44 protein-coding genes (2 of these 44 cut by a window edge) are annotated in these 57,671 nt (G+C 72.3%); 15 read left to right on the forward strand and 29 right to left on the reverse strand.

Translation table 11 applies throughout. The annotated features are described in order from the left end of the window. Together AC3IX6_RS08210 and AC3IX6_RS08215 are read right to left on the reverse strand one after the other, a co-directional pair. Positions 1-80, reverse strand: the start of a protein-coding gene (locus tag AC3IX6_RS08210) for an AAA family ATPase (protein ID WP_489371370.1). Its footprint begins 1,039 nt before the window's first position; the window shows 80 of its 1,119 coding nt (coding positions 1-80); its start codon is at positions 78-80; its stop codon lies off the left edge, out of view. A 469-nt stretch (positions 81-549) separates the two neighbouring features. Then, positions 550-945, reverse strand: coding sequence for a cell division protein SepF (locus AC3IX6_RS08215; RefSeq protein WP_250742110.1), 396 nt, complete (start codon positions 943-945; stop codon positions 550-552). 193 nt (positions 946-1,138) lie between these two features. Between AC3IX6_RS08215 and AC3IX6_RS08220 the strand changes: the two genes are divergently transcribed. The 3 genes from AC3IX6_RS08220 to AC3IX6_RS08230 all read left to right on the forward strand — a co-directional run bounded on the left by AC3IX6_RS08220 (position 1,139) and on the right by AC3IX6_RS08230 (position 4,378). Then, positions 1,139-1,867 (forward strand): DUF2470 domain-containing protein, encoded by a 729-nt coding sequence (locus AC3IX6_RS08220; RefSeq protein WP_489369577.1) that lies wholly within the window; start codon positions 1,139-1,141, stop codon positions 1,865-1,867. Positions 1,868-2,065: 198 nt separating this feature from the next. Then, the gene (locus AC3IX6_RS08225) at positions 2,066-3,484 is read left to right on the forward strand and encodes an IS30 family transposase (RefSeq protein ID WP_489368065.1); all 1,419 of its coding nucleotides are present in this window, start codon (positions 2,066-2,068) and stop codon (positions 3,482-3,484) included. Between the two features lie 81 nt (positions 3,485-3,565). Next, entirely contained in the window at positions 3,566-4,378 is an 813-nt protein-coding gene (locus AC3IX6_RS08230; RefSeq protein WP_489369578.1) for an NADP-dependent oxidoreductase, read from the forward strand. 81 nt (positions 4,379-4,459) lie between these two features. Here the strand turns inward: AC3IX6_RS08230 and AC3IX6_RS08235 are convergent, their stop codons facing one another. From AC3IX6_RS08235 to AC3IX6_RS08275, 9 genes are all read right to left on the reverse strand, one after another. Next, entirely contained in the window at positions 4,460-4,780 is a 321-nt protein-coding gene (locus tag AC3IX6_RS08235) for a 4Fe-4S ferredoxin (RefSeq protein ID WP_489369579.1), read from the reverse strand. 73 nt (positions 4,781-4,853) lie between these two features. Next, positions 4,854-5,588, reverse strand: a complete 735-nt coding sequence (locus tag AC3IX6_RS08240; RefSeq protein ID WP_489369580.1) for a hypothetical protein — start codon at positions 5,586-5,588, stop codon at positions 4,854-4,856. A 564-nt stretch (positions 5,589-6,152) separates the two neighbouring features. After that, positions 6,153-6,428, reverse strand: a complete 276-nt coding sequence (locus AC3IX6_RS08245) for an FAD-binding protein (RefSeq protein ID WP_489369581.1) — start codon at positions 6,426-6,428, stop codon at positions 6,153-6,155. Further along, a complete protein-coding gene (locus AC3IX6_RS08250) occupies positions 6,425-7,798 on the reverse strand; it encodes an LLM class flavin-dependent oxidoreductase (protein WP_489369582.1) in 1,374 nt (457 codons plus the stop codon). Before AC3IX6_RS08250 ends, AC3IX6_RS08245 begins: the two co-directional genes overlap by 4 nt. 64 nt (positions 7,799-7,862) lie before the next feature. Next, on the reverse strand, positions 7,863-8,810 hold the full coding sequence (locus AC3IX6_RS08255) for an ABC transporter permease subunit (RefSeq protein WP_489369583.1): 948 nt from the start codon (positions 8,808-8,810) through the stop codon (positions 7,863-7,865). Beyond that, positions 8,807-9,637 carry an ABC transporter ATP-binding protein gene (locus tag AC3IX6_RS08260; protein WP_489369584.1) on the reverse strand — a complete coding sequence of 277 codons (831 nt, stop codon included), beginning with the start codon at positions 9,635-9,637 and terminating at the stop codon, positions 8,807-8,809. Before AC3IX6_RS08260 ends, AC3IX6_RS08255 begins: the two co-directional genes overlap by 4 nt. 6 nt (positions 9,638-9,643) lie before the next feature. Beyond that, positions 9,644-10,678 carry an ABC transporter substrate-binding protein gene (locus tag AC3IX6_RS08265; protein WP_489369585.1) on the reverse strand — a complete coding sequence of 345 codons (1,035 nt, stop codon included), beginning with the start codon at positions 10,676-10,678 and terminating at the stop codon, positions 9,644-9,646. Between the two features lie 83 nt (positions 10,679-10,761). Beyond that, the gene (ssuE, locus tag AC3IX6_RS08270) at positions 10,762-11,319 is read right to left on the reverse strand and encodes an NADPH-dependent FMN reductase (protein ID WP_389689493.1); all 558 of its coding nucleotides are present in this window, start codon (positions 11,317-11,319) and stop codon (positions 10,762-10,764) included. Between the two features lie 112 nt (positions 11,320-11,431). Further along, a complete protein-coding gene (locus AC3IX6_RS08275) occupies positions 11,432-12,376 on the reverse strand; it encodes a TauD/TfdA dioxygenase family protein (protein WP_489369586.1) in 945 nt (314 codons plus the stop codon). A gap of 784 nt (positions 12,377-13,160) precedes the next feature. Here AC3IX6_RS08275 and AC3IX6_RS08280 point away from each other — a divergent pair. From AC3IX6_RS08280 to meaB, 5 genes are all read left to right on the forward strand, one after another. Next, on the forward strand, positions 13,161-13,289 hold the full coding sequence (locus AC3IX6_RS08280; RefSeq protein WP_489369587.1) for a hypothetical protein: 129 nt from the start codon (positions 13,161-13,163) through the stop codon (positions 13,287-13,289). Positions 13,290-13,463: 174 nt separating this feature from the next. After that, on the forward strand, positions 13,464-14,717 hold the full coding sequence (locus AC3IX6_RS08285; protein ID WP_489369588.1) for an ROK family transcriptional regulator: 1,254 nt from the start codon (positions 13,464-13,466) through the stop codon (positions 14,715-14,717). Positions 14,718-14,779: 62 nt separating this feature from the next. Then, on the forward strand, positions 14,780-16,636 hold the full coding sequence (locus AC3IX6_RS08290; RefSeq protein ID WP_489369589.1) for a methylmalonyl-CoA mutase family protein: 1,857 nt from the start codon (positions 14,780-14,782) through the stop codon (positions 16,634-16,636). A 20-nt stretch (positions 16,637-16,656) separates the two neighbouring features. Continuing rightward, positions 16,657-18,837, forward strand: coding sequence for a methylmalonyl-CoA mutase (gene scpA, locus AC3IX6_RS08295; RefSeq protein ID WP_489371371.1), 2,181 nt, complete (start codon positions 16,657-16,659; stop codon positions 18,835-18,837). Positions 18,838-18,842: 5 nt separating this feature from the next. Next, on the forward strand, positions 18,843-19,826 hold the full coding sequence (meaB, locus tag AC3IX6_RS08300; RefSeq protein WP_489369590.1) for a methylmalonyl Co-A mutase-associated GTPase MeaB: 984 nt from the start codon (positions 18,843-18,845) through the stop codon (positions 19,824-19,826). Positions 19,827-20,127: 301 nt separating this feature from the next. On the opposite strand, the gene AC3IX6_RS08305 is transcribed toward meaB, so the two are convergent. After that, positions 20,128-21,138: an asparaginase gene (locus AC3IX6_RS08305; protein WP_489369591.1), complete on the reverse strand. Its 1,011-nt coding sequence runs from the start codon at positions 21,136-21,138 to the stop codon at positions 20,128-20,130. Between the two features lie 136 nt (positions 21,139-21,274). Between AC3IX6_RS08305 and AC3IX6_RS08310 the strand changes: the two genes are divergently transcribed. Further along, positions 21,275-21,724 (forward strand): Lrp/AsnC family transcriptional regulator, encoded by a 450-nt coding sequence (locus tag AC3IX6_RS08310; RefSeq protein ID WP_489369592.1) that lies wholly within the window; start codon positions 21,275-21,277, stop codon positions 21,722-21,724. Between the two features lie 50 nt (positions 21,725-21,774). On the opposite strand, the gene AC3IX6_RS08315 is transcribed toward AC3IX6_RS08310, so the two are convergent. Together AC3IX6_RS08315 and AC3IX6_RS08320 are read right to left on the reverse strand one after the other, a co-directional pair. Then, complete coding sequence (locus tag AC3IX6_RS08315) at positions 21,775-24,039, reverse strand: hypothetical protein (protein ID WP_489369593.1); 2,265 nt, start codon at positions 24,037-24,039, stop codon at positions 21,775-21,777. Positions 24,040-24,172: 133 nt separating this feature from the next. Continuing rightward, positions 24,173-24,862, reverse strand: a complete 690-nt coding sequence (locus tag AC3IX6_RS08320) for a DUF3800 domain-containing protein (RefSeq protein ID WP_489369594.1) — start codon at positions 24,860-24,862, stop codon at positions 24,173-24,175. Between the two features lie 511 nt (positions 24,863-25,373). On the opposite strand from AC3IX6_RS08320, the gene AC3IX6_RS08325 reads away from it, so the two are divergent. The 4 genes from AC3IX6_RS08325 to AC3IX6_RS08340 all read left to right on the forward strand — a co-directional run bounded on the left by AC3IX6_RS08325 (position 25,374) and on the right by AC3IX6_RS08340 (position 28,510). Next, positions 25,374-26,957, forward strand: a complete 1,584-nt coding sequence (locus AC3IX6_RS08325; protein WP_489371372.1) for an amidohydrolase — start codon at positions 25,374-25,376, stop codon at positions 26,955-26,957. Further along, positions 26,954-27,184, forward strand: coding sequence for a hypothetical protein (locus tag AC3IX6_RS08330; protein WP_489369595.1), 231 nt, complete (start codon positions 26,954-26,956; stop codon positions 27,182-27,184). Before AC3IX6_RS08325 ends, AC3IX6_RS08330 begins: the two co-directional genes overlap by 4 nt. Continuing rightward, positions 27,181-27,900: a 4'-phosphopantetheinyl transferase family protein gene (locus tag AC3IX6_RS08335; protein ID WP_489369596.1), complete on the forward strand. Its 720-nt coding sequence runs from the start codon at positions 27,181-27,183 to the stop codon at positions 27,898-27,900. Before AC3IX6_RS08330 ends, AC3IX6_RS08335 begins: the two co-directional genes overlap by 4 nt. An 82-nt stretch (positions 27,901-27,982) precedes the next feature. Then, positions 27,983-28,510: a GNAT family N-acetyltransferase gene (locus AC3IX6_RS08340; protein WP_489369597.1), complete on the forward strand. Its 528-nt coding sequence runs from the start codon at positions 27,983-27,985 to the stop codon at positions 28,508-28,510. 66 nt (positions 28,511-28,576) lie between these two features. On the opposite strand, the gene AC3IX6_RS08345 is transcribed toward AC3IX6_RS08340, so the two are convergent. From AC3IX6_RS08345 to AC3IX6_RS08370, 6 genes are all read right to left on the reverse strand, one after another. Continuing rightward, on the reverse strand, positions 28,577-29,710 hold the full coding sequence (locus AC3IX6_RS08345) for an acetylornithine transaminase (protein WP_489371373.1): 1,134 nt from the start codon (positions 29,708-29,710) through the stop codon (positions 28,577-28,579). Positions 29,711-29,757: 47 nt separating this feature from the next. Continuing rightward, positions 29,758-30,702: an acetylglutamate kinase gene (gene argB, locus AC3IX6_RS08350; protein ID WP_489371374.1), complete on the reverse strand. Its 945-nt coding sequence runs from the start codon at positions 30,700-30,702 to the stop codon at positions 29,758-29,760. Between the two features lie 62 nt (positions 30,703-30,764). Beyond that, positions 30,765-31,916: a bifunctional glutamate N-acetyltransferase/amino-acid acetyltransferase ArgJ gene (gene argJ / locus AC3IX6_RS08355; RefSeq protein ID WP_489369598.1), complete on the reverse strand. Its 1,152-nt coding sequence runs from the start codon at positions 31,914-31,916 to the stop codon at positions 30,765-30,767. Next, complete coding sequence (gene argC / locus AC3IX6_RS08360; RefSeq protein ID WP_489369599.1) at positions 31,913-32,950, reverse strand: N-acetyl-gamma-glutamyl-phosphate reductase; 1,038 nt, start codon at positions 32,948-32,950, stop codon at positions 31,913-31,915. The genes argJ and argC overlap by 4 nt, the downstream gene beginning before the upstream one ends. 91 nt (positions 32,951-33,041) lie before the next feature. After that, on the reverse strand, positions 33,042-33,749 hold the full coding sequence (locus tag AC3IX6_RS08365; RefSeq protein WP_489369600.1) for an isochorismatase family protein: 708 nt from the start codon (positions 33,747-33,749) through the stop codon (positions 33,042-33,044). A gap of 179 nt (positions 33,750-33,928) precedes the next feature. Continuing rightward, the gene (locus AC3IX6_RS08370) at positions 33,929-34,141 is read right to left on the reverse strand and encodes an MbtH family protein (protein WP_489369601.1); all 213 of its coding nucleotides are present in this window, start codon (positions 34,139-34,141) and stop codon (positions 33,929-33,931) included. A gap of 186 nt (positions 34,142-34,327) precedes the next feature. Between AC3IX6_RS08370 and AC3IX6_RS08375 the strand changes: the two genes are divergently transcribed. Then, on the forward strand, positions 34,328-35,443 hold the full coding sequence (locus AC3IX6_RS08375) for an alpha/beta hydrolase-fold protein (RefSeq protein WP_489369602.1): 1,116 nt from the start codon (positions 34,328-34,330) through the stop codon (positions 35,441-35,443). Positions 35,444-35,527: 84 nt separating this feature from the next. On the opposite strand, the gene AC3IX6_RS08380 is transcribed toward AC3IX6_RS08375, so the two are convergent. From AC3IX6_RS08380 to AC3IX6_RS08415, 8 genes are all read right to left on the reverse strand, one after another. Continuing rightward, positions 35,528-37,231 carry an ABC transporter ATP-binding protein gene (locus tag AC3IX6_RS08380; RefSeq protein WP_489369603.1) on the reverse strand — a complete coding sequence of 568 codons (1,704 nt, stop codon included), beginning with the start codon at positions 37,229-37,231 and terminating at the stop codon, positions 35,528-35,530. After that, on the reverse strand, positions 37,218-48,188 hold the full coding sequence (locus AC3IX6_RS08385; protein WP_489369604.1) for a non-ribosomal peptide synthetase: 10,971 nt from the start codon (positions 48,186-48,188) through the stop codon (positions 37,218-37,220). Before AC3IX6_RS08385 ends, AC3IX6_RS08380 begins: the two co-directional genes overlap by 14 nt. Positions 48,189-48,245: 57 nt before the next feature. Then, complete coding sequence (locus tag AC3IX6_RS08390; RefSeq protein WP_489369605.1) at positions 48,246-50,033, reverse strand: ABC transporter ATP-binding protein; 1,788 nt, start codon at positions 50,031-50,033, stop codon at positions 48,246-48,248. Positions 50,034-50,035: 2 nt separating this feature from the next. Next, positions 50,036-51,094: an iron-siderophore ABC transporter substrate-binding protein gene (locus AC3IX6_RS08395; RefSeq protein ID WP_489369606.1), complete on the reverse strand. Its 1,059-nt coding sequence runs from the start codon at positions 51,092-51,094 to the stop codon at positions 50,036-50,038. A 106-nt stretch (positions 51,095-51,200) separates the two neighbouring features. Continuing rightward, on the reverse strand, positions 51,201-52,058 hold the full coding sequence (locus AC3IX6_RS08400; protein WP_489369607.1) for an ABC transporter ATP-binding protein: 858 nt from the start codon (positions 52,056-52,058) through the stop codon (positions 51,201-51,203). A gap of 40 nt (positions 52,059-52,098) precedes the next feature. Further along, positions 52,099-53,196 carry a FecCD family ABC transporter permease gene (locus AC3IX6_RS08405; protein ID WP_489369608.1) on the reverse strand — a complete coding sequence of 366 codons (1,098 nt, stop codon included), beginning with the start codon at positions 53,194-53,196 and terminating at the stop codon, positions 52,099-52,101. Then, a complete protein-coding gene (locus AC3IX6_RS08410) occupies positions 53,193-54,281 on the reverse strand; it encodes a FecCD family ABC transporter permease (protein WP_489369609.1) in 1,089 nt (362 codons plus the stop codon). Before AC3IX6_RS08410 ends, AC3IX6_RS08405 begins: the two co-directional genes overlap by 4 nt. Before the next feature lie 130 nt (positions 54,282-54,411). After that, positions 54,412-55,779, reverse strand: coding sequence for a lysine N(6)-hydroxylase/L-ornithine N(5)-oxygenase family protein (locus AC3IX6_RS08415; RefSeq protein ID WP_489369610.1), 1,368 nt, complete (start codon positions 55,777-55,779; stop codon positions 54,412-54,414). A 261-nt stretch (positions 55,780-56,040) separates the two neighbouring features. Between AC3IX6_RS08415 and AC3IX6_RS08420 the strand changes: the two genes are divergently transcribed. Further along, positions 56,041-56,988, forward strand: a complete 948-nt coding sequence (locus tag AC3IX6_RS08420) for a methionyl-tRNA formyltransferase (RefSeq protein WP_489369611.1) — start codon at positions 56,041-56,043, stop codon at positions 56,986-56,988. An 88-nt stretch (positions 56,989-57,076) separates the two neighbouring features. On the opposite strand, the gene AC3IX6_RS08425 is transcribed toward AC3IX6_RS08420, so the two are convergent. Further along, positions 57,077-57,671, reverse strand: the 3' portion of a protein-coding gene (locus AC3IX6_RS08425; protein WP_489369612.1) for a hypothetical protein. Its footprint extends 1,040 nt past the window's final position; 595 of the gene's 1,635 nt are visible here — the last part of the coding sequence; the start codon falls outside the window, past its right edge — the gene reads right to left on this strand; its stop codon occupies positions 57,077-57,079.

Consider the following 57,671-nt stretch of genomic DNA (forward strand, 5'->3'; position numbering starts at 1 on the left):
GTGACGGGACCGAGGGCGAACCGGGCCCCGCGGTGCGCCCCGTAGGCGGAGAGCCTCAACTCGGTCACGGCCGGCCGCAGATGCGGGGCGCCTGCGGCGGGCTGGACCGGAGCCGGGGCTTGGGCCGTGGCCGGGGCCGTGGCCTGGGGCGGAACCGGGGCCGGGGCCGGGGCCGAGGCCGGGGCCGGAACCGGGGCCGGGGCCGGGGCCGGGGCCGGGGCCGGGGCCGGAACCGGGGCCGGAACCGGGGCCGGGGCCGGGGCCGGAACCGGGGCCGGGGCCGGAACCGCGGCCTGGGGCGGAACCTGGGCCGAGGCCGGGACCGAGGCCGGAACCGGGACCGGAGCCTGGACCGGGGCCGCGGCTAACCCCGGGCCGGCGGACACGGTCGAAGCCGTCGCGGTGGCAGGCCCGGTCGGTGCGGCGGGAGGCGTGGCGGTGGCCGCGGAAGGGGGCGCCGGGGTGGTGAGGGGCAAGGTCATGCGCGGGACGGTACGGCCCGCCGGACCCCCCGAGGGTCCGGCGAACCGTTCCGCCCGCGGGACCTTCCTACGATCGGGGGACGGCCGCGGCCGCGATCCCCTCCACCTCGGTCCCGACGGGCGCCAGCAGGAAGACGTTCCGGTCGACCCGGTGCATCCCGCTGCCGAGGCCGAAGACCACGCCACTGCTGAAGTCCAGGATCCGCTTGGCGACTTCGCCGTCCGCGCCCGTGAGGTCCAGCAGCACCGGGATCTGCGCGATCAGGTACTCCGCCACCTCCCGCGCGTCCGCGAAGACCTGGACCCGGATCACCACGAAGCGGCGCTGCTCCGCCGCGGACGCCCCCGGAACCGTGGGGATCGTGCGGTGATCCACCCGGGAGGGCCACTCGTTGCGACTCCGCAGGGGGACCACCTGCGCGAGCCCCTCCCACTGTTCGTCGGTGACGTCGTACCTGCTCACCAGGCCGCCTCGGCCTTGCGCTTCATGTGCATCCCCCCATCCTCTCGCGTTTCACCCGTTCAGCCCAACACCGACACGAGGCAGCTGAGACACCCCGGCGAGCCGACCCGGGCTACCCCTCACCCGCCGGGTAGGTTAGGTTAGGCATACCTAAGTACATGCCATCTCGCCACTCGGGACGACGGAGATCCACATGCACCTGCCCCTGCCGCTGCCCACCGACGCCGAGCGGGTCCGGTCCATCCTGGCCGCCGCCCACTCCATGACCGTCGTCACCGACGGGCAGCGCACGGAGATCCGCCACCTCGACGGCACCGACCCCCTCGGCCGACTGCACCTGCACCCCGCCGAGCCGGGCGGCCGCGCCGAGCAACGCCCCGCGATCCGGCTGGAGTTCACGGACATCGCGCCCACCCCCGTACGGGACCGCGTGCGCGCCCGGGTCACCCTCGTCGGCCGCCTGCTCACCCCTTATGCGGACGAGGACTCCGAGTCCACCTGCGTGGAGTTCGGCCGGGCCGTCCTCGAAACTGCCGGCGGCGCCCGCTCGTACGTCGGTCTCGACGAGCTGGACGCGGCCTGCCCCGACCCGCTCGCCCCCTACGAGGCCGGGATGCTCACCCACCTCCTCGACGACCACGCCGAACTCGTCACCCTCCTGCTGCGCCTGGTCCGGCCGCAGCCGGCGACGGGGGCGCGGCCGGCTTCCGAGGCGGGGGCCGGGGCCGCAGTCCTGCGCGCGCTGCCCCTCGCCATGGACCGGTACGGGATCACCCTGCGCCTGGAGGAACGGCGCGGCCACCGCGACGTACGGATCCCCTTCCCCTCCCCCCTCGACGACGTGGAGCAGTCCGGGGCGCAGATCCAGGCCCTGTTCAGCGCGGCCCGGCGCAGCTCTCACCGCAACACCCTGCCCGCCTGAACGACCCTCCACGGAACGGGTGATTCCGGAAGAAGGGCCCCTCGCCCTCGGAATACGGACGTCGGGCCCCCCGTTGGGGATGATCATGAAGGCAATCACATACACCGCATACGGAACGCCTGACATCCGGCGGATTCAATTGGTCGTCGCAACACCCTGATCTCGGAGGTGTGCGGCGTGGCTACGGCGGAATGGAGTTTGAAGACCAGCGATGTTCCGGAGGGGAGGCGTCGGCAGTGGCGTGCTGACCGTGCGTTGCGGCCGGCGATGCGTTCACCGGGGCGGCCTGATCCCTCTCGGGTCGTGCAGCGCCAGTTTTGGCGGCTGATCGCCACGGGGGTCACGACGGTGGAGGCGTCGCTGGCGGTCGGCGTGTCATGGCCGGTGGGTGCGAGGTGGTTTCGTCACGCTGGCGGCATGCCTCCGATCACGTTGGCCGAGCCCTCGGGCCGCTACCTGACGTTCGAGGAGCGCGAGGAGATCGCGATCCTCAGGGCGACGGACAAGGGCGTGCGCGAGATCGCCCGCGCTCTGGGGCGTGACCCGGGGACGATCTCTCGGGAACTGCGCCGCAACGCCGCCACGCGCGCCGGCAAGCAGGAGTACCGCGCGACGGTCGCGCAGTGGAAGGCCCAGCAGGCGGCCAAACGTCCGAAGAGCGCGAAGCTCCTGGGCAACGACCCGTTGCGTGAGTACGTGCAGGAGCGGCTGGCCGGGAACGTCCGCCGGCCTGACGGGACAGTCGTCGCGGGGCCGCAGGCACCTGAGTGGAAAGGGCTGAACAAGCCGCACCGGCAGGACAGACGATGGGCGATGGCATGGAGCCCGGAACAGATCTCGCACCGGCTCCCTGTCGACTTCCCCGAGGATGAGTCCATGCGTATCAGTCATGAGGCGATCTACCAGGCACTGTTCATCGAGGGCCGTGGCGCGCTCAAGCGGGAACTGGTCACGTGCCTGCGCACTGGCCGGGCGCTGCGGGCTCCCCGAGCGCGGTCGCAGAACAAGCCGCGGGGGCATGTCACCGCAGACGTCGTCCTCAGCGAACGCCCCGCCGAGGCCGGGGACCGTGCGGCCCCGGGACACTGGGAGGGCGACTTGATCATCGGGACGGGCCGCTCCGCGATCGGCACGCTCGTCGAGCGCAGCAGCCGCTCCACGCTCCTGGTGCACCTGCCCCGGCTCGAGGGCTGGGGCGAGAATCCGCCCGTGAAGAGCGGCCCCTCGCTCGGGGGCTACGGCGCGATCGCGATGAACACGGCACTCACCACGTCGATGACGCAGTTGCCCGAGCAGCTGCGCAAGACCCTCACCTGGGACCGGGGGAAGGAACTCTCCGGTCATGCCCAGTTCGCTCTCGACACCGGGACGAAAGTGTTCTTCGCCGATCCGCACTCGCCCTGGCAGCGACCGACGAACGAGAACACGAACGGGCTACTGCGCCAGTACTTCCCCAAGGGAACCGACCTGGCCAGATGGTCTGCCGAGGACCTCGAGGCCGTCGCCCTGGCGATCAACAATCGACCCCGCAAAGTTCTCGGCTGGAAGACTCCCGCCGAGGTCTTCGGTGAGCAGCTACTCTCGATCCAAGAAGCCGGTGTTGCAACGACTGGTTGAACTCGCCTCCTCACCCTCACCGAGGTTCCGGAGCCCAAGGTCGCTCCGGGCGAGGTCCTCGTCCGCGTCAAGGCCGCCGGCGTGAACCCGGTGGACTGGAAGCTCGCCTCCGGGTACCTCGACTCGATCCTCGAAGTCCGCTACCCGGTCATACCCGGCTGGGACGTCGCCGGCGTCGTCGAGGCGGTCGGCGAGGACACCTTCGACTACGCCGTCGGCGACGAGGTGTACGGCTACGTCCGCAAGGAGTGGGTGGAGCTGGGCACTTACGCCGAGCTGGTCTCCGCCCCCGTCCGCACCCTCGCCCGCAAGCCGCGCGAGCTGACCTTCGAGCAGGCCGCCGGCATCCCGCTGGCCGGGCTCACCGCCTACCAGTCGCTCACCCGCGTGGGAGTGAAGGCCGGCGAGACCGTGCTCATCCACTCCGCCGCCGGCGGCACCGGCTCCTTCGGCGTACAGATCGCCGTCGCGCTCGGTCTGCGCGTCATCGGCACGGCCGGCGCGCACAACCACGACTACCTGCGCTCACTCGGTGCCGAGCCGGTCCTGTACGGCGAGGGCTTCGCCGACCGGGTCCGCGAACTGGCGCCCGAAGGGGTGGACGCCGCCCTGGACTTCTACGGCGACGACGTGATCCCGGCCCTCCGGTCCCTGGTCAAGCCGGGTCAGGGCCACCGGTTGGTGTCCATCGCCGACCACACCGCGGCCGCCCAGGGCGCCCACCAGCTCTGGGTCCGCCCGGACACCGCCGACCTGACCCACCTGGCCGAGCTCGCGGACGCGGGCAAGCTCACGGTCAACGTGGAGCACGCGCTGCCGCTCGCCGACGCGGCGAAGGCCTGGGAGCTGAACGCCACGGGCCGCACCCGCGGCAAGATCGTCCTGACGGTCTGACCGTCTGCCGCGGTCGGCTGCGGTCTCCAGCGGTCTCCAGCGGTCGGCAGCGGTCGGCGGCCGTCGGCCCCTCGCTCAGGCTCAGGACGTGATCGGCGGCGCCGTCCCGCCGCCGCCCGCCGGGCCGAGCGAGGGGCCGACCGCCCGCAGGGCGCCCGGTGTCCGTCCCTCGCCCCAGCCGATGTCCCGCCGGTAGCTGCCGAGCAGTCCGCGGCCGGCGAGCCCGGCCTCGTCCCGTACGGCCGGGTCCTCGGGCACCGGCCGGGTCAGCGGGGACACGAACAGCGCGTCCACCGGGCAGTTGGCCTCGCACAGGAAGCAGGTCCGGCAGTCCTCCTGCCGGGCGAGCAGCGGGATCCCCTCCGGTCCCCGCTCGAAGACGTCGGTCGGGCAGACCTCCACGCACTTGTCGCCGGGGGTCCCCCCAGGCCGAAGGCCGAGGGGGCGATGCACCGCTCGGCCGAGACCAGTTCGATCATGCGACCAGCTCCGCCGGCCGCGTCCACACCCGGTCGAGCCCGCCCGTCACGATGCGGTGGTGCTGCGCCGGGTCCTGCCCCGGGTGGTCGAGCCGGCGGGCCATCCCGCGGCTCTCCGTACGGGCCAGCGCGGACGCGTACATCCAGCGGGCGTGCGCCGTCATGGCCGCCGCCTGCCGGACCTTGACCAGTCCGGCGCCCTCCCCGCGCAGGGAGCGCAGCTGCGCCCAGACCGCGTCGAGGGCGCCGAGCGAGCCGGTGAGGACGGAGCCGCGGCGCAGGTAGTTCTTGTCGTACGGCAGCACTTCCTCCTGGACGAGGCGTACGAGTTCCCGTGCCTCCGCGGGCCCGGCCGCGGATCCGGTGTCCCCGGTCGGCCGCAGGCCCGCCCCGCCGGCGCCGGTGACCGGCCGGAAGGCGGCCCGGCCCGAGCCGAGGGAACGGGCGTACCGGGCCGCGCCGGCCCCGGCCCAGCTGCCCGAGGACATCGCCCAGGCGGCGTTGTGGCTGCCGCCTCCGGTGAAGCCCCCGCAGATCTCCTCCCGGGTGGCCGCGTCCCCGGCGGCGTACAGCCCGGGGACCGTGGTGGAGCAGTCCTCCCCGGTGATCCGGATCCCGCCGGTGCCGCGGACGGTGCCCTCGGCCAGCAGGGTGACGGAGAAGCGGTCGGTGAAGGGGTCGATGGCGAGCCGGTCGAAGGTGAGGAAGAAGTTCGGCTGCGCGCGCCGCATCGCGGCCTGCGCGGTGGCGTCGGCCCGGTCGAAACGGGCGTAGACCCGGGCTCCGGTGAGGAGTTCGCGGGCGATGGCGGACCGGCCGCCTTGGCTCGCGGCGCCCTCCAGGACCTCGCCGTCCTCCCGGTAGAAGGAGGCGAAGGAGTAGAAGGCCGTCTTGGTGACGGAGGTGCCCTCGGGGGCGATCCCGTAGGAGTTGGAGAACTCCGTGCCCGACAGCTCGGCCCCCGCCTCGGCGGCGAACAGCGCGCCGTCCCCGGTGTTGGTGTTGGTGCCGAGCGCGCCGCTGAGGAAGGCGCAGCCCCCGGTGCCAGGACGACGGCGCCGGCCCGGACCCGGTAGGGCTCGCCGGCCTGGCGGCGGTAGCCGGCGGCGCCCGCGGCGGCGCCGTCCGCGTCGGTGAGCAGCTCGGTGACCGGGCTGTGGTCCAGGATCCGGACCCCGGCGCGGCGGATCGGATGCGCATCCGCCGCATGTACTCGGGCCCCTGGAGGCCGTTGCGCAGCGGCCGGCCGTCGGGGCCGGTCGGGAAGGGGTAACGCCCTTCGTCCGCCAACTCGTTCATCCGGTCGTACGTCTCGCGAGGACCCGGGACATCCACCGCCGGTCGGCGAGGTACCCGCCGAGCCCCTCGCGGCTCGCCATCGCGGCCTCCCGGGCCGCCGGTTCCGGCGGGACGTACCAGACGCCGGTGCCGCCGGCGGCCGTCGCCCCGCTGGTGCCGCAGTAGCCCTTGTCGGCGAGGACCACGGAAGCCCCGGCGGCGGCCGCCTTGAGGGCGGCCCAGGCGGCGGGGCCCCCGCCGACCACGAGCACGTCGGCGACCTGCTCGCTCACGCTCCGGCTCCGGGAGCTGCTCCGCGCCCGGCCGCCGCCGCGACGGCGGCGGCGGTGTAGCGGTTGGCGGGGCGCGCCAGCCCGTAGTTCTCGCGCAGGGTCCGGCCGGTGTACTCGGTGCGGAAGAGACCACGGCGCTGCAGGATCGGCACGACCTGGTCGACGAAGTCGGTGAGGCCGGTGGGGAGTACGGGCGCCATGATGTTGAAGCCGTCGGCGGCCCCCTGGGTGAACCACTCCTCCAGCTGGTCGGCGATCTGCTCGGGTGTCCCGGCGAAGACGCGGTGGCCGCGGCCCGCGCCCAGGCGGGCGATCAGCTCGCGCAGGGTGAGGCCCTCGCGGCGGGCGAGTTCGGCGACGAGCGTGAAGCGGCTCTTGTTGCCGTTGACGTCCCGCTCCTCGGGCAGGTCGGGCAGCCCGCCGTCGAGCGGCAGCCCGGTGAGGTCCACGTTCAGCATGTTGGAGAGCTGCGCGAGGCCGTACTCCGGGATCTGGAGCTCGGTGAGCTCCTGCTCCAGGGCCCTGGCCTCGGCCTCGGTGGAACCGATGACGGGGGCGATGCCGGGCAGGACGAGCAGTTCGTCCTCGGAACGGCCGTACTTGGCGAGGCGGGACTTGAGGTCCTTGTAGAAGGTCTGCCCGTCGGCGAGGGTCTGCTGGGCGGTGAAGACGGCCTCGGCGTACTGGGCGGCGAACTCCTTGCCGTCCTCGGAGGACCCGGCCTGGACGAGCAGCGGGTGGCCCTGCGGGGTGCGGGGCACGTTGAGCGGTCCGGCGACGCCGAAGTACTCGCCGCGGTGCGCGGCGGGGTGGAGCTTGTCGGTGTCGGCGTAGATGCCGCGCTCCTTGTCGAGGACGATCGCGTCGTCCTCCCAGCTGTCCCACAGCTTGGTGGCCACGTCGAGGAACTCCCGGGCCCGCTCGTAGCGGAGGTTGTGCTCCAGGTGCTCCTCGCGGTTGAAGTTGCGGGCCTCGTCGACGCTGCCGGAGGTGACGATGTTCCATCCGGCGCGGCCGCCGCTGATGAGGTCGAGGGAGGCGAACTTCCGGGCCAGGTTGTAGGGCTCGTTGAAGGTGGTGGAGACGGTGGCGATGAGCCCGATGTGCTCGGTGACGGCGGCGATCGCGGAGAGCAGGGTGAGCGGCTCGAAGCCGCCGACGGCGTTGTAGCGGGCCTTGCCCCAGAGGGCGACCCCGTCGGCGAAGAAGATCGAGTCGAGCCGGCCGCGCTCGGCGGTGCGGGCCAGTTCCTGGAAGTAGCGCAGATCGGTGATCCGCTCGGGGCTGCTGGACGGGTGGCGCCAGGCGGCGTCGTGATGCCCGGCGTTCATGAGGAAGGCGTTGAGGTGGAGGGTCCGGGGTGCGGTCATTTCTTGTCCTCGGTTCAGGGCAGCCGGGCGCGCGGCGCCCGCAGGGGGATCGTGGGTCAGGGCCTCAGGAGGGGACGCGCCATGTGCTCAGGCGGCGTTCGATCGTGACGAGGATCTGGTTGAAGGCGAGGCCGATCACGGAGATCGTGACGATGCCCGCGTACATCTGCGGGATCGCGAAGTTGAACTGCGAGGCGTTGATCAGGTAGCCGAGGCCCGCCTTCGCGCCGATCATCTCGGCGGCGACCAGGACCAGGATGGAGACCGCCCCCGCCAGGCGGATGCCGGTGAAGATGACCGGCACCGACGCGGGCAGGATCACCTTCTGGAACAGCTTCGGCGTGGACAGGTCCATCGAGCGCGCCAGTTTCACCAGGGTCGGATCGGCGTTGCCCACGGCGCTGATGGTGTTCAGCAGGATCGGCCAGACGCAGGCGTAGACGATGATCGAGACCTTCGAGGTCTCCCCGATGCCCAGCAGCAGGACGAACACCGGCAGCAGCGCGAGCGCCGCCGTGTTGCGGAACACCTCCAGCAGCGGCCCGAGCAGCGCCGCCACCGGCCGGTACCAGCCGATCAGCAGCCCGAGGGGGACCGCGACGGCCACCGCGATGCCGAATCCGCCGAAGGAGCGGGCCAGGCTGGCCTTGCTGTGCTCGGCGAGCTGCCCGTTGCCCAGCAGCTCCCACCAGGCCTTGGCGACCTCGCTCACCGGCGGCAGGAACGTCGCGTCGACCAGTCCCAGCCGCGGCGCCGTCTCCCACAGGGCCAGCAGGGCGAGGATCGCCGCCGAGCGCAGCGCCACCGCCCGCAGCACGCGCAGCACGCGCAGCGCCACGGCCGTGGCCGGCGCCCGTACGGGGGCCCGCGCGGGGGTCCGTACGGCCTCGGGCGCGAGGGTCCGTACCGCCGTCGCCTCGGTCTCCGGCGCCGGCTCCGGCTGCGTCTGCGTCTGCGTCCCGGCCTCCGGCTGCGTCCCGGCCTCCACCGCCGCTTCCACCGTGGTGCTCATACGGCGACCTCCTCCTTCTCCAGTTGCTGGGCGCGGGCCACCTCGTCGTGGAGCAGGGTCCAGATCTCGTGGCGGTAGCGGGCGAACTCCGGGCTGGAACGCAGGTCTTCACCGGTGGCCCCGGTGGCCCGGTCGCCGAACGACACCGGGACGACCTGCTTGACCCGCCCGGGGCGGGAGGTGATGACGGCCACCCGCTGCCCGAGGTAGACGGCCTCTTCGATGCCGTGCGTGATGAACACGATCGTCTTGCCGGTGCTCTGCCAGATCCGCCGCAGTTCGTCCTGGAGGGACTCGCGGGTCTGCGCGTCGAGCGCCGCGAACGGCTCGTCCATCAGCAGCACGTCCGGGTCGTACGCGAGCGAGCGCGCGATGGCGACCCGCTGGCGCATGCCGCCGGACAGTTCGTGCGGGTGCCGGTCCTCGAACCCGGTGAGACCGACGAGCTCCAGGAACTCCCTCGCCTTCGCCGCCCGTTGGCGGCGCGGGACGCCGGTGGCCTCCAGGCCGAACTCGATGTTGCCGAGCGCGGTGCGCCACGGCAGCAGCGCGTACTGCTGGAAGACGATGCCCCGGTCGAGCCCCGGCCCGGTGACCGGCTTGCCGTCGAGCAGGATCCGGCCGGAGGTGGCCGGGGTCAGGCCGCCGAGCAGGTCCAGGAGGGTGGACTTGCCGCAGCCGCTGGGGCCCACGACGACCACGAACTCCCCCGACCCGATCTCCAGGTCGATCCCGTCGAGGGCGGTGAACTCCTCCTTGACTCCGTTCTTGTTCTTGCTCTTCGTCGGGAAGGTCTTCGTCACGGACTCGAACACGATCTTCGCCATGCCGGATCAGCCCTTCCCGAATCCGTTGAACTCGTTGGTGTAGAGGTCGGGCGCCTTGAGCTGGCCCTTCTTGATCTCGCCGCGGTCGCCGAGCCAGTCGAGCCAGAGCTGGAACTCCTTGTCCTCGATCCGTCCGCCCTTCTCGGCGACTCCGTAGGAGCGCCAGAACTGCAGGGTCGCCGTGTCCTCGTTGCGGCCGCGCTTCTTGACGATCTCCGTCATCCGCGCGACGACCTCCTCGCGCGCAGTGGTGCGGGACCACTCGATGGCCTTGGCCACGCCGGTCACGAAGCTCCGTACGGTGTCCGGGTTCTGCTTGATGAAGCGGTCGGTCATGATGTAGGTCCCGGCGCTGAACGGGCCGAGCAGTTCCACATCGGTGAACAGCGGGCGGATGCCGCCGGCCGCGAGGGCCTTGTCGCGCAGGACTCCGGTGAGGACGCCGACCTCGATCTGCTTCTGCCGCAGCGACTGTTCGGTGTTGACGGGCGGAACCACGAGGGGCTCGACCTTGGCCGCGTCCTCCTTGGAGAGCCCGCCCCGGCTCAGGTAGATGTCGAGCAGGGCCTGGTAGTGGGCACCCAGGGTGTTCATGCCGACCTTCTTGCCGATCAGGTCGCGGGCCGAGCGGATCGGGCTGTCCTCCAGTACGTAGTAGCCGCCGTAGGAGTACTGGTCGGAGCCGTAGGAGGAGATGACGGCCTTGATCGGGGCCTTGGTGGAGGCGAGCTTGATGACGGCGCCGTTGAAGGCGCTGCCGAAGTGCGTCTGGCCGGTGGCGGCGGACTGGATGTCCTGGGGGCCGCTGATGGTGTTGCCGACCCAGTCCAGGGTCACGTTCCCGAGGTAGCCGAGGTCCGCGGCGAGCTCGGGCAGCGTGACCGCGCCGACCGCTCCCTGGTACTTCAGGGAGGTGATCTGCTCGCCGCTGGAGCCGCCGGTGGCGGTCGCCGTCCCGCAGCTCACCGCGGCCGCCGAGATGCCGAGCAGGGTGAGGAACTGGCGTCGGGAGGTGCGGGTGGTGGTGAAGCCTGCGGACATGGCGATTCCTTGTCGATCCGGGTGGGGCGGGTAGGGCAGGTGAGACGGGTCAGGCGGGTCAGGCGGGTGATTCCGTACGGAGATCAGCGCGCGGTGGCGAGCGCGGCGGCCTGGGCGGCGCGCAGGGCCTCGGCGAACTCGTCGACGGCCTGGTAGAGGTCCAGCTCCGCCTCGGGCCGCAGCCGGTCCGGGCCCGCCCCGCGCTCGACGGAGGAGTCCAGGACGAAGCGGCCGGCGGTGACGTGCCGGGCGCCGAGCGCGGCGAGGACCGGGCGCAGGGCGTAGTCGATGGTCAGGACGTGGGCGAGGCTGCCGCCCGTGGCCAGCGGGAAGACCGTCTTCCCGGCCAGCCCGTCCTGCGGGAGCAGGTCGAGGAAGGCCTTGAGAAGACCGGTGTACGAGGCCTTGTAGACGGGTGTCGCGATGACGATCCCGTCGGCTTCGGCGACGGCTTCCAGGGCCCGGCGGATCTCCGGCTCGCCGCGGCGTGCGGCGAGCAGATCGGCGGCGGGGAGCTCCCGGACGGCGAGCTGCGCGGTCTCGAACCCGGCGTGGTTCAGGCGGCGCAGCACGTGGTCGGCGACCACGTCGGTACGGGAGTGGACGGACGGACTGCCGGTGAGGGCGAGCAGCTTGGGCACGGAGCGCTCCTTGGCTGACGGGGAGGGTGGAGTGGGACGGGTCGTTCGGGGCCGGGCGGGGTGGGGCGGGGCGGGGCCAGGCGCGGTGCCCGGCGGCTCGGGCTTCGGAGGTTCAGGCTTCGGCGGCCGAGGCCGAGGCTCCGGAGGCGATGCCGAAGGCCGGGTCCGGCACGGCTTCCGGGCTGATCAGCCGGGACGGGACCCCGTCGGGCCCGACCGGGACGTCGCCGTCGACGGTCACGCGGCGCAGGGTGCGCTCGTGGTCGTCGGAGTCGTCGACGCCGTAGTGCTGGGTGGCGCGGTTGTCCCAGATCGCGACGTCACCGGCCTGCCACTGCCAGCGGACGGTGTTCTCGGGGAGCTCGATGTGGGCCTGGAAGAGGTCCTGGAGGAGGCGCGAGTCGCGGCCGGTGAGCCCGTTGATCCGCTGGACGAAGTTGCCGAGCAGCAGGGTGCGTTCGCCGGTCTCGGGGTGGACCCGGACCACCGGGTGCTCGGTGAGGAACTTGGTGGAGGTGAACACCTCGCGGTACTGGGCGAGCGCCTCGGGCAGGGCGTCGGGCTTCAGGGCCGCGTAGTCGTACTCGTTGGAGTGCACGGCGCGCAGGCTGTCGGCGAGGACGCGCAGCGGCTCGGGCAGACCGGCGTAGGCGGTGGCCGTGTTGGCCCACAGGGTGTTGCCCCCGTACGGCGGGATGGTGACGGCGCGCAGGATGGAGAAGGCGGGGTAGGCGGGGACGAAGGTGACGTCCGTGTGCCACTGGTTGGCGCGGGCTCCGTGGTGGGAGTCGATGCCGAGGGCGTAGCGCCCGTCGGCGGAGGGCACGGTGGGGTGCGCGACGGGCGCTCCGAGCAGCTCGGCGAAGGCCTCGTGGCCGTCCTCGTCGAGGTGGTCCTGACCGCGGAAGAAGACGACCTTGTGGGCGAGCAGCGCGGCCCGGATCCCGGCGACGGCCTCGGCTTCGAGCTCGCCGCCGAGCCGGACTCCGCCGATCTCGGCGCCTATGCGACCGCCGATCTTGGTGACGGTGAGGTCGGTGCGGGTGGCAGTGGACATGACGGGCTCCTTGTTTATTTCCGCAGAGGAAGAAATGAGGGGAAGCGAGGACGGACGAGGACGAGGGAGGTCCGGCCGGGGAAGACGGACGGGTGGTGATGGTGTGCGACGGGGGCGACGAGGTTCGGCGGGCGGCGAGCGTCAAAGGGCAGGGGCCGGCGGCGGGGCAGCGAAGTTCAGCGGTCAGAGTCCGACGAGGATCGCCGGGCAGCCGGCGAGCGGCCGACGACGGGGCGAGCGGGCGCTACCCGGGTCCGATCGGCCTGAACCCGGAGCTCTGAACCCGGAGCCCTGAACCGGGAGCCCTGAACCCGGAACCCTGACCACCGACAGTCCGCCGGTGACACGGCGCGAGCCCGTACGACCTCCCCGGACGGCGGGGCGCGAACGCCCGCCCGCTCGGCACGTCGGTGATGCAAGGGCCTCGGGAGGCTCAGGGGCGCAGACGCTCAGGAACAGCGCGGGGCCGTACAGCGACGGCCCTGACACTCGCCCGGCGCGGTACAGAGGCCGGGGGTGTGGAGCCGCGGGGCGAGGAACTCGGTCGCGGTCATGTCCCGGAGACTGCCAGCGCCCCCACCCCCGGTCAACCCCACGGAACACCCCCCACCATCACCCCGAACCCCCGGCACACACCCCCCACGACCTGCGCTTTCACCATGTCCCGCCACTCCCGGAACGGCCGAAACCCATGGCCTGATTTCACGCCACCGCAACGCACCCGCCACGCACCACCCCCTCCGGAAGCCACGCACGCCGCGGGTACGCCCTGCCCGGTGGTCAGGTGTTCGCCGACGCCTTCCGCACCTTCGCCGTCGACTGGAGCCCCGAGGCGATCCCGCCACCCCAGACCACCAGACCGACCCCAACCCCACCCACCGACACCGAGCCCGACAGCCCCGCCGCCGCGTGAAGCGCGGGGCCTGGGGCGGAGCCCCGGCAACGGAACGGAGCCGCACGACACCACACCACCCGGCCACCCAAATCAGCCCCGCCGGCGTTTGAGGCGCGGGGTCCGGGGCCGAGCCCCGGGAGCGGCGCCGCACGGTGCGACCCCACCCGCCCCCGCCGAGCGCAGCGACACGGCATGATCGGGACCACACCCCACCCCCCGAGGAGCCCGCCCGTGCCCCCCACCCCCGGTGACAGCCGGGCCGCCGCCAACGCCGCCTCCGTGCTCCGCGCCGTCCTGGCCCACGGCCCCCTCGCGCGGAGCGACATCCCGAAGCTCTGCGGTCTCAGCCCGGCCGCGGTGTCCCGGCAGACCACGGCCCTGCTCCGCGCCGGCCTGCTGCACGAGCACCCCGAGCCGGAGCAGCCGCCCGCGGCAACCGGGGCCGGGCCCGGCACGGGGCCCGGCCCCGGCCGCCCCCGCATCCCCCTCGACCTGCACACCGGCCCCCTCGGCGGCCCCCTCGCCGCCGGCCTGCACATCGGCGTGCCCGCCTCCACCTTCAGCCTCGTGGACCTGCGCGGCCGCGTCCTGGCCCGCCGGGCCTTCCCGCACGCGGGCCGCTCCCCCGGCAGCCTCCCCGCCGACATCGCCGCCGAACTCGGCCGGTTCCTCCAGGTCTCCAACCCCGCCGGCCGCCCCCTGCTCGGCGTCGGCGCGGCCCTCGGCGGCTGGGTCCGCCCCGCCGACGGCACCGTCGTGCGCCACGACGCCCTGGGCTGGCGCGAGCTCCCCCTCGCCGCCGAGCTCTCCGACCGGCTCGGCCTGCCCGTCTCCGTGGACAACCACGCCCGCGCCATCGCCCACGCCGAGATCCTCTTCGGCCGCCCGGAGGCCCGCTCCAGCCTCCTCCACCTGTTCATCGGCAACGTCGTCGACGCCGCCTTCGGCATCGAGGGCACCGTGCACCAGGGCCCGGAAGCCGCCGCCGGGGACGTCGCGCACCTCCCGGTGCCCGGTTCGCGGACGCCCTGCGCGTGCGGGCGTACGGGCTGCCTCCAGGCGAGCGCCTCCGACGGGGTCCTCGGCGCCGAGGCCGTGCGCCGCGGCATCGTCCCGGAAGCCGCCGACAATGCAGTCAACCTCCTGGTCGACGCCGCCGCCACCGGCGACCCCCGTGCCGACCGGCTGCTGCGCGAACGCGCCCGTACGGTCGGCCGGGCCGCCGCACTGCTCCTCGACGTGTTCAACCCGGCCGTCATGGTGGTCGCCGAGCTGGCCAGCATCCTCCACGACGGCTACCTCGACGAGATCCGCGACGCGGCCGGTGACCAGGAGCGTTACGGGCGGCGGATCGTCGCCCCGCAGGCGGGTCCGGCCGTACTCCCGGTAGCCTCCGCGACCGTCCTCCTCGCCCCGCTCTTTCGTGACCCCTCCCGACTCACATGAGAGGGCGAGATCACATCCGGTGGTTATAGGTCGTTCACAGGTACCCCCCTAACATTCGAGCCATGACGGTCCTGCCTGATGACGGGCTCTCCTTGGCCGCCGAATTCCCTGACGCGACGCATGAGCAGTGGCAGCGCCTGGTAGAGGGCGTGCTGCGCAAGTCGGGCAAGGAAGTTTCCGGCGAGGCAGCGGAAGACGCGTTGTCCACGAAGCTTGAAGACGGGCTCACCACCCGCCCGCTGTACACCGCGCCCGACGCCGCGGCCGACACCGGTTTCCCCGGTTTCGCGCCGTTCGTGCGGGGCGGCCGCGCCGAGGGCAGCGCCGCCTCGGGCTGGGACGTGCGCCAGCGGATCGCGGGCACCGACCCCGTACGGGTGAACGACGCGGCCCTGGCCGATCTGGAGAACGGCACCACCTCGCTGTGGCTGGCCGTCGGCGACGCCGGTCTCCCCGCGGAGGGCCTGGGCCGTGCGCTGGAGGGGGTCTACCTCGACCTCGCGCCCGTCTCCCTGGACCCCGGAGCCCAATTCACCGAAGCCGCCCGGGCGTTGCTCGCGCTGTACGCCGAGCGCGCGGTGGCCCCCGAGGCCGCCCACGCCTCCCTGGGCGCCGACCCGCTGGGCCACGAGGCCCGGACGGGTGAGGCACTGGACCTGGCGGAGGCCGCCGCGCTCGCCGCGGACACGGCCGCCTGGCCCCATGTACGTGCTCTGACCGTTGATGCCCTGCCCTACCACGAGGCGGGCGGCAGCGCCGCGGAGGAGCTGGGGCTCTCCCTGGCCACCGGGGTCGCCTACCTCCGCGCCCTCACCGAATCCGGTCTGAGCACCGAAGCGGCCCTCGGCGAGCTGGAGTTCCGCTACGCCGCCACCGCCGACCAGTTCCTCACCATCGCCAAACTCCGCGCCGCCCGCCGCCTGTGGGCCCGGATCGCCGAAGCCTGCGCAGCCCCGGCAGCCGGCGCCCAGCGCCAGCACGCCGTGACCTCGCCGGTGATGATGACCCGCCGCGACCCGTGGGTGAACATGCTGCGCACCACCGTCGCCTGCATGGCCGCCGGCGTGGGCGGCGCCGACGCCGTCACCGTGCTCCCCTTCGACCAGGACCTCGGCCTGCCCGACGCCTTCGCCCGCCGCATCTCCCGCAACACCTCCACGATCCTGCTCGAGGAATCCCACCTGGCCCGCGTCATCGACCCGGCCGGCGGCTCCTACTACGTCGAGCAGCTCACCGACGAACTCGCCCACGCCGCCTGGGAGTTCTTCCAGACCATCGAGAAGGCCGGCGGCCAGGCCGCCGCCCTGCGCTCCGGCCTGGTCGCCGACCGCCTCGCCACCACCTGGGCCACACGCTCGAAGAAACTCGCCACCCGACGCGAACCCATCACCGGAGTCAGCGAGTTCCCACACCTGTCCGAAAAGCCCGTCATACGGGAACCCGCCCCGGCACCCCTCACCGGCGGACTCCCCCGCGTCCGGCGCGACGAGGCGTACGAGGCCCTGCGCACCCGCAGCGACGCACACCTCGCGGCAACCGGCACCCGACCCACCATCTTCCTGGCGGCCCTGGGCCCGGCGGCCGCACACACCGCCCGCGCCACCTTCGCCTCCAACCTGTTCCAAGCAGGCGGCATCACCCCGGTCCACGACCCCGTATCAGTAACCCCGGAGACAGCAGCAGCGGCCTACGCGGCAAGCGGCGCCGACGGCATGGCCGTGCTGTGCTCCAGCGACGCGCTGTACGAGGAGCAGGCCGAGGCGGTGGCCGCGGCCCTGCGCTCGGCCGGCGCGACGACCCTGTTCCTCGCGGGCAAGCCCGGCACCTCCGCGGCGGCAGTGGACGAGTACGTCTTCGCCGGCTGCGACGCGGTCGCCGTGCTGTCCTCCGTACTCGACCGGATGGGAGTCGCGTCTTGAGCACCGACCGCACCCCCCGTATCCCCGATTTCTCCGAACTCCCCCTGGACGGCGCCGCCCCGGCCGCCGGCTCCGAGGACCAGTGGCGCACCGCGCTGAAGGAGTCCACCGGCTCCGACGCCACCGAACTCCTGTGGGAAACCCCCGAGGGCATCGGCGTACAGCCCCTGTACACGGGCCGCGACCTGGAGGGCCTGGACTTCCTCCACACCTACCCCGGTGTCGCCCCGTACCTGCGCGGACCGTACCCGACGATGTACGTCAACCAGCCCTGGACGATCCGGCAGTACGCGGGTTTCTCCACCGCCGAGGAGTCCAACGCCTTCTACCGGCGCAACCTCGCCTCCGGCCAGAAGGGCCTGTCGATCGCCTTCGACCTGCCCACCCACCGCGGCTACGACAGCGACCACCCGCGGGTGACCGGCGACGTCGGCATGGCGGGCGTGGCCATCGACTCGATCTACGACATGCGCCAGCTCTTCGACGGCATCCCGCTGGACAAGATGACCGTGTCGATGACGATGAACGGCGCCGTACTACCCATCCTCGCCCTCTACATCGTGGCGGCGGAGGAGCAGGGCGTCTCGCCCGACAAGCTCGCCGGGACCATCCAGAACGACATCCTCAAAGAGTTCATGGTCCGCAACACCTACATCTATCCGCCGAAGCCCTCGATGCGGATCATCTCCGACATCTTCGCCTTCACCTCTCAGAAGATGCCCCGCTACAACTCCATCTCGATCTCCGGCTACCACATCCAGGAAGCCGGAGCCACCGCCGACCTCGAACTCGCCTACACCCTCGCCGACGGCGTGGAGTACCTGCGGGCGGGTCAGGCCGTCGGCCTGGACGTGGACGCCTTCGCACCACGCCTGTCCTTCTTCTGGGCGATCGGCATGAACTTCTTCATGGAAGTCGCCAAGCTCCGCGCGGCCCGCCTCCTCTGGGCGCGCCTGGTCAAGCAGTTCGACCCGAAGAACGCCAAATCCCTCTCCCTGCGCACCCACTCGCAGACATCGGGCTGGTCCCTCACCGCGCAGGACGTCTTCAACAACGTCACCCGCACCTGCATCGAAGCAATGGCCGCGACCCAGGGACACACCCAGTCCCTGCACACCAACGCCCTCGACGAAGCCCTCGCCCTCCCCACCGACTTCTCCGCCCGCATCGCCCGCAACACCCAGCTCCTGCTCCAGCAGGAGTCGGGCACCTGCCGGTCCATCGACCCGTGGGGCGGCAGCGCCTACGTCGAGAAGCTGACGTACGACCTGGCACGCCGGGCCTGGCAGCACATCCAGGAGGTCGAGGCGGCCGGCGGCATGGCGCAGGCCATCGACGCGGGCATCCCCAAGCTCCGCGTGGAGGAGGCGGCGGCCCGCACGCAGGCCCGCATCGACTCCGGCCGCCAACCGGTCATCGGCGTCAACAAGTACCGCGTCGCGACCGACGAGCAAATCGACGTCCTCAAGGTCGACAACTCCTCCGTCCGCACCCAACAGATCACCAAACTCCGGCGGCTGCGCGAGGAGCGCGACGAGGCGGTCACCCAGGACACCCTGCGGGCCCTGACCAACGCGGCCGAGCGCGGGGACGGCAACCTCCTCGCCCTGGCGGTGGACGCGGCGCGTGCGAAGGCCACGGTCGGCGAGATCTCGGACGCCCTGGAGAAGGTGTACGGGCGGCACGCGAGCCAGATCCGTACGATCTCGGGTGTGTACCGAACCGAAGCAGGCGAGTCCCCGTCCCTGGAGCGCACCCGCACGCTCGTCGACCGGTTCGAGGAGGCGGAGGGCCGCCGGCCGCGCATCCTGGTCTGCAAGATGGGCCAGGACGGACACGACCGCGGCCAGAAGGTCATCGCGACCGCCTTCGCCGACCTCGGCTTCGACGTCGACGTCGGCCCCCTCTTCCAGACCCCCGAGGAAGTCGCCCGCCAGGCCGTCGAGGCCGACGTGCACGTGGTCGGCGTCTCCTCCCTCGCCGCCGGCCACCTCACCCTCGTACCCGCACTGCGCGAAGCCCTCGCCACCGAGGGCCGCGAGGACATCATGATCGTCGTGGGCGGCGTCATCCCTCCCGCGGACGTACCCACCCTCCTCGAAATGGGAGCGACGGCGGTGTTCCCACCCGGCACCGTCATCCCCGACGCCGCACACGACCTGGTCACGCGGCTCGCCGCCGACCTGGGCCACGAGCTGTAGCCGCCGTGGCCCGGATCGACATCACCACCTACACCAAGGGCGTACTCGACGGGAAACGCGCATACATCGCACGCGCCATCACCCTCGTCGAATCCACCCTGCCCGCACACCGGACCCTGGCCCAGCAGCTGTTGACGGAACTCCTCCCCCACGCGGGACGAGCCCGCCGCATCGGCATCAGCGGAGTCCCAGGCGTCGGAAAATCCACCTTCATCGACGCCTTCGGCACCCTCCTGACAGGCCTCGGCCACCGCGTGGCGGTCCTGGCCGTCGACCCCTCCTCCACCCGCACAGGCGGCTCCATCCTCGGCGACAAAACCCGCATGGAACGCCTCTCCGTCGACCCCGCAGCCTTCGTCCGCCCATCCCCCTCCGCAGGAACACTGGGCGGAGTGGCAAAAGCAACCCGCGAATCGATCATCGTGATGGAGGCCGCGGGCTACGACGTCGTCCTCGTCGAAACAGTGGGCGTCGGCCAATCCGAAACCACCGTCGCCGGAATGGTCGACTCCTTCCTCCTCCTCTCCCTCGCCCGCACCGGCGACGGCCTCCAAGGCATCAAGAAAGGCGTCCTGGAACTCGCCGACGTCCTCGCCGTCAACAAAGCCGACGGCCCACACGAACGCGACGCAAAGTCCGCGGCACGCGAACTCTCCAGCGCACTGCGCCTGATGCACCCCGCCGACGCCGCCTGGACCCCACCCGTCCTCACGTGCAGCGCCCGCGAATCCACCGGCCTGGAGGAGGTCTGGAACCGCCTGGAACAACACCGCCTACTCCTCGAAGCAGGCGGCCGCCTGGCATCAAAGCGCGCAGCCCAACAAGTCGAATGGACCTGGTCAATGGTCCACGACGAACTCCTCGAACGCCTCCGCTCCAACCCGGCAGTACGGGACCTGGCCCCGACCCTGGAATCAGCAGTCCGAGCAGGCACCCTGACCCCCACCCTGGCAGCCGACCGCCTCCTGGCAGCCTTCACCCACTCCTGAGGGAACCCCAACCCCATCCAGCCCCGCCGGCGTTTGAGGCGCGGGGTCCGGGGCCGACCGAATCCAGCCCCGCCGGCGTTTGAGGCGCGGGGTCCGGGGCCGACCGAATCCAGCCCCGCCGGCGTTTGAGGCGCGGGGTCCGGGGCGGAGCCCCGGGAAACGGAGAAAGGGCGGGGCGGGGAGCAAGCCCCGCGCAGCGGCACCCCCGACCCCGCCCCGGAATCCGGCACGGCGGGCACCGGGAGCCCGGACCACCGCCAGGGTCAGGCGGCGACCAGCACGGGCCCACCGGTGGCCAGGGTCAGGCGGCGACCAGCACCGGCCCACCAGTGGCGAGCATCCGCCGAAGCACCCGCACCCGCTCCTCGACCTCTTCCTCGGCGAGCAACGCCGCCAGCACGGCGACCCGCGCCTGCGGCGCCCGCAGCGTCCCCGTCGGCACGGCCCCGGCCGCGACCAGGTCCACCGCGCCGCCGTGGGTGTAGATCTCCGTCACCGGCCCGGCGGCGACCCGCGTGGTCAGCGCCACCAGCACGCCCTGCGCGACGGCCGCCTTCACCGCGTCCACCACCTCCGGCGTCGCGTTGCCCGCGCCCGTTCCGACCAGCACGATCCCGCGCGCGCCCGCCGCCACCGCGGCGTTCAGCAGCACCGCGTCACCGCTCACGTGGTGCACCACGACGTCCACCCGCGGCGGCCCTTCCGGCGCCTCGGGCATCGCGGGCAGCGGCAGCGGCTCCGGCCGCACCGGCGTGCGCAGCACGGTGACCTTGCCGAAGCCGACCTTCCCGAGCAGTTCCTTCGACGGGTCGGCGAAGGCGTCGAGCGCCACGGCCTGCGCCTTCACGGTCCCGCGGGCCGCGTGCACCCGGCCGGCGAACGTGATCAGGACGCCGAGCCCGCGCGTCTTGGACGCGGTGAGCAGGGCATCGTAGAGATTGCCGGGACCGTCCCCGTCGGCCGCCCCCATGGGCCGCTGCGAGCCGGTGAAGACCACGGATCGCTCATCGTGGTGGTGCAGGTCCAGCAGGAACGCCGACTCCTCCAGCGTGTCGGTGCCGTGCGTGACGACGACCCCGTCCACCCCCGGATCGGCGAGCACCTCGTGCACGGTCCGCAGCAGGGTCAGCTGGTGCGCGGTGGTCAGCCGGGGGCTGTTGACGCTGAACAGGTCGACGACCTCGACGCTCACGCCCTCCGGCAGCGGAGCGGTGGCCATGACCTCGGCCCCGTCGGCGTCGGCCGCGAAACCGGAACCCTGCCAGCGGCTGGCGATCGTCCCGCCCGTACTGATCACGACGATGCGTCCCATGACCACGACCCTTCCCTCACACAGCCCGAAACGGCCCGCACAGATTTTCTACAAACGGCAATAGTAGGCCGATCTACGCGCAATGCGATTGCGATTTCCCCCCACCCCGCAATAAAACCTGAGTGATAATTGCGCCATGGACGCGATCGACAAAGAAATCTTGCGCGAGCTCCAGGCCGACGGCCGGCTCAGCAACCAGGAACTGGCCCAGCGCGTGGGCCTCACCCCCTCCCCCTGCATGCGCCGGGTCCGCCAACTGGAAGAGGAAGGCATCATCCAGGGCTACCGCGCCGTGATCTCCCCCGAAGCGGTGGGCCGCGGCTTCGAGGTCCTGGTCTCCGTGGAGGTCCGCCGCGACCGCGAGGCCGTCGAAGCCTTCGAAGCGGCCCTCCAGGACATCCCCGACGTCATCGAGGCCTACCGCCTCTTCGGCAGCCCCGGCTGCCTCCTGCGCATCGCGGTCGCGGACCTCCGCGCGTACGAACGCCTCTGGATCGAGCAACTGACGGCCCTCTCGGGCGTCACGGAGGTCAACTCCCAGATCATCATGAAGCGCATCAAGGAACACACGGGCCTGCCGGTGTAACACGACGGCCGGGACGGGCTCTTGGAGCCCGTCCCGGCCGTCGCGTGCGCTCAGCCCTCTTCGGGCTCGTCCCGCTTGTAGTCGTCCTTGTGGTTCTCGATCACGCTCAGGATGTGGATCGCCGCATCGCGCAGCTCGGCCCAGTTGGTCTCCACACCGAACACCGGGGGAAGCGTCACGCCCTCCCCCAGCCTTTCCAGGAGGTCGAGGTTGACCTTGGCGTCGCTCAGGAGGTTCTTGAACACGCGGCGCACGTCGGAGATGTCCCTCGGAGGCTCCGGCGCCCCGGCCCCTGCCCCGCCTCCCGCACCGCCGGACCACTGCCCGTCCCGGCCGTCGTCGTCCGCGCCGTCCTCGTCATCACCTTCGTCCCCGTCCTCGTCCCCGTCCCCGTCATCGTCGTCATCGTCGTCCAGGGTTCCGAGGACCAGTGCGGCCCGCTCCTCGTCGGAAGCGACGACGACGTCCCATTCGAGCAGCAGGACCGGCTCGCCGTCTTCCCGCAGGACGCGGTCGTCCGCCTCCAGGTCGACCATCAGGTGCTGGTACGCGGCTCCGGCCGTGGACTGCGGGTCCCCCGGCAGGCCCAGCGCCTGCTTGGTGCCCGAGTTCCGGGGCAGCTGGCCATCCTCGAACCGCTGGGCCGCGAAGGCCAGGATCCAGAGGCCGAGGGCGTTGTCCGCCCGGGCGAGCCCCTCGATAACCTTGTGCGGGTCCGCGCGGAAGGGCACCTTGCCCGGCGCCCTGTACAGACCGACCGCCGATCCCACGTTCCGGGTGAGGATCTTGTCGGCGATCAGAGCCGTGCCGCCGGCCAGCGCCAGCGTCAGCCGGGCGTCCTGACTCCCCCCGAGCGCAGGCTCCACCAGCGCCGTGAAGTCGTCGGTCACTATGGGGACCCAGCCGTCGGCGAGGATCTCCTTGAAGAGGACACCGCCGTTGGACCAGGCGTTGCGGGCCTGCTGCGCGGCGGACTTCTTGGTGGACCGCCACGGATGGTCGACGATGGGGCCGAGCAGGCTGGCGTACCCCTTGTCCGTCATCCGGCGTTCGCCCTTGATCTCCTTGGCCCGGTTCCGCAGTTCGTCGGAGATGGCCGGCCGCGTCAGGGTGTGCAGCAGTCGCACGGCGCGCCACAGGCCCGTGCCCGGGATCCGCGGGTCCCCGTACACGGCGGAGACCTCCGAGGCCTTCCTCCGTCCGACGGCCAGTTCGTAGACCGGTTCGAGACCCTCCTGCTTCCGGCTCAGGAGGACGCGCTTGAGGGCCCGGCTGACGACCTCGACGTTCTGCGCGGAGCTGTCCCACGGCTTGAACTCCACGTGCACGGAGGCGAGGATCGAGCGCAGCGCGTCGTCGAACACCTCCTCGGCATTGAGCGAGTCCTCCCGGTCGTGCCCCCGTACGCCGACCGTGATGTGCGCGGGCACGACGTAGGACTGCGCGATCCGGATCGCCGACAGGGGCGGCGCCTCGTCCACGGCCAGGGAGGCGATCTCCTTGGTGAACTGCGCCCGCTGGCCCTTGCGCCAGTTCTCCCGGGCCAGCGCCATCCGCTGGGTCAACGGCCTGACCGGGTCGTTCGCGGACGGCCGCTGCTCGGCCACCAGCACCTCGGCCGCCAGCTTCCCGACGTCCTCGGGGTCGTCGTCCGGTCCCGCGAACACGTTCCACGCGCTGGCCAGCCGGGTGATCCCGTCCCGGGCGATCAGGCCGTAGACCGGGTCGGAGCCGTCCTCGAACTCGTAGACGACCGGGTGCACGATCAGTGCGCGGGTGACCCGGCGGGCAAGGATCGACTCGACGTAGGAGTTCTTGTAGAGGGTGGCCGAGATGGTCTGCTGTACGTGCTTCCGCAGGTGCGCGGGGCTCTCGTAGAGGTACCGGAGGATCGCCTGCGGCTCCCCGTCCTCGGCGACCCCGCCGACCCGGGGGTCGTCGACCCCGAGCAGTTCCTGCCCGGTGCGCGGCTGGATGGCCGGGAAGATCTCCGACAGCCAGAGCCGGGAGTGCACGGAGCGCAGGGTCGCCCCGTCCACGTGCTCTTCCAGGAGCAGGCCGGCGCGGGCGTCCTGCGACTCGCGCAGTTGCAGGGTCACCGTCTCCGGCGTGACCGCGCCCCGGGCCACGGCGTGCCACGCGTCCTCGGGCAGCGAGACCAGGGAGCTGTTCAGACCCGCCTTGACCAGTTTGCTCCGGTCGTCCATGGCGGAGGGTTCGGGGAGCTCGCGGTCGACGGTGGACACCTCGACCTGCTCTTTGCCCCAGGTGACGATGATCGGCGAGGCCGGACGGTTGGATGGGGACGCGGGCATGGAGCCACTCCTCTTGGTGGGTCGATATGGGAGACTGGAAACGCGGTTCTGGCCCCGCCTCGTGCGGGCTCCCAGGTCCTGCCCGGCTGGGCCCCGGATCCGTCCGGGGCCCAGCCCCTTTCGTTTCGCGCCCTCAGCGGGCGCGGGGCCCTTCGGCGTGCGGGAACGTCTCGGCGAACCAGTGCCACATGGACTTGCGGGATTCCCTCTTGGCGACCGCCTGGTAGGCCGCGTACGCGAGGAAGTCGGCGGCCTGCAGCAGGTCGCGGGTGCGGGCGGGCTCGAACACCGGATCGCCTACGAGGTACCGGCCCTGCGGGGAGAGCGTCCGGTGGGCCTCCCGGAGCGCGGCCTCCCTCCCGTCGCCGTCCACGATCAGCCGGCCGTACGTACCGTCCTCGGCCAGCTCGGCGTTCAGGTCGCGCACGAAGGCCGCGAACAGCGCCGGGCGGTCCCGCGCGTAGTCGACCGTCTCCCGGTAGACGGAGTGCACCCGGACGCCGGGCATCCCGGCGATGACACGGAGGCCGCGGAGGATGACCTCCTGCGTGTGCTGCCGGTGGAATGCGGGGCTGCTGCTCCGCGAGCGGCGGAACTGACCTCGGGGTCCGGCGAGTTCGACGGCGTGCAGGGCGACGGAGGCCGGTATCAGGAGCCGGGTGTCCGCTGCGAGTTCCTCACGGAACTCGCGCCAGAGCCGCTCGGCGGTGGCACGGTAGGGCCGGTCGATCCCTAAGGCGGCGAAGTGGATGCTCGTACTGCCGTCACCGCCGTCGTCGACCTCGTAGTCGCGGTGGGGCGTCGCGCCGTTCTCAGGAGACACGGGGAATCAACTCCGCAGGCACGCACGGGCTGGTCCGGACGGCATTGCCGGGGCCTGTCCGCACCGCCTCCGGGGAGGGGTACGGGCGCGGGGTGCTTCACTACCGCGCGGCGCGCCGGCCGACCCCGCCGCCGCCGGTTGCCGCTCGGCCCGGGATCAGACCTCATGGGAGGTACCACCCGGGCTAGCAGCCGCCCTCGGACCGTCAACCACCCGACCCTCAGGGCCTCCAGGATCAATTCCCGGAGCCACGCGTCACAGCGGTGCCTCGCACCACGCTGGAATCAACGATACCGACGAAATCCCGATGTGGTGAAACAAATCCTCTATTCCTACCCGGAGTTGAAGATCGGCACACTCCGCGCACCGGATCACCCCTCCGACGGCGCTCCGCACGTTGACCACGCACCGAGCATTCGGTTAGCCTTACCTAAGTCAGACGGTCGGCGATGACGCGTATCCCGGAACCCGCCGTGGCGGTCCGACTCCCCCTGTGACGGACGGACTGCCCATGCTGTGTTCGAGGTTGATCAACGCGAACATCATCACCATGGATCCGAACCGTCCCGTGGCCCGTGAGCTGGGGATCTGGCGGGGGCGGGTCGTGGGGCTTGACGAGGATGTGGCCTCGTTGGCCGCGCGGGAGGTCGTCGATCTGCAGGGTGCCACCGTGTTGCCCGGGTTCATCGACAGTCATGTGCACCTCGCCTGGACCGGGCTGAAGCAGAGCACCCCGAGCGTCGCCCCGTGCGAGCGGGTCGAGGACGTGCTGGCGGTGGTGGCGGAGGCGGTTGCCCGTTCGGTGGGTGGGGACGGGGCCTGGGTCGATGTCATGGGGTACGACCAGCGGGCGCTGGGGCGGCATCTGACCGCCGCCGAGCTGGATGCGGTCAGCCGCGGGCGCAAGGTGTTCCTGATGCACGACTCGGGACACGGGTGCGTGGTGAACAGTGCGGTGTTGGGGCTGCTGCCTGACGGTGTTCCGCATCGGGACGGCTTCCTGGCCGAAGCCGCCATGACCGCCGCGCGGGCGCTGCGGCTGCCGTACGGGCAGGGCGAGATCGCCGACGCCGTCGAGCGGGCGGCCCGGACCTGTCTCGCCGAGGGCGTGACCGCCGTGGCCGAGGCGGGCATCGGGGGCGGGCTGCTCGGCCACAGCCCGGTGGAGCTCGGCGCCTACCAACTGCTGCGGGACCAGGGGCGGCTGCCGCTGCGGGTGCAGCTCATGCCCGCGGGCGATACGTTGCGGCCGCGCGGGGCGCACCGGGAGGACGGTGTTCCGCGGGCTCTGGACCTGGGCATGCGCACCGGGTTCGGAGACGACTGGCTGTCGCTGGGCGCGCTCAAGATCTACACCGACGGCGGGATGATGGCCCGTACGGCCGCGCTCACGGCCCCGTACGCGGGCACGGACCACACCGGCCAGCTGCAGGACGATCCCGAGCGCCTCACCCGGATGATCATCGACGGCCACCTCGGCGGCTGGCAGCTCGCCGTCCACGCCATCGGGGACCGCGCCGCCGACCTCGCGCTCGACGCGCTGGAGGAGGCGCAGCGGCTGCGGCCCCGCCCGGACGCGCGGCACCGGATCGAGCACGCCGGGCTGATCCGCCCCGACCAGCTCCCGCGCTTCGCGCGGCTGGGGGTCAGCGCGGTCGTCCAGCCGGCCTTCCTCCACTCCTTCGGGGACGACTACGCGGACGTGATGGGCGAGGAGCGGGCCCCCTGGATGTACCGGGGGCGCGGGTTCCTGGACCACGGGGTGACCCTCGTGGGGAGTTCGGACCGGCCCGTCACGGACGGGGCTCCGCTCCGGGCGATCCAGTTCATGGTCGAGCGCCTCTCCGCCTCCGGGCGGCCGGTCGGGCCGGACGAGGCGGTCACGGTCGAGGAGGCGCTGCGCGCCTACACGGTCGCCGGTGCGTACGCCTGCCGGTGGGACGACAGCGCCGGCAGCCTCGCCCCGGGCAAGCGGGCCGACCTGGTCGTCCTGGGTGACGACCCGCGGTACGTCGAGGCCTCCCGGATCGCCGGGATCGAGGTCGTGGCGACATTTGTCGACGGAAACGAAGCGACGGACAAAGGAAAGCTGTGAGCAGTCAGGTGAACGTCCTGGAACGGTTCTCCCCCCTGTGGGAGGCACCCGAGATGCCGCCGCGCTGGGTGATCTGGCACGCGGGCGCGGGCGATTCCTTCGTCTTCGACCGGGAGTTCAACATGCCCGTCGACGTGGACGACACGCTCCTCGGGGAAGTCATGTGCCGGATGCGCGAGGCCGGGGCCCCGGAGGGTGACGATTACCCCGGCCGCCCCTGCGGATGACGGACGCGGCGGAGCGGAACGGAACGGACGGCCCGGCGCGGCCCTGGCTCACCTCGCCCGGACCGGGGCTGTGGGCGGTGCGCGTGAGTCTGTACGCGGAGGGGGCGCGGGAGCGGGAAGGGATGCTCGACGACGGCGAGCGGGCCCGGCTCCAGGGGTTCAGGCACGCCGCCGACCGTGACCAGTACCGGGTCGCGCACGTCGTGCTGCGGCAGTTGCTGGGCGAGCGGCTCGGCCTGGACCCGGCGCAGGTGCGCTTCTTCCGCGAGCCGTGCCCCGGCTGTGGCGGGCCGCACGGACGGCCGGCCGTGGCCGGCGTGCCGCTGCACTTCTCGCTGTCCCACGCGGGGGACGCCGTACTGGTGGCCTTCGCGGACCGTCCGGTCGGCGTCGACGTCGAGCAGCGGCCGGCCCCCGCGCTGGCCGCCCAGGTGGCCTCGGATCTGGCGGAGGTCCTCCATCCCGCCGAGCGCGCCGAGTTGTCGGCGCTGCCGGCCGGCGAGCGCCCCGCCGCGGTGGCCCGCTGCTGGTCCCGGAAGGAGGCCTACCTCAAGGGAGTCGGCATCGGCCTCGGCGGGAACCCGGCCCTGACGTACGTGGGGACCGGCGCCTCCCCCTCGGCCCCGCCGGGATGGACCGTCGCCGACGTGCCCGCCTTCCCCGGCTACGTGGCCGCACGCGCCGTCCGTACGGGCCGACTTGGCTCCGTAAGCTAGGTAAGGCTAACCTTACCTCGACCGTTCCGCCGGGAGGCCCTGCCCCCGCACCCGCACACGGCGGAACCGAGGAAGGAACACCTTGACCACGGCCACGCTGCCCCCTGCCGCCGCGCACGCCACCCTGTCGCCCCGCACCCCCGCCCTGCGCCGGTACGAGGTCCCCGAGTTCTCGGTGCGCCCGGCCCGCCGGGACGACGGCTCCGCGCTCGCCGCCCTCTCCCGGCCGTTCGTCCACGCGGGGGCGCTGCGCGAACGCCCGCTCTCCCTCTACCTCTCCCGGGCGTCCGACTTCCTCGTCGCCCAGGCGCCCGACGGAACCCTCGAAGGCTGCGTCGGGCTGCGCGAACACCCCGCCGCCGGCGTGCTGTACAACTTCTGCGTCGCCGCCCACCGGCAGGGCTCGGGCATGGGCGCCCGCCTGCTGCACGCGGCGTTGGCCCGGGCCCGTGCCCGCTCCCTGACCACGCTGTTCACGGCGACCACCGGCAGCGGCCGCCTCTTCCTCCGCCACGGCTTCCTCCCGGCCTCCCCGGCCCTGGCGCCGACCGACTGGGCCGGGTCCCTGGACCCCGCCCGCGGCGCCCGCGTCCTGTCCCTCGCCCTCTAGGGGGTACGGAGAGACGGTGAAGGGGCGGGTCCCCGAGGGACCCGCCCCTTCACCGTGCGCCCGGGCCTACGCGGCGTCGAGGATCGCGGGCAGCGCCGCCACCAGGGCATCGGCCCGCTCCTGCGGCAGTGTCAGGGCGGGAGCCAGCCGTACGACGCCCGCGCCCGCCGCGTTCACGAGGAACCCGGCGTCCTGCGCGGCCACCTGCACGCGGGCGGCGACCGGCTCGGCGAGGACGACGCCCAGGAGCAGGCCGGCGCCCCGCACTTCGCGGACCAAGGGGTGTTCCAGTGCCTCGATGCCGCGCCGCAGCCGCTCCCCCACCCGCGCGGCGTGCGCGAGCAGCCCTTCCTTCTCGATGGCCTCCAGGACCGCGAGCCCGGCCGCGCACGCGACCGGGTTGCCCCCGAAGGTGGATCCGTGCTGACCGGGGGTCAGCAGCCCGGCGGCGGCGCCGAAGGCGACCGTGGCGCCGATGGGCAGGCCGCCGCCCAGCCCCTTCGCCAGGGTGATCACGTCCGGCTCCGCTCCCGGCTCCGCCTGGTGCGCGAACCAGTGGCCGGTGCGGCCGATCCCGGTCTGCACCTCGTCCAGGACGAGCAGGGTGCCCGTGGCGCGGGTGATCTCGCGGGCCGCCCGCAGGTAACCGGGCGGCGCCGGGACGACTCCGGCCTCGCCCTGCAGGGGTTCGAGGAGGACCGCCGCCGTGTGCTCCGTGACGGCCGCGCGGAGCGCCTCCGCGTCCCCGTAGGGAACGTGCGTGACCTCGCCGGGCAGGGGCAGGAAGGGGGCGCGCTTGGCCGGCTGGCCGGTGAGGGCCAGCGCCCCCAGGGTGCGCCCGTGGAACCCGCCCTCGGTGGCGACCAGGTGCGGGCGCCCGGTCCGGCGGGCGATCTTGAAGGCGGCCTCGACCGCCTCCGCGCCGGAGTTGGCGAAGAACACCCGGCCGGGCCTGTCCAGCAGGGCCAGCAGCCGTTCCGCCAGCGCGACGGCCGGCTCCGAGACGAACAGGTTCGACACGTGGCCGAGCCGGGCGACCTGGTCCTGAACGGCCGACACCAGGGCCGGGTGGGCGTGCCCGAGGGCGTTGACGGCGATCCCGCCGGTGAAGTCCGTGTACGCGCGGCCGTCCTCGTCCCAGACCGTGCTGCCCTCGCCCCTGACCAGGGCCAGCGGGGGCGTACCGTACGTGTCCATCATCACCGCGCGCCAGCGGTCGGCGAGCGGTGTCCTCGTGCCGTCGGCGATCACGCGCCGTCCCCCTCGCCCTTGTCGTCCTTGTCGTCCTTGCCGCCGGACCCCTCGGGCCCGGGCTCCTCGTCCGGCACCACCGTGGTGCCGGGTCCGTCCTCGGTGAGGACCCCGCGCAGCAGCGCGTGCGGCACCCGGCCGTCGATGACCTGCGCCCGGGCGACGCCGCCCTGTACGGCGCGCAGGCAGCCCTCCATCTTGGGGAGCATGCCGCTGGCGAGCTCCGGGAGCAGTGCGTCCAGTTCGCCGGCCGTCAGGCGGTCGATCACCTCGGTGCTGTGCGGCCAGTCCGCGTACAGCCCCTCGACGTCGGTCATCACCACGAGCCGGTCGGCCCCGAGGGCCACGGCCAGTGCCGAGGCCGCGAGGTCGGCGTTGACGTTGTAGACCTGGCCGTCCTCGCCGCGCGCGACGGGCGAGACCACGGGGATGCGGCCCTGCTCCAGCAGGGCGGAGATGGCGCTGCCGTCCACGTCCACGATGTCGCCGACCTGGCCGATGTCCACCGGCAGGCCGTCCACCCAGGCCGGGCGCCGGACGGCGGTCATCGTGTGGGCGTCCTCGCCGGACAGGCCCACGGCGAACGGTCCGTGGGCGTTGATGGCACCGACCAGGTCGCGCTGGACCTGGCCGGTGAGCACCATGCGCACCACGTCCATGGTCTCCGGCGTGGTCACCCGCAGACCGGCCTCAAAGCGCACCTCCAGGCCGAGCCGGTCGAGCAGTGCGCTGATCTGGGGCCCGCCGCCGTGGACGACGACGGGCCGCAGGCCCGCGTGCCAGAGCTCCACGACGTCCTGGGCGAACGTCCGGTGCGCGGACCGGTCCACCATGGCGTTGCCGCCGAACTTGACGACGACCGTCCGGCCTTGGAGCTGCTCCTGCCAGGGCAGGTCCCGGGGGGCCGGCACGGTGGCCTGCGTCTGCACCTGCGCCACCATCTCCGCCTGTGCCTGCGTCTTCGCCTGCTCATGCGTCGTCTCCGCCGTCATCCCGACCCCGTTCACGAGCTGTAGGCGCTGTTCTCGTGCACGTACTCGGCCGTCAGGTCGTTGGTCCAGATGACGGCCGAGGAGTCACCGGAGCGCAGGTCCACCGTGAGGGCGATCCGGCGGCCGGACAGGTCGACCTTCTCGCGCGGCTCTCCCTCGGCGCCGTCCCGGCACACCCAGACGCCGTTGATGGCCACGTCCAGCCGGTCCGCGTCGAAGACGGCGGACGTGGTGCCGATCGCGGACAGCACCCGGCCCCAGTTCGGGTCCTCGCCGTGCAGCGCGCACTTGAGGAGGTTGTTGCGGGCCACCGAGCGGCCCACCTCCACGGCGTCCGCTTCCGAGGCCGCCCCGACGACGGTCACCTCGATCTCCTTGGACGCGCCCTCGGCGTCCGCCACCAGCTGGAGCGCCAGGTCCCGGCACACGGCGTGCACGGCCGCGGTGAGCTCCGCGGGGTCGGGCGTGCTGCCCGAGCTGCCCGAGGCGAGCAGCAGCACGGTGTCGTTGGTGGACATGCAGCCGTCCGAGTCCACCCGGTCGAAGGTGGTGCGCACCGCCGCGCGCAGCGCGGAGTCGAGCACCTCGGCGCTCGCGTCGGCGTCCGTGGTCAGGACGACCAGCATGGTGGCGAGGCCGGGGGCGAGCATGCCGGCGCCCTTCGCCATGCCGCCCACCGTCCAGCCGGGGCCGGTGGCCACCGCCGTCTTGTGGACGGAGTCCGTCGTCTTGATCGCGACGGCCGCCTCCTCGCCGCCCTCGGGCGAGAGCCGGTCCGCGGCGGCGGCGATGCCGGCCGTCACCCGGTCCATCGGCAGCCGGACCCCGATGAGGCCGGTGGAGCACACGGCGATCTCGTCGGGGGCGGCCTCCACGGCCCGGGCGGTGTGCTCCGCCATCGCCCGGGTGTCTTCCGCGCCACCGGGACCCGTACAGGCGTTGGCCCCGCCGGAGTTGAGGACGACGGCGGAGATCCGCCCGTCGGCGAGCGCGCGGCGGGACCAGCGTACGGGCGCGGCCTGTACGCGGTTCGAGGTGAAGACACCGGCGGCGGCGCGGGACGGCCCCCGGTTCACCACCAGGGCCAGGTCCGGGTCACCGGACTCCTTGATGCCGGCGCGCACGGCGCCGGCAAGGAATCCCCGGGCGGCGGTCACACTCACGGAGCCACTCCATTCATGGGCAGGCCCAGCCGTTCCGGCAGGCCGAGGGCTATGTTCATGCTCTGCACCGCGCCACCGGCGGTGCCCTTCGTCAGGTTGTCGATGGCGCTCACGCAGATCAGCCTGCGGGCGTCCCGGTCCACGGCGATCTGCACCTGGGCGGTGTTCGAGCCGAGGACGGCGGCGGTGGTGGGCCACTGACCGGGCGGCAGCAGCCGTACGAACGGCTGGTCGGCGTACGCGGCTTCGAACACGGCGCGCACCTCGTCCTCCGCGAGCGCCTCCGCGGCCGGGCTCAGCCGGGCCGAGCAGGTCGCGAGGATGCCCCGGGGCATGGGCGCCAGGGTGGGCGTGAAGGAGACCGTCACGTCCTCGCCCGCCGCGCGGGACAGGTTCTGGGCGATCTCCGGGGTGTGCCGGTGGCCGCCGCCGACTCCGTACGGGCTCATGGAGCCCATGACTTCGGTGCCGAGGAGGTGCGTCTTGAGCGCGCGTCCGGCGCCGGAGGTTCCGCTGGCGGCGACGATGACGGCTTCGGGCTCGACCAGGTGCGCCGCGTAGGCGGGGAACAGGGCCAGGCTGACCGCGGTGGGGTAGCAGCCGGGGACGGCGATCCGGGTGGCGCCGTTCAATTCCGCTCTGGCCCCCGGGAGTTCGGGCAGGCCGTAGGGCCAGGTGCCGGCGTGGGCGCTGCCGTAGAACCGCTCCCAGGCCGCCGGGTCCCGCAGCCGGAAGTCGGCGCCGCAGTCCACCACCAGGGTGCCGGGCTCCAACTCGGCTGCCAGTGCGCCCGACTGGCCGTGCGGCAGGGCGAGGAAGACCACGTCGTGACCGCGCAGGGAAGCGGCGGAGGTGTCCAGGAGGATCCGGTCGGCGAACTCCGGCAGCTGTGGCTGTACGGACCCCAGCGGACGCCCCGCACTGCTGTGCGCGGTGAGCGCACCGATCTCCACGCCGGGGTGGGAGCTCAGCAGGCGGAGCAGCTCCCCGCCCGCGTAGCCGCTGGCACCGGCCACGGCGACCCGTACGGTCATGTTCTTCCGCTCTCTCTCGGTTCGTTGGGCTGTCCGTCGGCGGCCGACCGCCCGCGGGCGGGCGCCGCGGTCCGGGCGCCGGCGGTTGCGCTCAGGCGTCCTTGCGCGCGTCCCGGAACCCTCCGCCGAGCAGCAGCTCGCGGAGCAGGGTCTCGGTCGTGCACACCACCGCGCTGCGGGCCGCCCAGCGCAGGGCCATCGCGTGCTCCTCGGCGGAGAAGTCGGCGACGGCGTCGGCGACCACGAAGGGCTGGATGTCGTTCATGAAGGCGTCCGCGGCGGTCAGCAGGACGCCGAGGTGGGCGTGGACGCCGCAGACGATCAGCTGGTCGCGCCCCTCCGAACGCAGCAGCCTGCCCAAGTGGCTGCGGAGGAAGGCGTTGTGGCGCACGTTGGCCAGCACGCGCTCGCCCGGCCGCGGGGTGAGCGGCGGGATGATCGCGGCGGCGTCGGTGCCGTCACCGATGCCCGGCCCCCAGACGTCCGCGGCGAGGCCGCGCTGGCCCGGCGGCTGGGCGGCCGGCTCGGCGGTGAAGACGACCGGTATCCCGAGTGCCGTGGCGAGGGCGCGGAGGGCCGCGATGTTCTCCACGAGTTCCACGACCGGGGACCTGTCCGTGGGGAGCTCCCCCACGAAGTGGTTCTGCATGTCGTGGACCAGCAGGGCGGCGCGGCCGGGGTCGATGGCCCAGGACGCGCAGGAGCGGGGCAGGTCGGCGCGGTCGGGCATGGGGTAGGAGCCAATGGCCGGCAGGCCCATGACGATCCCCTCCCCCTGATGCCGTGCGCGCGGCTCCACACGGAGCCCCTTCGCAGTTAGCTTAGCCTAACCTAATTTAGCTCGATCCCGCTCGCGCGACCCATCGACAACCGGCCACGCGCGGCCACCCGTTGGGCCCGGGGGCGCCGGGCCGGCCCGCCCGGACGCAGCGCGGCCCCGGACGCGCCGCGAACGCGGCAGGTCCGGGGCCGTGCCGGTCAGGCTTCGACGGCCGTCACGAGGGACCGGGGGCGGAGGTCGGTCCAGCTCGACTCGATGAACTCCAGGCACGCCTCACGGGTGGTCTCGGCGAGGGCGACCGTCCATCCGCCGGGAGCGTCGGCGAAGGAGGGCCAGAGGGAGTGCTGACCCTCGTCGTTCACCAGGACCAGGAAGCGGCCGTCGGCATCGTCGAACGGGTTGGTGCTCATACTGGGGTTCCTCCAGGAGCCCGATGGGACCGGCGGGTGGCGTCGGTGTGCGGCGCGCGCAGTCCGACAGCGGGCGCCGAGCCCGTGGGGAAGGTCGATCGGGAATGAAGAGAGCCAATCACTTAGGTTAGGCTCGCCTAATTATAGAGCTTAACGTTTCCCCTTCCCCCTCACAAGGAGGCACCGATGCGTGCACTCGAACGGATCCTGGCCGAGGACGGCTCGGAGAGCCCCTTCGCCGCGTTCGACCTGCCCGCCACGCCCGGCACCGATGAGTTCTGGGCGGCCGCGGCTCCCGCGTCCGCGCCTTCCGGCGACGGCGGTTGGGTCACCCTGTTCCTGTGGCGCGGCAGCCCGACGGTCATCGATTTCGAGAGCTGGTCGGATCCGGTGGCGCTGCTCCGGTGGCGCGACACGGACTGCTGGTACGCCGAGGTGCGCATGCCCGCACGGCTCCGAGTGACCTACCGGTTCCTCGCCGATGACGGATCGTCGTACCCCGATCCCCTCAACCCGGAACGGGCCGGCGGCGAACGGTCCGTCGTGGCCACCCCGGACGCTCCGCCCCAGCCGTACTGGCCGGCCGTGGGCGCGGACGACGTACTGCCCCTGCCGCGCACCCGGATCCGCTGGGCGAGCGAACGGCTCGGCGGGAAGCGCACCGTACGGGTCCACCCGGTGGGCGGCGGCGGACCGGTGGTCCTGCTGCTCGACGGGGACGACTGGCTCTACCTCCACCCGGCCATGACGGCCTTCGACGCGGCCTTCGACGCGGGCGAGATGCCCCCGGCCACGCTGGTGTTCCTGCCCACCAAGGACCGGCAGGCGGAGTTCGGCTGCAGGCCCGAACTGTGGGAGGCGGTACGGGACGAACTGCTGCCGCTGGTCGCGGACAGCGGGGTGCCCGCGGACCTCGGCCGCCTCGTGGTCGCCGGGCAGAGCCTCGCCGGTCTGAGCGCGATGTACGCGGCGCTCGAATTCCCGGAGCTCGTGTCCCGGGTCGCCTGCCAGTCGGGGTCGTTCTGGTGGACCCCGGAGGCCTCCGGCCTGCCGGACCCGCTGGGCGGTCCGCGCGGCGGCACCATCGCCGCACGGCTGCGCGAGAGCCCCGCCCCGTCCGGACTGCGGATCGCCTTCGACCTGGGCGAGCACGAGACGCGCATGCTCCCCCACTGCGAGCTGGTCGAGGCCCTGACGGAACAGGCCGGTGCGACCGTACGGGTGTCCCGGTCGGCATCGGGCCACGACCGGGCCGGCTGGCGGCAGGCCCTGCTCAGGGACGTCGCCTGGGCGCTGGCCTGACCGCCCGACGACACGGCAAGGGGGCCTGGTCGCCCGGCGATCCGCCGGGCGACCAGGCCCCCTTCCGTTCACCGGCTCACACGCTCAGCGCGTGACCGCCGCGCAGTACGCCGGGTCGTTGGCCAGCAAGTGACGGTGCGTCCCTTCGGCCGTGACCACCCCGTCGTCCAGGACGAGGACCCGGTCGGCCGCGTCCAGCAGGGCCGGGCTGCTGGTGATGACCACGGTGGTGCGGCCCCGGCGCAGCTCCGCGATCTTGCGGGCGACGAGCTGCTCGGTGACCGCGTCCACGGCCGTGGTCGGGTCCCGCAGCACCAGCACGTCGGAGTCCGCGGCCAGCGCCCGGGCCAGCGAGAGCCGCTGGCGCTGCCCGCCGGAGAGGTTCGAACCGCGGTCGCGGACCTCGTAGTCGAGTCCCTGGCGGTGCAGGGCGACGACATCGGTGAGCATGGACGCCTCGACGGCCTCGGGCACCGTCCGGCTGGTGCCCGACGGGTCGATGTTCGTACGGAGGGTTCCCGCGAAGATCTCCCCGTCGTACGGGTTGACCAGCATGAGTTCGCGGACCGCCTCGACCGACAGGTCCGCGAGGTCCTGCCCGCCGAGCCGCACCGTGCCGCCGTACGAGGCCGGCGGCACGTTCACCGCCAGGATCGAGGCGAGTTCGGCGGCCGCCCGCGGCTGGTAGACCGCGATCGCCGTGAACTGGCCCGCCGGGACGTGGAACTTCAGGCCCTGGAGGGACTCGTAGCGGACGCAGTCGATCTCCAGGTCCCCGCCGGGTGCCGGGCGGGCCGTCCCCAGGGCCGCCACCGGCGGGGCGGACAGCACCAGGGCCATCCGCTCCGCCGAAGCGCGCGCCATCATCACGTACTTGGGCATGTCCGAGAACAGCCGGAGCGGTTCCATGATGAACTGCGCCAGGCCCACGGCCATGACGAGCTCACCGATGCTGATCTGGCCGTCGAAGGCCAGCCAGCCGGCGGTCAGGGTCACCGAGGCCGCGAGGATCGCGTTCAGGCCCAGCGCGGTGCCCGTGTAGACGCCGTTCACCCGGGCGACCGTGATCGCCTGCTCCTTCGCCTCCGTGCTGACCTTCCGGTAGGACCGGAACGCCGCGTGGTTGCCGCCGAAGCCGTGCAGCGGGCGCAGGCCCGTGATCAGGTCGGCGACCTTCGCCCCCGCCCGCGCCACCCGGGCCTGCTGCTCCTGGGTGCTGCTGCCGATCCGCTTCGACATCACGCTGAGGGACGAGAGGATCAGCGCCGTTCCCACCATGACCAGCAGGCCGAGCCGCAGGTCCGCCAGGCTCAGCGCGACGGCCGCGACCAGCACGGCGACCGAGGAGCTGATCAGCATCGGCACGACCTCGACGATGTCGGCGGTCTGGTCGGCGTCCTCGGTGGCGATGGTGAGCACCTCGCCGGACTTGAGGTCCACGTCCCGGGCCACCGGCTGGAGGCCGCAGGACGCGACCCGCACCCTCCAGTGGTGGGCCTCGGTGGTGTTGGCCTTCTGCAGGATGCGCATCCCGTACCGCCACGACAGCGACACGGTCGTGATGATCACGGCGAGCGCGGCGATCGAGAGGGCGAGCGCCCCGAGGCTCCGCCCCTTCATCGTGTGGTCGACGATCAGGCCGAGCGCGATCGGGAAGGCCGTCTCGCCCGCCTGGTACAGGCCCATGAGGACGGTGCCCCAGACCATGGCGCCGACGTTGCGCCGTATGGCGGTCCGGAGGATGTCGGATCCCGCGCGGCGGGATCCCTGGACGTCAGGAGTTGTCATCAAGGTGCCGGGCAATCGCTTCGGGGGTTCGCAGGGTGAGCAGGTCACGGATGGTGATCGTGGGGCCGAATTCACGGCGCAGGAGTCCGACCAGGCGTACGGCCAGCATGGAGTGTCCGCCGAGGGACACGAAATCGCTCACGGCACTCACCTCGTCGTCGTCCAGGTCCAGGGCTTCGGCGAAGAACTCGCAGACCAGGACCTCGGTCTCGGTCTCCGGGCCGCGCTCGCCCGAAGTGGTCAGCGCACCCAGCGGCTTGGGCTCCGGCAGGGCCTTGGTGTCGGCCTTCCCGTTCACCGTGAGCGGGATGGCGTCGACCTGAGCGTAGTGCGTCGGGCGCAGGTAGTCGGGCAGTCCGGTGCCCACCTCGGCGGCGACCGCCGCCAGGTCGGAGCCGGCTCCCAGCACGAGGTACGCGGCCAGCCGGTAGGCGCCGTCGACCTGCGGGTCGGGCTGGGCGACCGCGGCGGTGAACCGTACCGCCGGGTGCGCGGCGAACGCGGCTTCCACCTCGCCCAGTTCGACGCGGTGGCCCCGGATCTTGACCTGCTGGTCGGTGCGGCCGAGGTACATCAGGTTCCCGTCCGGCCGGCGGACCACCAGGTCGCCGGTGCGGTACATGCGCTCGCCGGGCGCACCGAACGGCGAGGCGACGAACCGGTGCGCGGTCTGGGCCGGCTGGCCGAGGTACCCGCGGGCGATGCCGATGCCGGAGACGTAGAGCTCACCGGGAACCCCGTCCGGCAGCGGCCGCAGCCACGGGTCCAGGACGAACACCTCGGTGTTGTCGATGGCCACGCCCACCACCGGGTCCTGGCACTCGAAGGTGCCGACCCCCAGGGTGTTGATGGTGTATTCGGTGGGTCCGTACAGGTTGTAGCCGACCGTGCCCTCGGTCTCGGCGAGCCGCTGCCACAGCGTCGGGGTGACGGCCTCGCCGCCCAGGAGCACCAGCGCGGGGCGCCGGTCCGGGTTGTCGAGCAGGCCTTCGGCCGCCAGCTGCTGCGCGTAGGTCGGGGTCACGTTGATGACGTCGATCCCGTGCTCACGGCAGTAGTCGACCAGTCCGGGTGCGTCGCGGCGCAGTTCCTCGTCGCAGATGTGCACCTCGTGGCCGTCGGCGAGCCACAGGAGCTCTTCCCACGACATGTCGAAGGCGAAGGACACGGTGTGCGCGATCTTGAAGATCCGGTTGCCGTGCTCCGCCAGCACCGGTTCGAAGATCCGGCGCTGGTGGTTGATCAGCATGTTGGTGAGTCCGGCGTACTCGGTCACGACGCCCTTGGGCCTGCCCGTCGAACCGGAGGTGTAGATCGTGTACGCCGGGTACCGCAGCCGGTTCGGGTCGTCCGGTGCGAAGGTCACGAGCGGCTCGGCCTCAGGGAGGGGCCGGTCCAGTTCGATCAGGTCGCCGGGTCCGGTCGGGCCGCCGGTCAGCCGGGGCGAGACGGCGCTGACGGTGAGGATCACCGCGGGCCGGGCGTCCGCGACGATCGTCGCGATCCGCTCGTCCGGGTGGTCCAGCTCCAGCGGTACGTACGCGGCTCCGGTGCGCAGTACGGCGAACAGCGCGACGATCCAGTCCAGCGTGCGCGGGATCGCCAGGCCCACCGTCTTCTCCGGGCCGATGCCGCGTCCGGCGAGCACGCCCGCCAGCAGGCGGCTGCGGTCCCGCAGTTCGGCGAAGGTCATGCTCCGGCCCTGAGCGACGAGCGCGATCCGCCCGGGTGCGCAGTCCGCCGCCCGGTCGAATCGGTCGACCACCGTGTCGGTGCCGATGTCCGTGCGCTCGGCCGGGCCGGGCACCGGGCCGAGGCCGGGCAGCGCGCCCACCGGTCCGGTGGCGCGGGCCAGGTCCTGGAGCAGGCCGACGTAGTCGTCGAGGAGCCGGCGTGCGCTGACGGAGTCGCCGTGGCGGTGCTCCAGCTTGACCGTGAGCCGGTCGCCGGGGGTGACGACCCAGGTGAAGGGGTAGTGGGTGGAGTCGTCCGACTTCACCTCGGTGATGCCGTGGCGGGCGTTCATCTCGGCGAGCCCGTCCAGGTCCAGGAAGTTCTGGAGCACGAACAGGTTGTCGAAGAGGGTGTCGTGGCCGCTGGCCCGCTGGATCTCGCCGAGCCCCAGGTGCTCGTGCTCCATCGCGTCGACCCGGGCCGCCTGTACGGAGGCCAGGTACTCCCCGACCGTGTCCTCGGGCCGGGCCCGCGTCCACGTGGGCACGGTGTTGAGCAGCACGCCGACGATGTCGGACAGGCCCTCGCCGTCGCGGCCGGAGACGGTCACGCCGAACACGGCGTCGCTGCGGCCGGTGTGGGCGCCGAGGAGCAGGCCGAAGGCGCCGGTGAGGACCGCGTTCAGGGTGACTCCGTGCGCCCTGGCCGTCTCCCGCAGCAGCTGCGACTGTTCGGCGGTCAGGGTGTGCAGGAGCGCGGGCGGCAGGTCCTCGGAGAGGGCCGGCGCGGGTCCGGCGAGCAGCGTCGGGCCGGAGAGCCCGGTCAGGTGCTCGGCCCAGAACCGCTCCGAGACCGCCGGGTCCTTGGCGGCGAGCGACCGGGCGTGGTCCTCGAAGCCCGGTACGGCCGGGGCCGAGGACGGCTGTTCGCCCGCGAGCAGGGCCCGGTAGGCCTCGAACAGGTCGCGGAGCACGATCGCGCGGGACCAGCCGTCCCACAGCAGCAGGTGGTAGCTGAGGAGCAGGCCGTCGCGGCCGCCGGGCAGCCGGATCACGGTCAGTCGGATCAGCGGCGGCTCGGCCGGGTCGAAGCCGGTGTTGCGGTCGCGGACGCGCAGGGCTTCGACTTCCTCGTCGGTCGACAGCTCGACCGTGTGGACGCCGGCCCGGCGGCCCGCCTTGAGGACCTGGACCGGGTTGCCGTCGTCGTCGGTGGTGAAGCCGGCGCCGACGACGGGGTGGCGGGCCATGACCACGGCCATGGCCTCGGTCAGCGCCTCGGTGTCGAGGCGGTGGTCGAGGGCGAAGTAGCTCTGTGCGACGTAGTGTCCGGCCGTGCCCGCCAGCTGGGCCTGGAAGAACAGGCCCCGCTGGAGCGCGGTGACCGGCGCCGTGCGCTCGGCCGTCACGGAGGCTTCCGCGAGGGATTCCAGGGCGTGCAGCCAGTGCGCGGTGATCTCGTCGGGGATCTCCTCGGCGAGGGTGAAGGTCGCGTGCAGGCTGCCGGTGGCCGCGTCGGTCCAGGCGTTGACCTCGACGGCGTACGGGCTGCCCTGGTCGCCGCCGGTGATGTGCAGGGCCTGGGACTCGCTGCCCCGGCCGAGGTAGTTGAAGAGCACCTGCGGGCGGGCGGTCAGCAGCGGGGCCGTCTGCGGGTTGAGGTAGCGCAGCCGGCCGTAGGCCAGGTGACCGGACTCGTCGGGCTGGCGCGCCGCGAGCTCGCGGGCCGCCGCGACGGGGTCGGTGTGCGCGGTGAGCCGGACGGGCGCGATGGCGGTGAACCAGCCGACCGTGCGGGTGTAGTCGTGGTGCTCCTCCACGGCCACCCGGCCGTGCCGCTCCAGCTCGATCGCGAGATCGGTGGGCGCCGGCTGGATCCGCGTCAGGGCGGTGCGCAGGGCGCCGCACAACAGCTCGGTGAGGGCGACGCCGAGCGCCGCGGGGGCGGTGCGCGTCACCCGGTCGCTGGCCTCGGGGCCGAGGACCACGGTGGTGTCGCGCAGCGCGCCGGAGGCGGGCAGCAGGGCGGGAGCCCGGAGGGTGTCGACCCAGTGCCCGAGGTCGTCGGCGCCGGCGGCGGACCGCAGGGTCAGCGCGTCGGCGTACTCGGCGTAGGAGGTGGTCCCCGGTGCGAGGGTCTCCCCGCGCAGGGCGGCGGCCAGGTCGTCCAGCAGGATCAGCCAGGACACGGAGTCGACCGCGAGGTGGTGCACGGTGACCACCAGGGTGCCGGTCTCCGCGAGCCAGGTGAAGGCGGTGACCTCCCCGGTCTCGGGGTCGAGCCGGCCGGCGGCCTCGTTGGCGGCGGCCGTGGCGTCGGCCGTGTCCGCGCGGACGACGGTCGCCCCGCGGGCGGGTTCGGTGCGCAGGGTCCACACGCCGTGCTCGGCGTTCAGGCGCATCCGCAGGGCCGGGTGGGCGGCCAGTACGGCACTCGCGGCGCGCTCGATGTCGGCGAACGCGGTGCCTTCGCCGACCTCGATGGTCCGGGCCTGGGCGAACCGGGCGAGGGAGCCGCCCAGTTCGCGCTGGCGCAGGATGATCGGCGTGGGCGCCAGCGGGCCGTCCTCGCGGCGCGCGGGCGCCGGAGCGGGGGCCTGGGTCTGCGGTGCACGCGTGCCCAGGAGCTCGGCGAGGGCGCGCGGCGTCTTCAGGAGGAACACGTCGCGGGGGGCGATCGGCAGGCCGAGCGCCCGGGCGCGGTTGACCACGGTGATGGCGATGATGCTGTCGCCGCCCGCGCCGAAGAAGTCGGTGTCCGCGTCGGCGGCCGGGTGGGACAGGGTGTCGGCGAAGATGCCGATCAGGGAGGCGAGCTGCGCACCGCTGTCCGCGCCGCCGGCCACCGGGGTGTCGTCCTGCGCGGCCCGCTCGATGAGGGCCTTGCGGTCCAGCTTGCCGTTGACGGTCAGCGGCAGGGCGTCCACGGTCAGGACCCGGCCCGGCACCATGTGCACGGGCAGCTTCTCGGCCAGGAGGGCGGAGAGCTCTCCGGGGACCCGGCCCACGACGTGTGCGACCAGGTGGTCGCCGCTGTCGGCCACGGTGACGGCCACGTCGACCACGCCGTCGAGGTCCCGCAGCGCGGACTCGACCTCGCCGAGCTCGATGCGGAAGCCCTTGAGCTGGACCTGGTCGTCGGCGCGGCCGGTGAACTCCAGCTCCCCGTCGAGGGTGCGGACGGCCAGGTCGCCCGTGTGGTACATCCGGGAGCCGTCGTCCGCGAACGGGTTCGCCACGAACCGGCCCGCGGTGAGGCCCGGCCGGCCGAGGTAACCGAGGGACACCTGGTCACCGGCCACGTAGATGGCGCCCACCTGACCCGGCGGCACCGGCCGGAGCCGGTCGTCGAGGAGGTAGGTGACCAGGCCCGGGATGGGGCCGCCGATGGGGCTCACGTCGTCGGCGGAGGCGAAGTCCGCGTCGGTCAGCACCCGGTGGGTCACGTGGACGGTCGTCTCGGTGATCCCGTACATGTTGACGAGCTCGGGCGAGGCGGCGCCGTGCCGCTCGACCCAGCCGCGCAGCCGTCCGAGGTCCAGTGCCTCGCCGCCGAAGATCACGCGGCGCAGGGCGGGGAGCGGCTCGGCGGCGTGCCGGTCGGCCTCGACGAACTGGTAGAAGGCCGAGGGCGTCTGGTTGAGCACGGTCACTCCGCGCTCACGGACCAGCCGGTGGAAGTCGACCGGGGAGCGGGTCAGGCCGTAGTCGGGGACGAGCAGCTCGCCGCCGTGCGCCAGGGCGCCCCACAGCTCCCAGACGGCGAAGTCGAAGGAGTAGGAGTGGAACTGGACCCAGACGTCGTCCGGGCCGAAGCCCATGTCCGGCTGGGTGTTGGCGAGCAGCGCGACCACGCTGGAGTGCGGGACGACGACGCCCTTGGGCCTGCCGGTCGAACCGGAGGTGTAGATCACGTACGCGGGGTCGTGCCAGCTGACCCCGTCCGCCGGGGCCGCGGCATCGGCATCGGCATCGGCATCGGCATCGTCCTCCCGCGGCAGTTCGTCGCCCTGTACGAGGACCCGGGCGGCGACTCCCGCCCGCTCCAGCAGGGCGGTGAAGCGTTCGCGCTGACCGGGGTCCACGAGGACGGCCTGCGGGGCGGCGTCGCCGAGGACGTACTCCAGCCGGTCGTCGGGGTAGGCCATGTCGAGCGGGACGTACGCGCCGCCCGCGCTGACGATCGCGACCAGGGCGACGACCTGCTCGATGGTGCGCGGGACGGCCACGGCCACGCGCCGGCCCGGCCGGACCCCGGCCGCGCGCAGGGCGGCGGCCAGTTCGTTCTTCGCGGCGGCGAGTTCGCCGTAGGTCAGGGAGCGGGTGGTGCCGTCGAGCGCGCACTGGGTGACGGCGGTGGCCGCAGGGTCCCGGTCCGCCGCGGCGTCGAAGAGGGCGCCGAGGGTGGTCGGGGTGATCCGTTCGGGGCTCCTGCCGCCCCCGGGCGCCAGGTCGCCGACGGGGGCGTCGGGCCGGGTGAGCAGGCCGGTGAGGGTGTGCGTGAACCGGTTCAGGATGTCCCGGGCGCTGCTCTCGCGGAGCAGCGCGCCGTCGTAGATCAGGTTGAAGCGCGGGCGCCCGTCGAGGGCCCGCTCCACGACCAGGGTCAGCGGGTAGTGCGGGGCTCCCTCGTTGACGAGGCCGGTGACGGCGAGGGTGTCGCCGGTGCGGCGCAGGGCGGCCACGTCGGTGGCCACGTCGAACACCACGAGGGTGTCGAAGAGGGAGCCGACGCCGGCCAGCCGGCCGATCCGGGCCAGCGAGACGTGCTGGTGCGGCAGGACCGCGCCCTGGTGCTCGCGCACCGAGGCGAGCAGTTCGCGCGCCGTGGTGCCGGCGGCCCACCGGGCCCGCAGCGGGACGGTGTTGATGAACAGGCCGACCATGTCCTCGATGCCGGGGACGTCCGCGTCACGGCCGGAGACGGTGGATCCGAAGACCACGTCGTCGGAGTGCAGGATGCCGCCCAGGGTCACCGCCCAGGCGCTGTGCACGGCCACGCTCAGCGGTACGCCGGCCGACCGGACCGCGGCGTCCAAGTCGATGTACTGACCCGACTCCACGGAGGTGTCGGCGAACCGGTCCGACGGGGTGTGCTCCCTGGCCACCAGCGAGGGGCCCGGCAGCTCGGCGAGTTCGGCGCCCCAAACGCGGTCGCTCTCGTCGGCGTCGCGCTCCGCGAGCCAGCCGACGTAGTCGGGGAAGCCGCTCAGCGGGTAGGTGCTGCCGGGCGCGTGGTATTCGGCGAGCAGCGCGCGGAGCATCGGGGGCACCGACCAGCCGTCGGCGATGATGTGGTGGACGGTCTGCACGAGGACGTCGCGGCCGGATTCCGGGTCGCGGACCAGCGTGAACCGCATCAGCGGGCCGGTGGCCAGGTCGAATCCGGCGCGGCGGTCCCGTTCGGCGAGTGCGTGCAGTTCCGCCTCGGTGATGCCGGGCCGCTCCAGGGTGGTGAAGGGCGCCTCGGCGCCGCTCTCCAGTACGGAGACCACGCGGCCGTCGGCGAGGGCCGTGAACCGGGCGGCCAGGTTCGGGTACAGGGTGAGCAGCCGGGTGGCCGCGGCCCGGAGGCGGGCCGGGTCGAGCTCGCCCTCCAGCGTCAGCAGCTGCTGTTCGACGTAGCTGCCCGCGGAGTCGTCGTCGAAGACCGAGTGGAAGTACAGGCCTTCCTGGAGCGGGGTCAGCGGGAGGACGGCGCGCAGCTCGGGTCCGTCCAGGGCGTCGACGTCGGCCTGGGTCAGCCGTACCAGCGGGAAGTCGCTGGGCGAGTGGCCGCCCTCGTCGAGCGCGGCCAGGGCGGTGAGGGCCGCCTGGAAGTATCCGCCGATCGCCTCGATGTCCTCGTCGGTGAACATCCCGTCGGGCCAGGAGACGGTGGTGACGAGTTCGTACGCGCCGCCGGTGGAGGGTTCGGCGATCGCGTTGAACTCCAGGGCGCGCGGCAGGCGCATCCTCGGGTCGCGCTTCTCGCCGAGCTGCCCGGTGGTGCCGGAGAGCTGCCAGTCCCCCGCCGCGCCCGCGTCGAAGCGGCCCAGGTAGTTGAAGAGGACCTGGGGTGCCGGGGCCGTGAAGGGGGTGTCGGACAGGTAGCGCAGGGCGCCGTAGGAGACGCCGTTGCTCGGTACGCGGGCGAGGTCTTCCTTGACGGCCTTGAGCGCGGCGGCCAGGTACCGGGGGTCGGTGAAGTCGCCGGTCGTGCCGGGGTCCACGGTCACCGGGAACAGCGTCGTGAACCAGCCGACGGTCCGCGACAGTTCGGGCTCCATGCCGGCGGCGCCCGCCACGTGGCGGCCTTCGCGGCCGTGGCCCTCCAGCTCGACGTGCGCGAAGGTCTGCTCCTGGCCGCGGCCCTGGCGCCACCGGGCGAGGCTGACGGCGAGCGCGGTCAGCAGGACGTCGTTGACGCCCGCGTGGAACTTCGCGGGGACCTCGCCGAGCAGCGCGGCCGTGGCCTCGGAGCCGACGGTGAAGATCCGGTGCCGCTCCCGCTCGACGGTGTCCGCTTCGGACGGGGCCCGTCGGCCCAGCGGGGCGTCGGGGCCCGGCAGGGGGCGCTCGAAGTGGGCGCGGTCCGCGTCGAAGTCCGCGCCGCCCAGGAGCTGGGTCCAGCGGCGGAACGAGGTGCCCACCGGGGGCAGTTCGATCTGCGTGCCCGCGGAGAACTGGCGCCACGCCGTGGCCAGGTCCTCCATCAGCACCCGCCAGGACACGCCGTCGACCACCACGTGGTGGGCGACCAGGACCAGCTGGCGGGCCTCGCGGCGCCAGACGGCCCGCAGCATCACGCCGCCGTCCGGGTCCAGTCCTTCGGTTGCGAGGGCCACGCACGCGTCGAGCGGCCCGTCGCTCTCCTGCCAGTCGGCCGCGGCCGCGCCGGCCTCCGGGATGTCGAAGCTCCAGCGGTCCCCGCGGACGAGCCGGGCGCGCAGCATGTCGTGCCGGGTGACGACGGAGTCGAGGATCGGGCCGAGGGCGTCGGCGGTGAGCTCGGCCGGGGTGTTCAGTACGACGGCCTGGACGAATCCGTCGATCGCGTCCGTGGTACGGCCCAGCCACTGGACGATGGGCGATCCCGGTACGGGACCGGTCGCGACGTCGGCGTGGTCCACCCGGGCCACGTCCTCGCGGCCGGCGACCGCCGCCAGGGCGCCCAGGACGCTGTTGGCGAAGATCTGGCCCGCGGTGACGTAGAGGCCCGCTTCGCGCAGGGCGCTCAGCAGCGAGATGGCGAGGATGCTGTCTCCGCCGAGCTGGAAGAAGTCCTGGTCTACGCCGACCTCCTCCAGCCGCAGCACGGAGGCGACGGCCGCGCACACGGCGCGCTCGTCGTCGGTGGAAGGCCGGATGAACGCCCCGGTCACGATCTCGGGTTCGGGCAGGGCGCGCCGGTCGAGCTTGCCGTTCGCGGTGAGCGGGAACTCGGTCATCACGACGATGTGGGCGGGCACCATGTACTCGACCATGTGCGCGGTGGCCCAGGCCTTGACCTCGTCGGCCCGCAGGTCCGTGGCTCCGGCGGCCGGGATGACGTACCCGACCAGGTAGGTGCCGCCCGCGCTGTTCTTCTTCGCGATGACGCAGGTGTGCCGGACCGAGGGGTGCTCGGCGAGGCCGACCTCCACGTCCTCCAGTTCGAGGCGCATGCCGCGGATCTTGATCTGGTTGTCGGCGCGGCCGAGGAAGTCCAGCGACCCGTCGGGGGCGAACCGGGCGAGGTCACCGGTGCGGTAGAGGCGGGAGCCGTCGGCGGCGAAGGGGTTCGCCACGAACCGGGACGCGGTCAGTCCGGGCGCGTTCACGTAGCCGCGGCCCAGGAGGAAGCCGCCGACGTAGAGCTCGCCGCCGACACCGACGGGGACGGGGCGCAGTTCGTCGTCGAGGACGTACAGCTGGGTGTTGGGGTTGGCCTTGCCGATCGAGGTCGACAGGCGCTCGGCCTCGCCGCGGTAGATGACGTGGGAGACGCCGATGGTCGTCTCGGCCGGGCCGTAGCCGTGGTACATGGGGATGTCGAGCCGGGTGCGGAACCGCTCGTACAGCTCGGGGGTGAGCACCTCGCCGCCGCACCACACGTGGCGCATGCTGTCGAGGCGGTCGGAGTCGCCGGCGATCTCCAGCAGGACGTCCAGCATGGAGGAGACGAGGTAGGTGAAGGTGACGCGGTGTTCGGCGATGACGCCGAGCAGGTGGTGCGGGTCGCGTTCGCCGCCGGGCCGCAGGACGACGAGGCGGCCGCCGCACACCAGCGGGAGGAAGATCTCGTTGATGGATATGTCGAAGGACAGCGGCGCCTTGAACAGCGAGGCGTCGTCGTGTCCGAAGCCCAGGATCTCGTTGACCTGCCACAGCAGGCGTTCGCTGATCGCCTCGTGGCGGATCATCGCGCCCTTGGGGCGGCCGGTGGAGCCGGACGTGAAGATCACGTAGGCCAGGGCGTTGCCGTGCGGGGTGATCCCGGTGTCCCCGGCGGGCTGGTCGGCGTACCGCCAGTCGTCGAGGTCGACGACGACGGCGGCCGGTTCCGCGGGGTCGTGCTCGCCGGAGCCGGCCAGCTGCACCACGACCCGCGCGTCGTCGATGACGACGGCGCGGCGCGCGGCGGGCCACTGCGGGTCGAGCGGGACGAAGGCGCAGCCGGCCTGGAGTACGCCGAGGAGGCCGATCACCATGTCGGCGGAGCGGCCCAGCGAGATGCCCACGACCTGCTCGGAGCCGAGTCCGCGTCCGATCAGGTGGTGGGCCAGCTGCGCGGACAGCTCCGCCGCCTGGCGGTAGGTCAGCGAGCGGTGTTCGTCGATGACGGCGACCGCGTCCGGCCGCAGGCGGGCCTGCTCGCGGAACATCTCCACGATGGTCGGCCGGACGCGGTCCGCCCCGTTGTCGTTCCACTGGGCGAGGGTGCTGAGCCGCTCCGCCACGCCGGTCGGGCTGATGGTGCCGAGGGGCCGGTCCGGGAACTCCGCCAGGTCGTCCAGCGCGAGCTGGGCGTCGGACCGGGGGACGCTCGCGGGGACCGCGATGGCCCAGCCGTCCGGGGCCGCTTCGCCGGTCTCCCAACCGCTGGGCGCCGTACCGCCGTTGTCGACCCATCCCAGGACGTCCGCGAAGAGCGTGCCGGGGGTCAGGTCGATACCGTCGGGGCTGACGCCCGTCGCCCAGTACGACAGTCCGATGGCACAGGCCTCGGCGATGGTCCGGTCGGAGTATCCGCCGGCACGCCGGCGCACGTCTGCCAGGCGCGTAGGAGAGATCAGCACGAGACGAGCGCTCGGTTCCATCATTGAAGACTCAACACCCTTCCAAGGTACGAAGGCTAGCCTAACCTAAATTAGGGTGGCCTAACTAGCGTCTCTCCAGGCCCGCCAGAGTCGCGCGTAGCGGCCACCCAGGGCCACCAACTCCTCGTGCGTGCCCTGCTCCACGACGCGTCCCGCATCCAGCACGGCGATCCGGTCGGCGGCCACCGCCTGGGTCAGCCGGTGGGCCACGAACAGCGTGGTCCGCCCGGCGCAGGCCGCCAGTACGGCCCGCTCCAGCTCGGCGGCGCCCTCGCTGCCCGCCTCCGCGGTCGACTCGTCGAGCACCACCACGGGAGCCCGGCCGAGCACCAGCCGGGCCAGGGCGACTTGGGCGACCTTCGTGCCGTCCAGCCGGGCACCGCCCTCGCCGACCGCGGTGTGCAGACCCTCGGGCAGCGCATCGACCCACTCGGCCGCCCCTACGGTGCCCAGCGCGGCCAGCAGTTCGGCGTCGGTCGCCTCCGGCGCGGCCAGTCGCAGGTCGTCGGCGAGCGGCCCGGAGAACACGTGCGTCTCCTGGGTCAGGATGCTCACCAGCGCCCTCGCCGCGGCCTCGTCCAGATCGGCGAGGTCGGTCGACCCGATCCGCACCGAACCGGCCTCCGGGGTCCCGATGCCGGCGATGAGCGCGGCCAGGGTCGTCTTGCCGGCGCCCGTCGCGCCCACCAGGGCCAGTGAGCCGCCCGCCGGGATCGTCAGGCTGACATCGCTCAGCACCGGCTCCTCGGCTCCGGGGTAACGGAACGTCAGCCCCTTCACCGTCACCGGGTACCGCCCCTCGCCCGCCGGCGCGGCGCTCGCATCGCCCACCAGGCGGTCCTCCGTGGACTCCGCCAGCACCCCGACGAGCCGGGTCAGGCTCGCGCCCGACTTCTGGGCCTCGTCGAAGGTGAACATGATCGCGCCCAGCGGGGTGAACAGGCGGTGGAACACCAGGGGCGCCGCCGCCACTTCGCCGAGGGTCGCCGAGCCGGTCTCCAGCAGGGCGTAGCCCACCACGAGGATCAGGACCAGGCCGATGAACTCCGCCCGGTTCTCCCGGCCGACGAACCGGCCGAAGAAGTGGAACACCTCGATGCCGAGGTCCCGCACCCGCCTCGAATCGTCGGAGACCTTCTCGCGGAAGGCCTCCTCCAGGCGGTGCGCCCGTACCGTCTCGATGCCGTTCAGGCCGCTGATCAGCGCTTGCGCGCGCTCGGCCTGGGCCACCGCGCGCTTGCGGTAGAGCGGGGCGGACCGGGGCAGGTACCAGCGCAGGGCCAGCGCGTAGGCCGGCAGCGCACAGGCGCCGGCGAGGCCGAGCCGCCAGTCGAGGCCGAACATGCCGACCGTGGCGATGGCCACCAGGACCCCGGCGGAGAACACCGTGGGGATGGCCGAGCGGATGCCCTTGGACAGGACGGCGACGTCGTCGCCGACCCGGGAGAGCACGTCTCCGCGGCCCACCTGCTCGACCCGGGCGCTGGGCATGCCCAGCACGGACCGTACGGCGCCTTCGCGCAAGTGCGCGAGCAGATCGGCGCCGAGCCGCCCGATCAGGTAGGCGGACAGGGCGGTGGCCGCCGCGCCGAGCAGCGCGGCGGCCACCATCCACACCCCGATCGTGACCAGGATCGAACGCGGTTCGCCCCCGGTCACCCCGTCGACCACCCGGCCGAGCAGCAGGACGGGGAGCATCTGGAGAGCCGCCCCGGCGACCGTGCTGAGTACGGCGCCGGACGTCAGCCAGGGCATCGTGCGGCAGTTCGCCGCGACCCATCGGGCTGCTTCACGCCCGGTCGTCGTACGCAGGGTTGCCGGGGCGACCCGAATGTCCGTGGTGCTCACACCTAGCCGACCGACTTGACGAGCTCGTCGATGGCGAACGGCAGGGCGGGCAGGGTGGCCTGGGACATGGCGGCACCGGCGGCCGGGCCCTCGCTGTCGAGCAGGTAGGACACCTTGTTGTTCTTGACGACCTTCAGGTTCGCGAAGAGCTCGGACTTCTTCATCGCGTCCGTGTCGGCCTTGTCGTTGATGACGAAGACGCGGTCGACGTCGATGAGGTCCATGCGCTCCGGGGACAGGGCGAAGGAGAACTTGCCGTCCGAGATCTTGTCGATCTCGGTCTGGCCCTTGAAGCCCATGCCGGTCAGCAGCTGGCCGCGCACGTCGGTGGTGGTGAAGGGGTTGACCGCGTCCTTGTACCAGGACACCGCGACGGCCGTCTGGGTGGCGAACTCGGGGTGCGCCTTCTTGACCGCGGCGAGCTTGTCCTGGATGCCCTGGATCATCGCCTTGCCCTCGGCCTCCTTGCCGACCGCCTTGGAGATCTGGAGGGCGTTGTCCGACCACGGAGCGCTGAAGGGCTCCTTCTCGGCCTTGGTGCGGCCGACGGTCGGGGCGATCTTCGAGAGCTTGTCGTAGGCGGCCTGGTCGACCTCGGAGTACACCGCGATGATCAGGTCGGGGCGCAGGGCCGCGATCTTCTCGAAGTTGGGGCCGGCGTCACCGTTGCTCATGATGACCTCGGGCTTGGTCTCGCCCCACTTGTCCTTCACCCAGGGCCACTGGGTGTTGATGTCGGGGCTCTGACCGGCCGGGTTCGGGTACTGGTCGGTCATGCCGACCGGCTTGATGCCGAACGCGAGGACGGTCTGGTCGTCGGTGTAGCCGACGGTGACGACCCGCTGCGGGGCCTTCTTGACCTCGGTGGAGCCGAAGAAGTGCTCGACGGTGACCGGGAACGCACCGGTGGCGGCCGGGGCGCCCGCGCTGTCGTCCTTCTTGTCCTTGTCGGCCGACTCGGAACCGCAACCGGCGAGGAGTCCTACACCGAGGGCCGCGGCGGACACGGTTGCCGCCAGCTGCCGCCAGGGCTTCATTCGTGTCGTTCGGTCGAGGAGCATGCGGGATCCCTTGCTTTCGTGCTGTCCACTGCGGCCCCACTTAGGGCAGGCAAACCGTACCCCGGGGAAGTGAGGTAAGCCTAGCCTAAGTTAGAAGGCTCTTGTTTCAGCTGCCCGCACTCTGGACATTGGGCCGCACATGGGTCCGCCCGATCGGCACGACGAGCGGCCGGTCACCCACCGGATCGTCAATCACCATGGCACGCAGGCCGAATGCCTCGTGGAGCAGATCGGCGGTCAGCACCTCGCGCGGATGACCCTGCGCCAGGACCGAACCGTCCTTCATCACGATCAGGTTGTCGCTGTAGCGCGCGGCCAGGTTGAGGTCGTGCAGCACCATGACCACGGTGCATCCCGACTCGTGCAGGTCGTCGACCAGGTCGAGCACATCGACGGCGTGCGCCAGGTCCAGATAGGTCGTGGGCTCGTCGAGCAGCAGCAGGTCGGTGCCCTGAGCGAGGGTCATGGATATCCACACACGTTGACGCTGGCCCCCGGAGAGGGCGTCGACGGGACGGTCGGCCAGGTCGGCCACCCCCGTCATGGCCAGCGCGCGCTCCACCACGGAGGCGTCGTCCGAGGACCACTGGCGCAGCCAGCTCTGGTGCGGATGCCGGCCCCTGGCGACCAGGTCGGCCACGGTCAGGCCCTCCGGCGCGACCGGCGCCTGGGGCAGCAGGCCGAGCTTCTTCGCCACGTCCCGGGTCCGCAGCCGGGCGATGTCCTCGCCGTCCAGGACCACGGATCCGCTGGTCGGCTTGAGCAGCCGCGACAGGGTCCGCAACAGGGTGGACTTGCCGCACCCGTTGGGGCCGATGATCGTGGTCACCACCCCCTGCGGGATCGTCACGTCGAGCGCGTCGATGACGGTCCGGTCGCCGTACCCGACCGTGACGCCCTTGGCCGCCAGCCGCGGAACCTCATCGGCCCCGGACCGGCTCTCGGTGATGTACTGAGCGACCACGGCTCCCCCTCTATTTAGGCTTGCCTAACCTTTCTATCACCTAGCGGCGGTTCGCCCGCACCAGGAGGTAGATGAGGAAGGGGCCGCCGATGGCGGCGGTGACCACGCCGACCGGCAGGGTGACCGGCAGCGCCGTACGGGCGATCAGGTCCGAGCCGATCAGCAGCAGCGACCCCACCACGGCGGAGGCCACCAACGGCGGCGTGGGGGACTTCGTCAGACGGAGCGCCACCTGAGGCGCCACCATGGCGACGAACGGGACCGGTCCCGCCGCGCTCACCGCGAAGCCCGCCAGGAGCACCGCGCACAGCAGCAGGACGGCCCGTACCAGCGCGTACCGCACGCCGAGGCCCGCGGCCACGTCGTCGCCGAAGTGCAGCGGCTTGAACTGGAAGGCCACGCAGGCCACGACCACCGCGAGGACGAGGGTGCCCCAGAGGGCCACCGACACCTCGTCCCACGACCGGTTGTCCAGGGAGCCGACCAGCCACGCCTGGGCCCGCGCCACGTCCCTGATGTCGGCGGTGACCAGCAGCCAGGTCGTGATCGCCTCCATCACGGCGCTCACGGAGAGGCCGATGAGGATGAGCCGGAAGCCGTCGACCCCGCGCCGCCACGCCATGAAGTACACCAGCAGTCCGGTGCCGAGGCCTCCCGCGAGCGCCGCCCCGGACAGCCCCACGGAGCCGACGACCGCCGCCGTGGCCCCGCCCGACACGGTCACCAGGCACACCGCGACCGCGCTGGCGCCGCCGGTGATCCCCAGGATGTCCGGACTGGCCAGCGGGTTGCGGGCGATGGACTGGGTGAGCGCCCCGGACATGCCGAGCGCGATGCCCACGACGAGCCCGGCCAGGGCCCGCGGCATGCGCAGGTCCATGATCACGAACTGGTCCACCTGCTCGCCCCGGCCGAAGAGGGTGGCGACCACCTGCGACAGGCCGAGGGGGAAGTCGCCCACGGCGATGGACAGGCAGAACGCCAGGAAGGCCGCCGCCGTCAGCAGCAGCGTGACCAGCACGATCCGGGGCCGCCAGACGAACGACATGCCGCCGAGCCGCACACCGGGCGCCATCGAGGGTTTCCCGGCCGGCTTGCCGGCGGGGTCCTTGGCGGGCTTCACCACTGTCACGTTCATGCGCTCTTGAACTTTCCCCGCCACACCAGGACCGCGAAGAACGGGGCGCCGAGGAGAGCGACGAGGACGCCCGCGTCCAGCTCTCCCGGCCGCACCACGACGCGTCCCACGATGTCGCAGACCAGAAGGACGACCGCGCCGAGCAGACCCGCGTACGGCACCAGCCAGCGGTAATCGGGGCCGGCCAGATAGCGGGCCACGTGAGCCACCATGAGGCCGAGGAAGGCGATGGGGCCGCACGCCGCCGTGGCCGCACCCGCCAGCAGCGTGATGGCGATGATGCCGACGGTCCGGATCAGCGTGATGTTCACGCCCAGGCCGCGCGCCACGTCGTCGCCCAGGTTCAGCAGGTTGACGGAGGGCAGGGTGGCCAGGGCCAGTACCAGCCCGACCACGATGAAGGCGGTCACCGGCCAGATGACGTCGAACCCGACGCCGGCCACCGATCCGGCGTTCCAGAACCGCAGGGCGTTCAGCGCCGCCTTGTCCGACAGCGCGATCGCCGTCGTCATCGCCATCAGGAACACCGTGACCCCCTGCCCGGCCAGAGCGAGCGTCAGCGGATTGCCCGCGCCCCGGCCGATGCTCGACAGCCCGAAGACGACCACACCGGCGAGCGCGGCCCCCAGGAAGGCGAACCAGACGTACTCGAAGGGGTCCGTGAGCCCGAGCAGGGCGATCGCCGACACCACGGCGAACGAGGCACCGGTGTTCACCCCGAGCAGGCCGGTGTCCGCGATGGGGTTGCGCGTGTACCCCTGGATCAGTGCCCCGCCGACGCCCAGGGCGATGCCCGCCACGATCGCGAGGACCGTACGGGGCACCCGTACCGTCTGCATGATGAGCCGGGCTTCGGAGAGCTTCTGGTCGGGGTCCGGATCCGCGAAGAGCCCGTGCCACGCCTCGGCGGGGCTCAGCGCCCGCGCGCCGACGGCGAGGGACACCAGCGCGGCGGCCACGAGGACGGCGAGGAGGGCGAGCAGCCCCGCGATCCGCCGCCGCCGGGCCTGCGCGACGACCCGGGAAGGCGCCGGGCGCCCGACCGCGGGCGGGCCGCCGGCCGGGAGGCGAGTACCAGTGGGCACGGACGTTCCTTCGGTATGGGGCAACTGCCGTTCGAGGCAACCGCTGCACGGGGCAACTGGTCGCACACTACTGCCGTGCCTCGGGGGCGAGAACGCCAGGGAGGCACGGCAGTGGCTGGACGGGGACCGGTCAGACGGCCGGCTGGCGGGCTCCGCCGCCCGCTCCCCCGGCGACCGGACGGGCCTGGTCGGGCACGGCCTTGAGGTTCCGGTCGAGGATCGAGTCGAGTATCTCGCCGACCCGTACGGCGGTGTTGGACAGCAGGGAGGAGGTGATGCCGTGCGTGTGCTCGGTTCCGCCCTGGAGGTAGATGCCGCAGCTCAGTTCGAGGTCGGTCGCCACCCGGTAGTCGCGCTCGACCCGGACGCGGCCCTGGTCGTCGCGGTGGCAGCGGTCCGCGACCTCGCCGAGCAGGCCCAGGCCGTCGGCCTGCTGGTACCCGGTGGCGCACACCACGACGTCGGCGTCGAGCACGCTCTCCTCGCCGGTGACGAGGGACTTGATGCTGGCGCGGACCCCGTCGGCCGTCTCCTCCACGCCCGTCAGGCGCGAGACGTTCAGGAAGCGGAGCCGCTCGGTGCCGAGCACCTTCTCCTGGTACGACTGCCGGTAGAGGTCGTCGATGAGGTCGATGTCCACCACGGAGTAGTTGGTGTTGCCGTGGTAGCCCATCAGCCGCTGCTTCACGTCCTCGGGGGCGGTGAAGTACTCGTCCACCGCCTGGGGGTCGAAGATGCGGTTGGCGAAGCTGCTGTCGTCCGCCGGGCTGTAGCCGTAGCGGGAGAAGACGGCGCAGACCTCGGCCTGCGGGAAACGGCGGTGCAGGTAGGCCACGTTCTCGGCGGCGCTCTGGCCGGCGCCGACCACGATGAAGCGGGTGGGCTCGCTGCCCTCCAGGCCGTCGATCTTCTTCAGCAGGTCGGTGTTGTGCCAGACGTGGTCGGTCCGCTCGACGCCCTCCGGCATGACCGGGCGCAGCCCGGTGGAGATGACGAGGTTGCGGGCCCGGTGGACGACGACCTCGTCGCCGGAGCGCGCCGTCACGTCGAGGTACTCGATGACGCCGTCACGCAGCACGGGCTCGACGGAGACGACCTGGTGGCCGTACGAGACCATGTCGTCGACCTTGGCGGCGGCCCACTCGAGGTAGTCGTGGAACTCGACCCGCAGCGGGAACAGGTTCTTGTGGTTGACGAAGTCGATCAGCCGGCCCTTCTCCTGCAGGTAGCAGAGGAAGCTGTATTCGCTGGTCGGGTTCCGGAGCGTCACCAGGTCCTTCATGAAGGACACTTGCATCGTCGCGTCGTCGATGAGCATGCCGCGGTGCCATCCGAAACGGGGCTGCTGCTCGAAGAAGTGGGCGGTGACCGCCTCTTGCCTTCCGACGCGCACGTTGTGCTCGCTGAGCGCGATCGCCATGGCGACGTTCGACGGCCCGAAGCCGATACCGATCAGGTCGTGGATCAGTGGTGCGTCGCCAGGAAGAGCCTGTGACATGTCACTCCCATTTGGTGCGGGACAGCCGCCTGCCAGGCGTCGTGTCAGGGGTGGGGGAAAGGGGTGTCCAGGCGCACCGGTGACCGGCAGCCGAGTGGAACTTAGGTAAAGCTAACCTGATCTGGACAGCCTGTCGACCAGGCAAACCAGACAAATCCCACACACCCGGGTCAATCGAGCCCAGAATCGGGGCTGTTGCGCCGTTAGGTAAGCCTTGCTTTACTTACGTTTGCTTATTCGCTCTTCCGAGGAGGAACCCCGATGCGGGTCGTCATGTTCGGCTATCAGACCTGGGGCCATCGCACCCTGAAGGCGCTCCTGGACTCCGAGCACGACGTCGTGATGGTCGTGACCCACCCCAAGAGCGAGCACGCCTACGAGAAGATCTGGAGCGACTCGGTCGCCGACCTCGCCGAGGAGCACGGCGTCCCGGTCGTCATCCGCAACCGCCCCGACGACGAGGAGCTGTTCCAGCAGCTCAAGGAAGCCGACGCGGACATCCTCGTCGCGAACAACTGGCGCACCTGGATCCCGCCGCGCATCTACACGCTGCCCAAGCACGGCACCCTGAACATCCACGACTCCCTGCTCCCGAAGTACGCGGGCTTCTCCCCCCTCATCTGGGCCCTCATCAACGGCGAGTCCGAAGTCGGCGTCACGGCGCACATGATGGACGAGGTGCTCGACGCCGGCGACATCGTCATGCAGCGCTCGATCCCGGTCGGCCCGACGGACACGACCACGGACCTGTTCCACAAGACGGTCGACCTGATCGCCCCGGTGACGATCGCCGCCCTCGACCTGATCGCCTCGGGCCAGACCGAGTTCACGAAGCAGGACCGCACCCAGGCCACCTTCTTCCACAAGCGGGCCGAAGAGGACATCCGGATCGACTGGTCCTGGCCCGCCGAGGACCTGGAACGCCTGATCCGCGCTCAGTCGGCCCCCTACCCGGCCGCCTTCACCTTCCACAAGGGCAAGCGCCTGGAGATCCTCACGGCCGTCGTCTCCGAGGGCCGCTACGGCGGCACCCCCGGCCGCATCTTCTACCGCGAGGGCGAGGGCGTGGCCGTCGTCGCCGGCGCGGACGCCCGCACGGGCCGCAACCACGGCCTGGCCATCACGTCCGTCCGCACGGAGGACGGCAAGGAACTCCCGGCATCGGAGTACTTCAAGTCCATGGGCGGCTACCTCACCACCCACCCGTAACCGGGCAACACCCCCAGAACCCCGGCCCGCCCCGGGCGCAAGCCCAGGGCGACGGACTCGTGCCGGGGCCGTGGCCCCGCCGGCAGGCTCAGCGCACGTCCACGTAGTCCTCACGGCCCTTGGTGGCGTAGTGCGTCGACGGGGCGTCCTCGTAGCGCATCTGCCAGGTGCCGTCCTCCTGCGCGGTGAACTTCCTGCTGAAGGTGCCGTTGGTCAGCGTCGTGGCGGTACCCAACTGCTTCCAAGCGCCGCCCGGGGCCGCCGGCTTGAAGAAGATCCGGACCGTCTGACCGGCGAACGGCTTCCAGGTGGTGCTGTACCTGTGCGTCAGCAGCCCCTTGGCGGTGATCGTCGTACCGCGGGCCACGCCCTCGGGGGTGACGTCGTCAGCCGTGATCTGCGTAGGCCGGCGGATGAACTGGAAGGTCTGGCTTGTGGTCGGTCCCACGTTCGCGGTGCCGTGGCGCAGGCGCCACAGACCGGGCTTGGCGGAGGAATACGGGTTCTTCAGGGTGAAGGGCGTGTTGTAGGTGGTGGTGGTGGAGCCGACGTAGGTCCAGGTCTTGCCGTTGTCGCCCGAGAAGTCGAAGTGGACCCGGGCGGACGCGCCGGCCGGGACGGTGCCGTCCTTGACGATCAGCTTGCCGGTGTAGGTGATGTTCCGGTACTTGTCCACGCTTCCC

It is taken from the genome of Streptomyces sp. GL_141, assembly GCF_057834385.1.

Coding starts and splice junctions, on each gene's coding strand:
- AC3IX6_RS08255 (WP_489369583.1), bottom strand. CDS start 8,810: ATGAGCACCACGGTGGAAGCGGCGGTGGAGGCCGGGACGCAGCCGGAG.
- AC3IX6_RS08290 (WP_489369589.1), top strand. CDS start 14,780: ATGACGGTCCTGCCTGATGACGGGCTCTCCTTGGCCGCCGAATTCCCT.
- AC3IX6_RS08285 (WP_489369588.1), top strand. CDS start 13,464: ATGATCGGGACCACACCCCACCCCCCGAGGAGCCCGCCCGTGCCCCCC.
- AC3IX6_RS08315 (WP_489369593.1), bottom strand. CDS start 24,039: ATGCCCGCGTCCCCATCCAACCGTCCGGCCTCGCCGATCATCGTCACC.
- AC3IX6_RS08265 (WP_489369585.1), bottom strand. CDS start 10,678: ATGTCCGCAGGCTTCACCACCACCCGCACCTCCCGACGCCAGTTCCTC.
- argC (WP_489369599.1), bottom strand. CDS start 32,950: ATGACCGTACGGGTCGCCGTGGCCGGTGCCAGCGGCTACGCGGGCGGG.
- AC3IX6_RS08345 (WP_489371373.1), bottom strand. CDS start 29,710: ATGATGGACACGTACGGTACGCCCCCGCTGGCCCTGGTCAGGGGCGAG.
- AC3IX6_RS08220 (WP_489369577.1), top strand. CDS start 1,139: ATGCACCTGCCCCTGCCGCTGCCCACCGACGCCGAGCGGGTCCGGTCC.
- AC3IX6_RS08375 (WP_489369602.1), top strand. CDS start 34,328: ATGCGTGCACTCGAACGGATCCTGGCCGAGGACGGCTCGGAGAGCCCC.
- AC3IX6_RS08335 (WP_489369596.1), top strand. CDS start 27,181: ATGACGGACGCGGCGGAGCGGAACGGAACGGACGGCCCGGCGCGGCCC.
- AC3IX6_RS08405 (WP_489369608.1), bottom strand. CDS start 53,196: ATGAACGTGACAGTGGTGAAGCCCGCCAAGGACCCCGCCGGCAAGCCG.
- AC3IX6_RS08305 (WP_489369591.1), bottom strand. CDS start 21,138: ATGGGACGCATCGTCGTGATCAGTACGGGCGGGACGATCGCCAGCCGC.
- AC3IX6_RS08415 (WP_489369610.1), bottom strand. CDS start 55,779: ATGTCACAGGCTCTTCCTGGCGACGCACCACTGATCCACGACCTGATC.
- argB (WP_489371374.1), bottom strand. CDS start 30,702: ATGGTGGCGCAGGTGCAGACGCAGGCCACCGTGCCGGCCCCCCGGGAC.
- AC3IX6_RS08240 (WP_489369580.1), bottom strand. CDS start 5,588: ATGCGGCGCGCGCAGCCGAACTTCTTCCTCACCTTCGACCGGCTCGCC.
- AC3IX6_RS08275 (WP_489369586.1), bottom strand. CDS start 12,376: ATGTCCACTGCCACCCGCACCGACCTCACCGTCACCAAGATCGGCGGT.
- AC3IX6_RS08420 (WP_489369611.1), top strand. CDS start 56,041: ATGCGGGTCGTCATGTTCGGCTATCAGACCTGGGGCCATCGCACCCTG.
- AC3IX6_RS08325 (WP_489371372.1), top strand. CDS start 25,374: ATGCTGTGTTCGAGGTTGATCAACGCGAACATCATCACCATGGATCCG.
- AC3IX6_RS08260 (WP_489369584.1), bottom strand. CDS start 9,637: ATGGCGAAGATCGTGTTCGAGTCCGTGACGAAGACCTTCCCGACGAAG.
- AC3IX6_RS08395 (WP_489369606.1), bottom strand. CDS start 51,094: ATGCTCCTCGACCGAACGACACGAATGAAGCCCTGGCGGCAGCTGGCG.
- AC3IX6_RS08250 (WP_489369582.1), bottom strand. CDS start 7,798: ATGACCGCACCCCGGACCCTCCACCTCAACGCCTTCCTCATGAACGCC.
- AC3IX6_RS08380 (WP_489369603.1), bottom strand. CDS start 37,231: ATGACAACTCCTGACGTCCAGGGATCCCGCCGCGCGGGATCCGACATC.
- AC3IX6_RS08385 (WP_489369604.1), bottom strand. CDS start 48,188: ATGATGGAACCGAGCGCTCGTCTCGTGCTGATCTCTCCTACGCGCCTG.
- AC3IX6_RS08310 (WP_489369592.1), top strand. CDS start 21,275: ATGGACGCGATCGACAAAGAAATCTTGCGCGAGCTCCAGGCCGACGGC.
- AC3IX6_RS08370 (WP_489369601.1), bottom strand. CDS start 34,141: ATGAGCACCAACCCGTTCGACGATGCCGACGGCCGCTTCCTGGTCCTG.